Below are 57,461 nucleotides of genomic sequence, written 5' to 3' on the forward strand. Positions count from 1 at the left end.
CAGATGCAGGACATCCTTCGCAAGACAGCCCGCTATATCCTCGATTTTTGCATTGACCATCAGATAGGGACCCTTGTCTGCGGCTATAACCGGGATTTCAAACGAGAACTGAAGCTGGGTAAAGTGACGAATCAGCATTTCACTCAAATCAATTTGAGCTATCTTCGCAGCACCTTGAAACACCTGTGTGAACGCTACGGGATAACCTATCTGGAACAAGAAGAATCGTATACCTCCCAGGCCAGCTGCCTGGATTTGGACGACATTCCCGTATACCAGCCGGATGCTCCCTATACAGGAACGTTCAGCGGAAAACGAGTCCGGCGCGGCTTGTACCGTTTCGCCAACGGCAGGACGGCCAATGCCGATATCAACGGCGCCGCCAATATACTCCGCAAAAGTAAGCAGAACTTCGATTTCGAGGAACTGTGTAAGGGGCTTTTGGACAGCCCTTTGAGAATAAGGCTATCCTGATTTCAGGAGGAAACTTAAACAGCAACCTTCTCAAGAATCTCCCGCTTCTATAAGCGGGAGAGGTTCAACGGTCCCTTTGATTTGTCGACTTCCCTGGGCCTGCCGGGACAGTTCACCCATCCCGATTTCCTGGCTGCGGAAGCCCGTATCCTGAAAGCCTGCCAGCAGGCGCAGAAGCCGTGTTATATTTTTACGACGAAGACGCAGGAAGCCGCAGCCTGCTTAAAGGAAGGATATGCCGGCGTAGCTCATGAGCTCGATTTCGATATCCTCATACAGGCTTACCGCCAGGTCGTCACCGATATTCGTTCTTGTGAAGGAAAATGAGGTTGACAAGGCAGATGCGGCCTGTTATACTAAACCTACAATTGAATCGCGAAGGGGAGTAACCTTCTCGTTGGTTGTCATCAACATCGTGCCGTCATCGACCGGCTGGTGGCAACGTTGCTATTGCAATAGGTGAGACTTTCGCATGATACCAGTTTTACTGATACCATGCGGAAGTCTCTTTTGTTTTTTAGAGAAAGAGGGAGATATTATGGAAATCTTGTCGATGCCATTTTTTATGGCTTTAGGTTCTATCATTTTACTGGACATCCTCCTCGGCGGCGACAATGCCGTCGTTATCGCCATGGCGGCCAATAAGCTGCCGGCCAATCTGCGCCGGAAAGCCATCCTCATCGGGACCGGCGGGGCTGTCGTCATCCGCCTGCTCATGACCTTCCTGGCCGTTTGGCTGCTGACCATTCCTTTTTTACAGGCTTTAGGCGGACTTATCCTGCTGCCCATTGCCGTGAAATTGCTGATTCCGGAAGACCACGAGGAGATCGTGACGGCTTCGGACAGCCTCATGGGAGCCGTTAAGACCATCATCATTGCCGACGCGGCAATGGGCGTCGATAACGTCCTGGCCATTGCCGGTGCTTCACAGGGCAGCTTCCTCCTCGTCGCCTGCGGCTTCCTCATCAGTATCCCCATTATCGTCGGCGGCAGTACAGTCATCGGCAAGCTCATGGACCGCTTCCCGGTCATTCTCTATGCCGGAGCCGGCCTGCTGGGCTGGACGGCCGGTTCCATGATTGGTCACGATAAAATCTTAGGGACGATGGTGCAGCAGTTAGCCGGTTCCTGGGCCCCGATGACGCTTCAAGCCCTGCTGGCAGCCGGCGTCATCGCCACTGGTCTGTGGATGAGCCGGAAACGGGCTGTGCAGTAATAAAAAGGCACTGTCGTATGAAGACAGTGCCTTTTTGAGTGTTCAGTTTGCAGTTTGTAGTTTTTAGTTTTTAGTGAATACTTTTTCGTTCCTGTTTAGCCTTGGATGAGTCGATAGCCCATCGTTTCCTTTCACTATAGCATAGAATGTCTGAAATAGAAAATACGCACTTTACAAGCTCTGTGTTGCAAACTATAAAGTAAAAGTGACTACGCATAATAACATATGCTACAATGTAAATTAGCTGGCAGGGTTTTGCCTGACGGCTAATTTATTTTGAAGGGGATAAGGATATGAGACACCGATTATTTCGTATCGTTCTAATTGTAGCCTTTTCTATGATGACTTTGGTGACCGGGATGGCCAGTGAACCAGGACAGGAAACGAACAAAAAGGTACTGACCGTAGGATTGTTTAAGTATGTTCCCGATATCAAGGCCTTTGAAACGGCTTTGACAGCACAATGGCAAGCTATCGAACCCGATGTAGCACTGCAGTTCGTGGATTGGGACTGCTATTTTGAAGAACCGAAAAGTGATGTTTTTGTATTCGATGCGCTGTATGCGCCGCAATATATCGAACAGGGGCTGTTGTATCCACTAGGGAAAACGATTCCGGAATCCTCGGCATATCCGGCATGGACCTTAGAACAGGCGTCGGCACAGGAAACGTATTATGGTATCCCCCAGATGGTCTGCATGGATACTTTGTTTTACCGTAAGGACGATGCGGCGTTGTCCCGCGTTGAGACGATGCAGCAGCTCTATGATGCCGTTGGAGCACGTAAGACCCAGGCGTTACTGCCTGGACGGGATGAAGGCGTCATTGCCGATTTCAGTTTGAATAATGAAATGAAGTATTACACGATTCTCCAGGACCATACGGGAAAAGTTGTCCCGGCAGCGGCCATGGGCACGGTTCAAGCCGATGCCATGCATTATCTGAAAGAACTATACGCTATGACAGGGACACAAACCGGGCGCTACGATGATGGCAATGAATTTACGCGGGCTGAATGGTTTGCCCGGGGCCATGGCCGGGCGTTATATGCCTATCCGGAAGCGATGAGTGCCATCGTCCGCTTAGGACAGGGAGACCATACAGACGTCAAGGCCATTTCCAGCTGTGAACATCCGGACGTGGCGACGGCCTATGTCGATTATGTCAGCATTTCTTCCCGGATTCCTGCGAAGAAGGTGGAACCGGCTAAAAAATTAGTGGCCTTATTGACGTCCAAGCCTTTCATGCTGGCCGCCCTGAAACCGGCTTCGCAAGAGGGCGTACCGCAGTATCTCTTGGCGGCCCGTCAGGATGTCATGCAGGAACTGGCCGCATCGGATCCGAATTATCGGAAATTATACCGTCATCTATATCGAGCCAAATCGTGGCATGTCATGACGGGGACGAAGGACTTCGCAGCTTGGGAAGCCAGCGTCGGACCGGATATCGAAAAAGGGTTGAACAATCAGTAAAGGGAGGGTAAGCATATGCTTACAGCAGAGGAAATCATAACTTTATTACGGCAGGACGTCGTACCGGCGTTAGGTTGTACCGAGCCGGTTTGTGTGGCGTTATGTGCCGCACAGGCAGCTTTGGATTTATCGGAACCCGTGCAGTCCATAACAGTCCAGGTCAACGCCGGGATTTACAAAAACGGAAAATCAGCCGGGATTCCACATTGTCCCCATGTCGGCCTGCCCTATGCAGCGGCGTTGGGAGCCGTCCTCAAAAATCCGGAAGCCGGACTGGAACTATTAAATGCCGTTAGCGAAGAAACGGTCAAACAGGCAGAAAATCTGGTCGATCAGGGCCGTGTTTCGGTCAGCCTGGCAGAAGGGGAAACACGGTTGTATGTCAAGTGTGTCATCCATACGGCCGGCGGTGATGGCCTGTGCATCATCCAAGATGCCCATACCCGCATCGTCTATTGGGAAACGAAAGGGCGGGTTCGCCTGCAGCAGCCGGAGGCGGTTCTAGCCGGTGGAAATGACCGTTCTATCGAAGCCCTGCAGCAGATGAGCTTGGCGGAAATCCGGGCTGCCGTCGATGCCCTTCCGGCAGCGGATATCGCCTTTTTACAAGAGGGAATCACCATGAATGAAACCTTGGCAGCTTATTCCCAAACCCATCCAGCCGGCGTGGGCTTAGCTGCGGCTTTGCGGCAGGAAACCGGGACTTCCCGGCTTTCCGACGATTTGCTGAACCGGATTCTCCTGAAGGTGACGGCAGCCGCTGAAAGCCGCCTCGATGGCTGTCCCCTTCCGACCATGAGCAGTTCCGGCGCAGGGACGAAGGGGCTCGTCGTCATTTTGCCGATTGCTGAAATGGCCCGGGCGGTCGACGCCTCTCCGGAACGAACCTTACGGGCTTTGGCCTTGGGCCATCTCATCAACCGCTATATCAATGCCTATGTGGGAAAATTATCGCCCATGTGTTCCTGCGTCATGGCTTCATCGACGGCGGCAGCGGCTGCCATGACCTATCTCTTGGGGGGAACGGATGAACAAATCGGCTTTGCTGTCCGCAATATGACGGGGACCGTTACCGGCATGATTTGCGATGGCGGGAAAATCGGCTGCGCCTTAAAAGTTGCAACGGGTTCAGCCGCCGCTGTCCTCAGTGCCTTGACGGCCATCCACGATGCGCCGCTGCGCGTGACCGACGGTATCTGTGCGGAGACGCCTGAAGCCTGTATCCGCCATATGGCCCGTATCGGCAAGCAGGGCATGGCCCATACCGACGCAGCTATCCTCCATATCATGGAGGATTCGTCCCAGGCCTAATATAGCTTGAGAAAGGCATAGCCTAAGTGAAGGCCATACAGCAGGAGCACGGTGCCGCAGAGAACGTTGATGGCGCGCAGGATGCGGGGCGTCATGGCGTGACGGAAGGCGGCGACGCAGCCTGTGAGCGAGAGGAACCAGAGGCCCGATGCCATGAGGACGCCCGTCAGGAAGGTCATGGCTTCGGCAGCGGGCAGGGTGATGCGGAAGGCACCGAGAAGCATCGTACCGTCCAGGATGGCCTGAGGATTCATCCAAGTGACGATGCAGGCCTTGGAAACGGTCTGGCCCAGGGAGGCCGGCTGGTCTTGGAGCGCCAGCGTGTCCGGGGCCTGGCGGATCATGCCATAGGCCATGTAAAGGATGAGCAGCGTGCCCGCGCCCAGGATGACCGCTTTGAGCCAGGGGAGATGTTCCAGCAGGGTGCCAATGCCGTAAAAGCAGCTCAGTGACAGGCTGATATCGAAGAATAAGACGATAAGGGCCGTCCCAATGGCGCGGCGCAGGGAATGGGATAAGGCCGAATGGATGACGAAGAGATTCTGCATGCCAATGGGGGCGACATAAGCCAGCCCCATGGTCAGACCTTGAAAAAAGAACATAAAAAAGCCTCCTTTTCCAACCAAAGCAGGTTGGGTCGTGTGGTATAATCACAGTATAACAGAGCTATGCAGGATTCCAACCCGCCAAAGCGACATGAATTATACCAACCAAAAAGGAGACGATGTGATGAAGCGGCATATTCCCGTGCAGATCGAATGGCATCCAGACCCGGCGCAGCCCGTGCCCGTATATCGGCAGATCCTCGAATGGATGTATGGAAAAATGGAAAGCGGTGAGTGGCCGGCCGGGACGCGCCTGCCGTCTCAGCGCGATATGGCCCGGCATTTCCAAGTGAACCGGAGTACCCTGAATCAGGCATTAAAGCCGCTATTGGAAGCGGGCATACTCCAGGGCCGGGGAAGCCAGGGTACGGTCGTAGCCAGTACGGCCTGGTCCCTGCGGTTGCCGGTCCAGCCGGATTGGAACCGCTACATGACGGCTGGCTATTTCCGGGCCAATCAGGATGTTGTCCAAGCCATCAATACCTTAGAGTTCGACGAACGCCTGGTCCGTCTCGGTACGGGCGAACTGGATCCCCGGCTGTTTCCGCGGGATGCTTTCCGCCAGACCCTGCGGGAAGTCGCCGATACCATCAGGTCCCTGGGCTATGTCGAGCCCCTGGGGATGCCCGCCCTGCGTCAGGCCCTGGCAGACTATGCCCGGAAGCGGGGGCTGACGGTAGCGCCGTCGTCCATCCTGATTACGTCTGGCGCCCTGCAGGGACTCCAGCTCATATCGGCTGGCCTTCTCCGCGGCGGGGCGACGGTCTACATCGAAGATCCGACGTATGTCAAATCGCTCCAGGTCTTCCAGTCTGCTCATCTCCGACTCTGCGGCCTGCCCATGGATGACCAGGGCCTGTCCCTGGAAGCCCTGGAAAAACACTTACGCCAGTCTTCGGATAGAGGCAACAGCGTCCTCTATACCATTCCGACGAACCATAATCCAACAGGCCGGACCCTAAGCCGTCGGCGCCGCATCCAGCTCCTGGAATTATGCAACCGCTATGACCTGCCCATCATTGAAGACGGGGCTTATGAAGAACTGACCTTTGAGGGAGCGCCGCCGCCGTCCCTGAAAAGCCTGGATCCTGGCGGCCGGGTCCTCTATCTGGGGAGTGTTTCAAAATCCCTGGCGCCAGGACTGCGCATTGGCTGGATGATTGCGCCGGAACCGGTCGTGCAGCGGTTAGGCGATGTCAAGATGCAGATCGACTATGGCGCCAGCTCCCTGTCCCAACAGGTATTGGCCCGGTTCCTGACCAGTGGCCGTTATGCCCAATATCTGGATGGACTGCGGCGCGAATTACAGCGGCGTTGTCAGGCGGCTTGCCAGGTGCTGTCTGAAGTCTTTGCGGACATGGCTGATTGGCAGGTACCGCAGGGCGGCTTCTATATCTGGCTTACATTCCGCCGCCGATTATCGATGGAACTGCTCTTTCGCAAAGCTGTATCTGCTGGCGTCCTCATCAATCCCGGCGATATCTATTCCGGCTGCCATACCCGGTCCCTGCGCCTGTCCTATGCCTATACGACGCCCGAAGAATTCCGCCGGGCTGTCAGGCGACTGGCTACGGTTGTCCGTTCGCTGGAAGGATGAAGGACACCGTAAATCCATCATACGTATACGAAGCGCGCTGCCCCTGAGGGATGATTTCGGGAGCATTTTTCGTTTCATCTCCAGGACGGACGCGTCCCCGTTCGTAGACGGTATGGCCCGCTTCGTCTGTCAGTGTTTGCTGTGGCCGTTTTTGGTCCGAAGAAGCGTCTACGGTGTATTTCATGGCTGGCGAGATGCCATACATGGCCGCATTATAATAGGCGTCAAAGACGGAACCTTCCTTTTTGCCGGGACCGCCATAGAGGACGTCGAACTGGCTGCGGACACGATTCAAGTGTTCCATGTTTTCCGCAAAATCGGCTAAAGAGATATTGAGGACGACTTTGGATGGGAAGAGAAATTCATCGCCGGTAAAGAGAATCCGCCGCGAAGCATCGAGGATGGCCAGGCCGCCTAGGGCATGGTTCGGGTGAGGAATGGTCAGGATTTCCAGTTCCCGGTTGCCCAGGTTCAGCTTATAGCCGTCTGTGACGGTGATGACTGGGTAATTGCGCGGGAAAGAAACGCCCTGGAAGCTGTCATAAGGTACCGTCGCATAAGGGACACTGACGGCTGTCATGAAGGCGGCATCGAAGTAAGCGTCATTGGCCGTATGATCGAAGTGATAGTGCGTATTGATGACATATTTTACGGGCTTTTTCGTCAAGGTCTGGGCATAGTCGCGGATGTTGCCGGCACCATAGCCGCAGTCAATCATGACGGCAATCTTATCGCCTTCCAGGAGATAGCAGTAATCGCCGTCGGAGCGGATTTTCCAGGTCCCGGGTGCAATTTTCTCGGACTCATAATGGGCTTCATCCATGGGCGAATAAGAGCCGTCGCTGTTCTTGATGAGGACGTCGTGTTTGGCAGAAAAATCGATGTTCTGGACAGGCGTCCAATAAGAGGATGTATCGATTTGGGTGACTCCGTCGACGATGTCATTATCCATCCCCGGAGAAATGCGGGCTTTATCGTACCATTCCTGAGCTAATTGAGGATTTTTTTCGACACCATCACCTTGGGCGTAGGCGTTGCCTATGGCCATCTGCGCCGCTGCGGCAATCCGCGGTTCTTGGGCAGCGGCCAGGCTGCCGGCTGTCAACGCGGCACATAAGCAGGTCAGAGTGAATTTTCGTTTCCAATGATTCATAGGATGCACTTCCTTGTCTTATGATAAATATTGAATTTCAGTGTCATTGTATCACAGGATGAGAAAGGGCATAAGAAAACTGGATCAGTTGTTAACAAACTGTTATGAAAAGCCATTTCTGTGTCAGGCCGCTCTTCGGGCAGCTAGCAGGACACTAGTTAAAACCAGGGCGGCGCCCAGCCAGCCCTGGAGGGAAAGCCATTCCTGGAGGAACAGGAAGGCAAAGAGCGCGGAAAAGACGGGTTCCAGTGAAAAAATCAGGCCCGTATGAGTCGGCGTCGTGTGGGCCTGGGCTACGGGCTGGAGCACGAAGCCGAAGGCACTGCACAGGACGGCTAGTCCCAATACGGAAACCCATTGCAGTCCCGTTGCCGGAAAGGCCGGCGTTTCAAAGCATAAGCTGGCTAAGAGCCCATAGCCGGCGGCAAAGGCGAGCTGCCAGATTCCCAGCAGCAGGGCATTGGTCAGCCGGATTTCCCGATCTGTTTCCAAAATTTGCAACGCGTAACAGACGGCGCTGGCGATGCAGAGCAGGGCACCTGTATTCCAGGACAGCTGTTCCTGGAGGGTGAGCATCGCAATCCCTGTCAGGGTAAGGAAGCAGCAGCCCATGATGGTCCTGGAAGGACGCTGCTGTTGCAGCAGGGCTTGCAAGAGGGGGACGAAGACTACCGTCGTACTGACCAGAAAGCCTGCCGTAGAGGCATTCGTCGTTTCCATTCCTTGCAGCAGGCAGGCAAAGACGGCAAATAACAATAAGCCCAATAAGGCGCTCCCTTTTAAGAGACGCTTCGTGGTCTGGCGGAGCCGGCTATGGCATAAACCGGCGACGAGGACAAAGGCGATGCCAAAGCGCAGAAAAATCAGGAAGAAAGGGGGGACGCCAGTCAGGCTGATTTTCATCCACAAATACGAACTGCCCCAGATCATCGCCAGGACGGCCAAGAGCCAGTCGGCCCGCCGCTGTGTTAAAACAATAGATTTCATGATAAAGTCTCCTTTTTAATGGTTTTATCTTGTTATTTCCTTTGAGATTCATTATAGTAGAAATAAACCATGAGAAAAGAGACTGTTTTTCATGGAAAACAGTACTATCTTGCATGATAAGAAGGAGGCGGGGCCATGGATACGGGTCACAAACGGTATGAAATTTTTTTAAAAGTCGCAGAAACAAGGAATATCACTCATGCGGCTGAAATCCTTCACTATACACAGTCCGGCGTGAGTCATGCTATTGCTGCCTTAGAAAAGGAAACGGGATTTCCTGTATTCCGCCGCAGCCGTCATGGCGTGGTCCTGACGCCGGGTGGGCAGAGATTGGTCCGGCCCATCCGCCAGCTGGTCAATCAGAAACAGGATTTGGCTCAGGTAATTGCAGATATCAACCATGTCGTAAGCGGTACGCTTCGTATTGGCACTTTTACTAGTGTATCGGTCGAATGGCTTCCCGGCTTGATTCAGCAGTTCCGGCAGCGTTATCGGAATGTCGATTTTGAACTTTGTGCCGGCGATTATGACGAAATCCGGGAAGGTATCCTCGATGGCCGGCTGGATTGTGGGTTCCTTACCGAAGCCGTTGTAGGGAAACTGGCTTATGTCCCCTTATATCAGGATGAAATGAAAGTCCTCATGAATCCGCAGCACCCATTGGCCCGGCGGGCGGCCATATCCCTGGAGGATTTACTGTCAGAAGACTTCATTGTACCGCTGGCAGGTTCGGATGATGACCTATGGCGGGCTGTCCGGCCATATGGAAACCAAATCCATGTCCGCTATCGGCTGAATGATGATTTTTCCGTCATGGCCTTGGTAGCCGGGGGATTCGGTATCAGCCTGATGCCGGATTTATTGCTTCACCACCTGAACTTTGACTTGGTCAGCCGGTCCCTGACTCCGCCTGTTTATCGGATATTGGGAATAGCTTCGTTACCAGGCCGGCAGCCGGCCCCGGTGACTCGGACTTTCCTGCAGGCCTTGCCGGAGATGCTGGCCAGGTTGCCGCAGAATCCGCTTGCAGTTCCTTCTGAAAGTCCGTATACTAAAAAGCAAAGATAAGGAAAGAGGGGGATTCTCTATGAAATTACTAGAACATGCCGTCATCGCCGGGATGCCCGTGCGCAACCGCATCCTCCGCAGTGCGACGTGGGAAGCCCTGGCTGATGCCAAGGGTTATATGTCAGAGAAACAGTACCGGATTTATGACCAGCTGGCCAAGAACGAAGTCGGCCTGATTTGTACGGGATATGCCCGTGTCGATGGGGAAGACCGGCCCAATGCTGGTATGATGGGCATTTACGACGACGCTTTCATCCCGCAATATCAGGAGCTGACCCGGCGCGTCCATGCCTATGGGGCGAAAATCATGATGCAGATTGCCTATGGCGGGACTAAGACGACTTTTGAACGGGAAGGTCGGACCATTTTTGCTCCGTCTGCCGTGCCGGAACGGAAGACCGGGACCGTCGGTGTCGCCATGAGCCCGGCGGACATCCAGCACCTCATCGGGGAATATGCCCAGGCGGCTAAGCGCGTTCGCGACAGCGGCTTCGATGCTGTCGAAATCCACGGTGGCCATTCGTACCTGCTCAACCAGTTCCTCAGCCCTTATTATAACCGGCGCAGCGATGCTTATGGCGGTTCGCCGGCGAATCGTTACCGTATCGTCGGCGATATCATCGCTGCCATCCGTCAGACCGTGGGCACCCATTTTCCGATTTGGATCAAGATTACCTGTTCCGATTTCTTTGAAGGCGGCCTGACCTTTGCCGAATCGCTGGATATCTGTCGGCGCTTGCAGCAATCGGGCATTGCCGCTATCGAAGTGAGTGGCAATATCCACGGCAAGGCCCAGCAGGAAATCGGCCTGGAATGGGATGGTCATGTCATCCGCGACGGCGGCTATTTCCTTGACTATGCCAGGGATATTGCCGAAGCCGTCAGCGTGCCCGTCTATGTAACGGGGGGCTTCAAGGATCCCCGGCAGATGGAAGCGGCCCTGAAGACCTCGAAGTTGGCCGGTATCGGCATGAGCCGGCCCTTATTATCGGAACCGGATTTGGTCCGCCGCTGGGCTCAAGGAGATCTGCGGCCGGCCCGCTGTGTCCACTGCTCGAAATGCCGGACGCCGGAAGGCAACTACTGTACTGTCTTTGCTGCCATCGATGCCAAGAAAGGGGCGAAATAAATTGAAATTCTTCATTGCTTCAGATATTCACGGTTCGGCTTATTACTGCCGCCGTATGCTTGACGCCTGGAAGCGGGAGAGCGCAGACCGCCTGGTCCTGCTCGGCGATATCCTCTATCACGGGCCGCGCAACGACCTGCCAAAGGACTACGCGCCGAAAGAAGTCTTTGCTATGCTCAACGAAGTCAAGGACTCTATCTTTTGTGTTCGCGGCAATTGTGATGCCGACGTCGACCAGATGGTACTAGAATTTCCTATCATGGCGACGTATGCCATCCTGACCCAGGGCAGCCGTCTCGTCTATGCGACCCACGGCGACCGCTATAACTTAGAATCCCTGCCGCCCATGCGGCCCGGGGACATCCTGCTCCACGGCCATACTCATGTCCCGGTCTGGCAGCCCTTCGGCCAGGATAACTATTACTTGAATCCCGGTTCGACGTCCCTGCCTAAAGATAACAGTCCGCACAGCTATCTGCTCTGGGATGGACATACCTTTACTTGGAAAGACATGGACGGCCAGATATTTCACCAGCTGGTCTTATAGAATCTGGGAAACAGCTGGCTTGAAAGTCTCACTATCTTCCAGATACCGGGATTTGGGATGACATCATAACAACAGACGTAAGGCCAGATAAGGACTGCAATCATCCGGTCTTGATGGGCGGCGTATCGCGCCGCCTTTTTTTATAACCATAGGTGGCTGACCATGGCATGAGCAACGGCCATAGATATATATAAATAAGCGTGTGACACGAAAAAGTATATTTTATCGGAAGCGGGTATTTTAACACTATACACACTCCCACTCACCCTATCCACACACACCACAAATCACTTTTTTCATCCAAAGGGAACCCCAGTCCCTGCATACTTCAAGGTTACGCCGCGGTCCTTTTCATAAGTACCATCCGGGACTCCATCTGCATGATAAAGCTTTTATACGTAACGGAAGTTCATTGACAGTAACCGATACACAGGCTGCCTTTGTGATATAAAAAAGATAACAAAAGCAGTCCGAAGACGGCACTGTCGTTATCCTTATAGTCCGTAACCGAGGGATAGAATCTGTATAGCCTATTTCTGGAAACGCCAATGGAGGGGGATAAGAAACGATTGGAAAATCGTCGCTAATTGCGCTATAATACAGCTACATACTAAAAAGAGGGGGAAATGATTTATGAGTTTTATTCGTCATATGGAAGAACCGAAGAAATTGCCGGCTTTTAAAGGCGGCGAAGGGTATCTGAAATTGAGCCCTATTTTACAGGGGGAAGATGAAATGTATGGAAAAGGGCGTGTCTTTGCCCGAACCATCCTGGATCCCGGCTGTGCCGTAGGCTATCACCAGCATCAGGGCGATTCGGAAACCTTTTTCATCTTGAAAGGCTATGGCGATTATAACCATGACGGCCAGCACGTTCAGGTTGGACCGGGGGATATCGCTTACTGCGGCGATGGGGAATGGCACGGCATGAAAAATAATACCGATAAACCGTTGGAATTCATCGCCTTGATTTTGTATAAATAACGAATAAAGAGGTATTCTATGCGAAATTTAGAAAAGAAACTGCGGGCTGCCATCGTACAGGCTTCTCCCGTATTGTTCGATAAACAGGCGACACTGCATAAAGTAGCTTCTCAAATCGAAGAAGCTGGCCGGCATGGAGCGCAGCTCATCGTCTTTCCCGAGTCGCTGGTTCCGTGTTATCCTTATGGGCTGACTTTTGGCTTTACCGTCGGCAGCCGGTCAGAAGCCGAACGGGCAGACTGGAAGCGCTATTATGAACAAGCCGTCGTCGTCAGCCAGGATTTGCAGGACATCGCAGCAGCGGCCAAAGCGGCCGGAGCCTATGTCAGCCTGGGAATTACGGAACGGGATGAAACGACGTATTCCCTGTATTGCAGCAACGTCATTTTTGCTCCCGATGGCACCTTGGCGGCACACCATCGGAAAATCAAACCGACTGGGGCTGAACGCTATATATGGGCTGATTCCCATGACCCATCGACGTATTTCCCCATCGTCCAAACGCCGTGGGGCCCGATGGGCTCGCTCATCTGCTGGGAAAATTATATGCCTCTGGCCCGGACGGCGCTCTATCAGAAAGGCGTCAGCCTCTATTTGGCACCGAATACCAATGATAACCCGGAATGGCAGGATACCATCAAGCACATCGCCATCGAAGGGCGCTGCTATGTCTTCAACGTCGACCAGTATTTCACCAAAGATATGTATCCGGCGGATCTGGCTGAAAGCGGAGCCGTCGCAACATTAAATGATACTACCTGCCGCGGCGGCAGCTGCATCATCGATCCCTGCGGCCATTACGTCACGGAACCCGTCTGGGACCGGGAAGCCATCATCTACGCTGACTTGGATATAGACCAGGTCGTCCTGCGCCACATGGAATTCGACGCCGCCGGCCACTACACCCGCCCAGACATCCTGGAACTCATCGTACATGAGTAGGGAGGGGGGCACACGAAGGTTTCTGCCATTATGTGATGCCCCGTTTACTTTATAGTTTGTAGCACAGAGTTTGTAGTTTGCAAAGAAAAGCTTTAAATTTAAACCCATCTGCTAACCACTAACAACTAGCCACTAACAACTTGAAAGGAGCTGTCGCGATGCGACAGCTCCTTTTTTCACCGCCTCAACATGCGGTATTTGAATTTGATTCGTTTCAGGCCCGTGGCTTTCCAGAAGTTGCGGGCCATTTTTTCGGAAATGATGTAGAATGCCGGGATGAGGAGCAACCCGCAGAGGGTTGCAAAGGTCATGCCGCCGACGACGGCAACGCCCATGCCGCAGCGGGCTCCGGCACCGGCCCCGCTGGCAAAAGCTAGGGGCAGGCAGCCGATGATGGCCGTAAAGGCGGTCATCAGGATTGGCCGCAAGCGCAGTTTAGAAGCGATGACGACGGCTTCCATGGGATCGATGCCTTTATCGACACGCTCTTTCGCGAATTCGACGATCAGGATGGCATTCTTGGCTGCCAGGCCGATAATCATGATGACGCCAATCTGCATATAGACGCTGTTCAAAAAGCCGCTGGCGTTGGCATTGAACAAGGTTGCCAGCTGGCGGATGATGTATTCCGAACCGACGGCACCAAAAATACCGGTCGGCACGGTGAACAAGACGGCGAACGGCATGGACCAGCTTTCATAGAGAGCTGCCAGGCAGAGGAAGGCAAAGACCAGGGCCATGATTAAAATTTTCATCGTCGAGCTGGAGGAACTATTTTCTTCACGGCTCTGCCCGGACCATTCGATGGTCATCCCTGACGGCATGACGCTCTTAGCCGCTTCCTCAGCGGCCGCCATAGCTTCGCCGGAGCTGTAGCCGCTGGCAGCACTGCCTTGAATCGTGACGCTGCGGACCCCGTTAAAGCGGGTAATCGACGACGGGCCCGTCGTCATGGAACTGGTCAGCAGGGTATCGAGAGGAACCATTTTCCCCGACGACGATTTGACGGAAATGAATTTCAGGCTGTCTGCCTGAGAGCGGTACGATGTATCCGCCTGAACGATGACCTTATAGGACCGGCCGAACTGGGTAAAGTCGTTGACGGAAGAACCGCCGAAGTTTGCCTGCAGCGCCGTGAAGACGTCGGACAACTCAATACCCAGATTCTTGATCTTTTCACGGTCTACCGTATAGGCGACACTCGGTGTATTCGTGGCATAGCTCGTGCGGACGCCGGACAGTTCCGGACGCTGTGAGCAGGCGGCGACGACCTGCGTGGCAGCATTGCCTAATTCCGTATCGGACAGGCCGGTATTATCCTGGAGCTGCATGGTCCAGCCACCTTCCATCCCCATACCGGGAAGGGAAGACGGATTGAAGGCCGCTACTTTGGCTTCCGGATGATTGGGAACGACCGTTTTATTGAACTTCGCAATGATAGAATCGGCACTGAGGTCGTTCGAAGTGCGGTCATCCCAGTTATCCAAAGCGACATAGAGATTACCGGAATTCGAGGTGGACCCGCCGGCATGGGTCATGACGTCTTTGACGCCGGGAATCTTGCGCGTTTCGTCAGCCGCGGCATCGATGGTCTTGATGGTTTGGTTCAGTGAAGTCCCTTCCGGCATGGTGATGCTGGCCATGAAGAACCCTTGGTCTTCATCGGGGACGAATGTCGACGGCAGGACCTTGTAGCAGATGCCCATGAGTCCGGTGACCAGGATGAGGAAGACGGCAGCGTATTTCAAGTGATGAATCATCCAGCCTACTTTACCCGTGTAACGGTCTTTGAAACGGTCAAAAATCCGGTTGAACCCGCGGAAGAAAGCGCCCAGCGGACCGCCCTGGATACTCTTGTCGTTCGGTTTCAAAAGGACGCCGCACAGGGCCGGTGTCAACGTCAGGGCGACAAAGGCCGAAATGACGACGGAAATGGTAATGGTTACGGCGAACTGTTTATAGAGGACGCCGGTGACACCGCCGATAAAGGCGACCGGGATGAAGATGGAAGCCAGGACGGCTGTCGTCGCGATAATCGGACCTTGTACTTCTTTCATCGCGGCTTCGGTGGCGTCTTTGGCTGATAGCTTATCCTTGGACATATGCTCTTCGACGTTTTCGATGACGACAATCGCATCGTCGACGACCAGCCCGATGGCCAGGACCATAGCGAACAAGGTCAGTGTATTGATGGTAAAATCGAGGACCTTAAAGGAAGCAAAGGTTCCGACGATAGACACCGGTACGGCCAGGACCGGGATGAGCGTTGTCCGCCATTTCTGCAGAAAGACAAAGACGACGAGGATGACCAGGAGCAGCGATTCGACGAAGGTCGTCTTGACTTCGTTGATAGACGCCGTAATGAAGTTGGTATTATCCATGACAATCGTGTAGTCTAAGTCTGGCGGGAAGGTTTCCTTTGCTTCTTCCAGGACCTTCTTGACTTCTGTAATCGTATCCAGGGCATTGGCATCACTGGACAACTGGATGCCGAACCCGATACCGTTTTTCCCGTTGATCTTGGAGTTGCTGCTTTCGTTCTGTGTCCCCGTCTGAATGTTGGCGACATCCTTAAGGTAGACGAACTGGCCATTCGAGGCGGATTTCAAGATGATATTGCCGAACTGTTCCGGTGTCGAAAGCTGACCTTCGACCTTGGCGCTATACTGCTTTTCCTGCGTCGACGGAGCCGGCAGGCTGCCAATCGTACCAGCCGGTGCCGATTGGTTCTGTTCTTTGATAGCCGAAATGACGTCCGATACGGTCAGGCCGCGTTCGGCCAGTTTTTCCGGATTGAGCCAGACGCGCATGGCGTAGCTGGAGCCGAAGGTATTGACGTTGCCGACGCCGTCGATACGTTGGATTTTATCCAGCAGGTAGATGTCTGCATAATTCTTGAGGAACGCCTGGTCATACGTGCCGTTCGGCGAATAGATATTGGCCATGAGGACCATGTCGCCAGAGGACTTGCGGACAGTCAGCCCCTGCGTCTGAACGTCACTAGGCAGGCTGTTCTTGGCCAGGTTGGCGTCGTTCTGGACGTTGATGGAGTCCGTATTGCCATCGCTGTCCAGACTGAAGACGACAGACAGACTGTACGAACCGTCATTGCTCGACGTCGATGACATGTAAGACATATCGTCGACCCCTTTGAGTTGGTCTTCAATGACCTGGGCGACCGTCTGATTGACGATAGTCGCATTCGCGCCGGTATAAGTCGTACTCAGGCTGACCGTCGGCGGCGAAATCTGAGGATATTGGGCGATAGGCAGGGATAAAAGGGACAGTCCCCCTAAAATAACGATGATGATGGAAATAACGATGGCAAAAATCGGCCGTCGGATAAAGAAACTAGACATGACGCGCCTCCTTATTTAGCCGTGAGCGATACAGATGAAGTGGAATTGGACGAATCAGTTGCAGTCATCGATAAGCCCAGTTCATCAGGGGTCGTCATCGTGACATCCAGATCCTGGCCTTCTTTCAAGTTGCTCAGGCCTTCAACAACGACGACATCGTCCTTGTCGAGGCCGCTCTTGACAATATAGTAGCTGCCGACCTGATCGCCCAAGGTGACGACGCGGGCAACGGATTTATTATCGGAGCCGACGACGATGACAAAGGACTGGTCCAGTACCTGCTGGACTGCACGCTGAGGCACGAGGATGGCATCCTTCAAAGGCTGGCCTTCCATGGTGACACGGGCGAACATCCCTGGAAGGAGAACGCCGTCTGCATTATTGAAGAGGGCTTTGACCGTAATCGTACCGGTGCTGTCCGATACTTCCCGGTCGAATTGATACGTCGTCGAGACTTCATCATATTTCTTGCCATTGCTCAAGGTCAGCGTGGCTGTCGGCGGCGTGTGATCTTCCTCATCGTTGTTGTCCTTATTGTTGGCCGTGCGGAAGTTCAAGAATTCATTTTCACTGATGGAGAACTGGACGTAAATGGGGTTGATAGACCCGACCGATACCAGCGCCGTATTGCCTGCCGTGACATAGGTCCCGTTCGGGACATCATCGACAGAGAGCTTGCCGGAAATAGGTGCCCGGATAATGGTATCGTCTAAGTTTTCCTGAGCTTTCTGCAAGAGAGCATTAGCATCGTCATAGCTCGACTGATTGCTGTCTACCGTGGCCTGCTGGTTGGTCAGGGTTTGTTCTGCAACGGCACCGGAGGCAGCCAGCTGCTGGTAGCGGTTCAAATCGACGAGGGAGTTGGTCAGTGTCGTCCGGGCTTTGTCGGCATTTGACTTGGCCGAGAGGACTTCCGATTCATACTGACGGTCGTCTATCTTGTACAACGGCTGACCTTTTTCAACAGGGTCGCCGGAAGTGAAATATTTCTCGACGATTTCTCCGGATACGCGGGGCTTGATGGTAACGGCATTGGTCGATTTAATCTGGCCGGAATAGTCGTGGCTCACCGCCGTATCCTGTTGGATGACTTTCATCGCTTTGACCGAGACGGCGGCGCTCTTCGTCTGTGTGGTACTGCCGCATCCGGCAGCCAGCAGTGAGACAGCCAGCAGCCCGGCCATCATACTAATGAGAAATGTTCTTTTTCCATAACGTATCATATGCATGATTCCTTTCTCTACGACATGTTTTAACTCATAATATAAGTGTATCATGGAAAAGAAAAAGGCAACATGCCTAAAGCTTAAAAATTAGGTGTCGCCTTTTTTTCAGTATACTGCAAAATATGTATATTATATGTTAATTATATGACGATTTAGGCGTTACGCGATTTTATTGCCATTGGCTACCAGCTTGAAGCGCAGTCCCAGGACTTCGGCAGCCCGCTTGCACATGAGCATGCGCTGAGAAAAAATTTCAAAATAATCGATCATGGAGCAAATGGATTCATCGAGCTCGATATTCAGCACAATGACTTTCTTATGCGTATCGACGTGAAGCTTCGAGGACAAAGCGGCGTAATTGACGCGGTCGTGTTTATCGAAGGTTTCCGGCACGGTATTGCGGACGCGGTCCCGGCGGACATCGCTCTTATCGGCCAGAATCAGGGCAGCCGAAATGGGGTCGAAAGCAATGCCGCTCCGTTCATCGTGCTGGCCGATTGCCGAAATGATAGCGGCAATATCTTCTGGCGGTGCACCCCAGTCGCGCAGAAACTGGAAGGCCATGAGAGCTCCGGTATGTGCATGGTCTACGCGGTTGACACTATTTCCCAAATCATGCATATAGCCGGCAATGCGTACCAATTCTACCGTATGGGCATCATATCCGAGTTTTTTCAAAATCTTGCCGGCCGTTACTGCGACTTTTGCCGTATGTTTTTGCGAATGGTCCGTATATCCCAAGGCATCGAGAACCTTGTTGCCTTGTTCTAAATATACATTCAGTTCCTTGGCATGGGCAATATTTTCATAAGTCAGTTTTTTCATGCTATCATTCCTTTTCTATGCTAGTTCTTTCAGCATAACAAAGGAAGGTATAAACTATGTAAATGTTCTATAAAATTTGCGTTGCTGTACAAATATCTAATTACATTATATAATAAATTATACCAGATCGATGAAGTTTTATCGTTTGGGGTAAGGTGGACACGTTTCTCACCTGTCTTTCTAAAATGCATATTACTTCATCAGAATCATTGTATTATATTTTTTTGTTGAAATTATAGATTTTAAGAAAGTGAGGTGAAGCAGGCATTCCTCTTTGACCGAAGAGAAATGTCCGCGTTTAGATGAACGAAATCATGAAAGCTTTGTTACAACGCCGCAGTATCCGCAGCTATGAAGACAAAATGGTTCCGGATGAATTGATTGAAGAAGTCGTCCAGGCCGGGCTTTATGCACCGAGCAGCATGGGGCGGCAAAACGCGAAAATCATCGTCATCACCAATAAAGCCCTGCGCGACGAATTATCTGCACTGAACAACCAGATTGGCGGCTGGCCGGAAGGCAATGATCCTTTTTACGGTGCGCCCGTCGTCCTCCTCGTCCTCGGCAAGAAAGGGGACGGCAAAGAAAAATATGACGGCAGCCTGGTCATGGGCAACCTCATGCTGGCTGCGTATGCTTTGGGATTAGGAAGCTGCTGGATCCATCGCGCCAAAGAAGAAATGACTACGCCTTTAGGGAAGAAAATTCTTGATCAGGCCGGCCTCTCGGCAGACGAATGGGAAGGCGTCGGCCACTGTATCCTGGGATATCCGAAGGGAGATATACCTGCGGCTGCGCCGCGGAAAGCAGACCGCGTCTACTATATCCGCTGATTCCACTGGGGAGGCAGTATCAGGTTTTCCAGGCGTCCCCTTGGCTCTGTGCCGGGAGGCATGGTTACTTTAACGAGACTAAGTTACTTCAAAGTGGCTACTTGTATTCTCAGGGGAATTCCCGTATGATGAATTGGAAATAAATTTCAATTTCTGATTCATTGAATAATACGAGGAGGTCTTTGTATGGATGCCATGTTTCATCGTAGTAGTATCCGGAAATTCCAGAACCGTCCGGTTGAAGAAGCTAAGATAAGAGAGATATTAAAAGCGGCAATGCAAGCCCCGTCTGCCGGAAATCAGCAGCCTTGGGAATTTTATATCGTTACGGATGAAGCGCGGAAGAAAGCGTTGTCTCAGGTCAGCCCTTATGCAGGCTGTGCGGCGCAGGCCCCGGCTGTTATCATTACGGCGTATCGTACACAGGGAGCCACTTTTCCCGTCTATGCCCAGATTGATACGGCCATTGCCGAAACCTTTTTATGGCTGGCTGCCGATGCCGCTGGTTTAGGTGGGGTATGGCTCGGTATTGCTCCGCAGGAAGAACGGATGACCCAGGTTGAAGCTATCCTGGACCTGCCGCGGGACCAGCGGGCTTTTGCGTTGTTCCCCATCGGCTATCCGGCGGAAACGAAAGCTCATGAAGACCGGTTCGACCCCAGCCGCATCCACTTTATCTAAAGGCATTTCAGGTCGGAAAGGTTACCAGTTCGATAAGACTGCCCCAGGGTGTCTCGATATAGGCCCAGCCTTGATGGAGGTAGTGCCGGCTGGCACGGCCCGTCTGAGAATCATAGACCGGATAGGCGTATCCTCCGGCAGCTTCGACGTCATGGACAGCCTGCGCTAAATCGTCGACATAGATGGCAAAATGGGTGATACCGTAATCATAACTGTGTGGAGATGACTGGTGCGGCGTGTTATCATATTGGAATAATTCCAGATTGGATCCGCCGAGATTCAGCAGGCGGCGCCATACCATACGGCCGTTGCGGGGCATCCCGAAGATGGCTTCTGCATCAGGCCCCTGGACCGGCGGATAAGCCGGCGTCTGGCCATCGAACAGGATTTCAGCCTGGAAGGCTTGCTCAAAGAAACGGGTAGCAGCGGCTACATCAGGTACGGTCAAGGTGACGTGTTCGATTCCTTTTGTTTTCATCGTATATTTCCTCCCTTAAAATCATATAAATAAGCCTTTAATCGCTGGTCGCATAGGATATGCGGCCAGCTTTTTGTGCTGCCCCGGAAACTTCCCGTTTGTCCATCCAGACGGATATGCGGACCAGCCCTAAAGCCAGGAAAACCATTACGGCAGCGACTAACGGCGTAGCTGATAAACCAATGTTGTCGATGGCTAGTCCCCCTAGCCCTGCACCGACAAAGATGCCGCCATTGAACGATGCAATATTTAAGGCCGAGGCCAAGTCCATCGCTTCCGGTACGTGACGTTTGGCTAAGAGCATGACATAAGACTGGAGAGCAGGGATGCTCATGAAGGCCAGCAAGCCCATGCCTGCGATGGCAGCGATACCGGGAAGAGTATAGGGGACAGCCAGGTAAAAGCCGAGGAACATCAGTCCCTGGGCCAGGAAGATACCCGTCAGGCTTTTCAGGGGATGGCCATTGCCCAAACGGCCGCCTACATAGTTGCCGATGGCAATGGTAACGCCATATAAGACCAGAACTGCGCTGACGCTTTCGGCGGAAATACCGGTGATGTGTTGCAGAATAGGCGAAAGATACGTAAAACTAGCAAAGGTACTGCCATAGCCCAAAATGGTTACGGCCAGCATGAGCAGAACATGCGGATGCGTTACTAAGCGCAGCTGGGCCCGGAGGGTAGCCGGCTTTTCCTTAGCCTGTTCCTGGGCCGGAATGGCAGCATGATTCAGCCCATAGGCAATCAGACCGATAGCGGCGATGGCAAAGAAGGGAATGCGCCAGCCGAATATCCCGCTGATGTACGTCCCTAACGGGGCCGCGAAAGCCGTTGCAACCGTAAAGCCGCCGAAAATGAATGCAATGGCACTGGCTGCTTTTTCAGGCGCTACCAGGCTGACGGCAATCGAGGAAGCCAAAGAGAAAAAGAGACCGTGGGCAGAAGCCGATACGATACGGCCAGCTAGAAGCATGGGAAAACTAGTGGCCATACCGGTGAAGAGATGACCTATGATAAAAAGAAAGATGGAAGCCAGGACAACCCGCTTCTTATCAATACGGGCTGTCAGGGACGTCAGGATGACCCCGCCGATGGCTACGCCCAAAGCATAGAGCGAGACGATTTCCCCTGCCGTTGAGGTGGATACATTGAACTCGCCGGCTACCAGTGGCAAGACGCCGACTCCAATAAATTCGGTAATGCCAATTCCAAAAAACGTAGTAGCTAATGCAAAGAGCGCAAAAGTTACGCGATTCATACTTTTCATGATGATTCCTCCTGTTTGAGTTGATTGTTTCTGTTGATGTGGCTAGTATACCGGGAAGAAAGGGTTTTGAAAAGTACGCACTATTTTGTGGGATAGGCACCAAAAAGTATGAATTGCGCTGCTATGCGCTGGAAGAGAATCCACTTTTTTGCGACGCTGTCTTTAAGTGACAGCGTTTTTTTATTGGGAAAAGCGATTTATTTTTACTCATATACTATATCAAAGAATATATGTAAAAATAATATTGAAAATAAATATCAGTTGTGCTATTATGGTGAAGAAATGATAAATATTATCATAAAAACTATAAAATCATAAAAGAAAGAAGGAGTACCATGAACAAAGCTAAAAAATTATGTGCTGTGCTGACAACGATGGCAATGGTTGGTGGAGTAGTCATGGTTGGCGCTGCTGATTATGTTGCCGATGGTTCTTATTTGAATATAGGTGGAACCGGTACGAATTCAGAAGGGGCTACTTCGACAACAGCCCGTGTCGATGCACGGGCCGGTGCCTCCATTTTAGTCACGTCCAAGGCTTCCGGTGACGACAATCCTTATGGGACAGGCAACCATCCCTCGAATTTAGGGGATGGAACCGATGTAGCCAAAATTGTCGTACATAATGCGCGGACTGATATCGGCTTAGACACGTATGCCTCTAAAACAGGAACGGCAATCGGTGCCTATGCTAAATCAAACGGTGTCCAATCCGCTGCCTTGGGATATAAAGCGGAAGTCACAAGAAGTGCCAGCAATAGTGTAGCGCTGGGTTCTAATAGTGTAGCCGATGAAGCGAATACGATATCGGTCGGATCCAGCAGTTTGGAACGGCGCATTACCCACGTTGCCGACGGGATCAGTACCACCGATGCGGCCACGGTAGGGCAGTTACAGCGTACGGCTTCTTCGATTCAGCAGAATGTTACTTACTTGGGTAACGAAATCGACCAGGTCGGTGCTATTTCAGCGGCTTTAGCCGGACTGCATCCGTTACAATCTTCCAAGGGCTTTGAAATTTCGGCCGCTGGTGGTGCCTATGATGGAAAACAGGCTATGGCATTAGGCGGTTTCTATCACGCCAATCCCGATGTCATGGTTTCGTTTAGCGGGGCTACTTCTTTTGGCAGTGAACATAAAACGGCGGGAAATGTCGGTCTTACATTCCGTGTGGGTCCTAAAGAAACAAGCCGGCTGGCAGATAACCAGGATACTACAGGCATAACGGAATTGGCACAGCGGCTTGACCTGTTGAATCAAAAAGTAGAACAGTTAGAGCAGGAAAATAAAGCGTTAAAACAGCAAATGGCACAAGGAAAATAGACTGCCAATAGCTTGAGGTCTGCGCCTTTCTTCAGTCTCTGTTTTTGGTATTTCGTTTCAGTACTATTAGCTTTTTCTTTGTTACTGATAGTTGATTTTATTCCTTATTCAGTATATAATTATTTTATAAGTAAATAGTAAGCAAGTGACGAGTGTATGCCATAAAGGCGCACGTTATAGTATATTGAATGGTACTATACGTGTGCCTTTTTTTGCGTACGTTCCCATTCGATGGATTATTTTGAACAGGAGGAACGCTTATGTGGACATGCATTACAGAATATTATTTTGAAGGGCCTGGTTATGAAATCCTTACCTTGAGGCAATGCCTGAATCAAATCATTCATCGGGCATCAGAACGGACTCCCGATGATAAGACAATAACCAATACATATGGCAAACGCGGACTTGCCCATATCTGGCAAGCGCTGGGGAAGCCGGACGGCGTTTGGTACGATGGAGCCCTCATCCATCGTATCCAGGCCGGAGACTGCCAGCTTTTGCGGAATGGGAAATGGGCCATGGCCCTGCAGGTCTGGAATGGGAATTGCTGGGACCTTTGGGATACCCTGCTGCGGAAATGGGCACCCCATTGCCGCTATTATTATTTGACCTGTGGCGAGGTCGTCGAATCGAATGATATCAAGCGGAAATATTTTTCCTGGGATTATGTGATGCAAATCAGATTTTCACCGCAGACACCGGAAAAGATACGAACGTTTTTTGAGCCTTATGCAACCTACCGATTTCCAGATTCCGAACTAGGGCATGGTAAGTTAGAGGCACGATATAGCTATTGGCATCAGCCAGAACTGAAACAGTTGTTATTAAAACTCAATCCGGGACCCGATTTAGCAATGGACGATTTTCTGGATCGATTTTCCCAAGAAATGCACTTATCGGGATTGCGGATGTGTTATGATACGTATATTTATATTCGCCCGGTTCATTATGTGGAACGGAGGCCTCCGTTTTATACGATTCCTGCATTGGAAAAAATGCGGAAACAGGGCTTGATTGATTGAACAGGAGGTTATATTATGTCGAATACTTGTTTTACCCAATACTATTTTGAAGGTCCTGATGATGAAATCCGGAACTTGGGGGATCAGTTATTGTGGACCTTTGCGCAGCATCCCTTCGAAGAAGCCGATGAAGAGGATACGTGTTTAAGTCCTATAGAGTATGAACAGCACTTCATGCATATTGTAAAGGCGCTGGGGATGCCGTTTGTCTTTGATCCCCGGGGATTTGTTCAGACCCGGATTACGGAAAGCGCTTACCATCAGCTTCCCAAAAGGCAGCTGTCCCTGCATTTTAGCACCGAATCGGCTTGGGGCCCAGCCGAAGATATATGGAACTATGCCCTCAAAAAATGGGCACCTCACAGCCGATATTATTACTATGCCGAAGAAATTGGCAACGCCGGGGTCTGGACGAATGACCTGGAAGGGAAATATTTCCCCTGGGATTACGTCATCTATGCTAATCTTTCTGAAAAGATGCCGCCCATCATCCGCCAGGCGCTGAGTAAAAATTGCATTGTTCCTGAAATAAAAGATTACTATCATAAATATTGTACCTATTGGAAGGAAGCAGAGCTGCGAAAGGCTTTGCTGACATTCCTGCCATATCCAGAATGGAGTACTGCGGATTTATTTTATGTAATTGATAAAGATATGACCCGTTGTATGAAGAAACTGGATTCCTGGATCCGCTTTTACCGGGTTCGCCGTTTCGCCTGATAAAAAATCAAAAAGCGTATGCCTTACGGTATACGCTTTTTCAAGGATATATCCCCATCAAGCAAGCGAAGAAATCGCATAAGAAAATATGTTCGACGAAACGAAAATTACTTCAACGAACATATTTTCTTTTTTACCATGCTTATGGCTATCTTTTTTATCAGTGCCTTTTAAAGGCGTTTTCTAAAATTTCATGAGTTATTACATGGAGAGGATGTTTAATTTTCCTTAAATTGGCAAATTCAGCAGGAACGTTTGTTGCATCTTGTCTTTTCTCATAGTACAATAGTAAACAAAGGAGGTGCCGCATATGTATTTACGGAAACGAGGTAAGAAATGGTATTATACGATTGAAGTCCCGACGGAAGACGGACAGGGAAGACAGCGTGAAGAACGCGTCGGCGGTACTTCATATGCTCAGGCTGCCAAAGCCTACCGGCAGGCCATGAAGGCCCTCGACGAAAAGGCGGAACTGCCGGAAAAACCGGAAATCAAGGTCATGGATTTTCTGTCGGAATGGCTGGAAAAGGACGTGCGCATTAATTTGGGTCCCAATACGTATGATTCCTATGCAGGTATCATCAAATGGCATATTGGTGCTCGTTTTGGCAATGATAATCTGGAGGCGTTGACGACGGCGGAAATCCAGGACTGGATTAACAGTTTGAAACAGGATGGCTATTCCCGGTCGACGGTCAAGTCGATTTTTACGGTTTTTAATGATGCCATGCGCTGGGCTGTCTCCAACCGCCAATACATTGAAACAAACCCTATGGCCAACGTCAAGATGCCGAAATTCGACGTTCCCCGGAAAAAGCCAGTCATCTTTTCACATCAGCAAATCCAGATTATTTTCCACGCCTTTCCCGTAGGTCATAAATATTACGCACCCTGCATGATTGCGTATTGCACCGGTCTGCGTGTCGGCGAATGTCTGGCCTTGCAATGGTCCCATATAGATATGGAAAATCGCACGATTTCCGTAGACAGTACGTTATATGATAAAAAAGGAACCCCCGTTTGCAAGGCGACGCCTAAGACGAAGTCATCCGTCCGGACGATTCCTTTTAATGAAACTTTATACCACGCTTTGCTCCGCCATAAAGCCCAGCAGGCGAAGAACCACCGTCTCTACGGCGACGACTACGTAGAAAGTGATTTCGTCTGTACCCGTGAAGACGGCCGCCCCATGAATAGTAATGACATGCGCTACTTTAATATGTGGTGTAAAAAAGAATTTGGCGGTGGTAGTTTCCATTCCTTCCGCCATACCCATGCGACAATGATGCTGGAGAACAACATCGAGCTGGACTACGTTTCTAAACGATTGGGTCATTCTTCGATTGCTACGACTGCCAATATCTACGATACGATTACCGATAAGCGCAATAAAGCAGCTATGAAAAAACTCGATTCGATTTTGTGAAATCATGGCGGCAAACGCGGCGGCAAAATATGGTGTATTTAGCATAAATACTTAACTTTCCGATAATTAATACTTATCGGAATAATATAACAAGATTCAAAAATAATAGAGAAAGAAGACCTTCCATTATGTCTCCTCAAATCACTACCTATAGCGGAAAAATCTTTGATATCACTCACCCCAATCCGGACAGCATCTGCATTGAAGATATTGCCCACGCTTTATCGCTCATCTGCCGGGGCAATGGTCATGTAACAACGTTTTATTCTGTAGGACAGCACTGCTTGCAATGCGCTAAAGAAGCACAGGCCCGCAAGCTGCCGTCCCGCCTGGTACTGGCGGCTTTGCTGCACGACGCCACAGAATGTTATATGTCGGATGTTCCCCGGCCGATAAAGCAGCTCATGCCGATATATCGACAGACAGAAGAAGGACTGCTAGCCCTGATTTATCAAAAATTCTTAGGGCAGCCCTTGAATGAAGCCGAAACCCGGCTGCTCAAAGGCATCGACGATGATTTTCTCTGGTATGATCTGACGTATCTCTTGCAGGACCAGCCCCAAGGCCAGCCGCCACAGGTACACTGCGTCCCCGATTACCGGCCGCGGCCATTTGCCGATGTAGAACGCGAATATTTGTCATTTTATGCAGCTTGTCAGGAGGCGATATGATGGATATTGCCATTGTTACTGGCGCTTCATCCGGGCTGGGGCGGGAATATGCGAAACTGTTAGACCGCGAAGGGATGGATGAAATTTGGCTCGTAGCCCGGCGCCGTCCTCCGATGGAATCGCTGGCAGACGAATTGACGACACCTTGCTGCATTTATCCCCTGGACTTAACGGCTCCCGCTTCCTTCGAGACCTTACAGCAGCAGTTAGCCGAAAAGAAGGGGACAGTCCGCTACTTGATCCATGCTGCGGGCTTCGGCAAAATGGGCGCCGTTTCGACGGTCCCGGCGGGTGTCCTGGAAAATATGATCGACCTCAACGACCGAGCTGCAGTCAGCCTGGTCCAAACCGTACTGCCTTATTGCCATGCCGGCAGCCACCTGGTGCAGATTTGTTCCTGTGCCGCTTTCCTGCCCATTCCGGAATTGGCCGTCTATGCTGCCACGAAAGCATTTCTCCTGCGCTACAGCCGGGCTCTGGCAGCCGAACTGGCTCCGAAAGGCATCCTCGTTTCGGCGGTCTGCCCGTATTGGGTCAAAGATACGGAATTCATTCCGACTGCCAGCCAGACTGATACCAAACGGCAGTTCCGCCATTATCCCCTGGCGGGGACGAAAGAGGCTGTTGCCCGCCGTTCTTTCCAAGCCATAAAGCAAGGCCGAGTCGTCATCACGCCGGATGTCGTCTCGACCTTGCTTCGCTTTCTATCGGGGTGGATCCCCCAGGATATTCTTTTGTACGGCAGCCGTTGGTTCCGCTAACGCCTTACAGGCCGATGGACTTCAGCGCTTGGTCCAGGTCCCCAATAATATCATCCGGGTCTTCCAGACCGATGCTGAAACGGATGAAACCTTTCCGGAATTTTTCCGGGTAGAGGTTGATGCGTTCATCGTAGCTGGGCTGCGGGAAAATCAGGCTTTCATCGTGACCGAGGGAGACGGCGAAGGTGACGACTTTCAAGGCGGCGCAGAATCGTTCTACCGCTTTGTCGTCGGCAGCGATGCCGAAGGAAATGACGCCGCCATAGCCGTTTTTCATCTGTTTCTTGGCCAGCTCATGACCGGGGTTGCTCGGCAGGCCAGGATAGGAAACAAAGGTGACGTTTGGGCGCTGTTCCAGCCATTCGGCAATTTTCTGCGTCGAAGTATTGATGCGTTCCATCCGCAAGGGGAAGGTCACGGCACCGCGGAAAATCTGCCAGGCATTGAACGGACTGATAACGGACCCGACATTGACCTGCGCTTCGTAACGAATCCGGTCCATGGTCGTCAGATCATTGGAAATGATGGCCCCGCCCTGGGCGTCGCCATGGCCATTGATATACTTGGTCAGCGATTCGATGACGAAATCGGCACCTAAGTCCAGCGGCCGCTGATTCAGGGGCGACGCAAAGGTATTGTCGACCGATAAGACCGCCCCGTTTTCGTGGGCGATTTTGGCAATTGCTGCGATATCTGAAATACCGTCAGTCGGATTATCCGGCGTTTCGACGTGAACCAGACGTGTCCCCGGCGTAATCGCTTTTTTGACAGCTTCCAGGTCAGTCATATCGACCATGACCGTTTCGACGCCGAATTTTCGATTGAATAATTCATGGAAAAGACGATAAACCGCCATGTAACTGACTTTAGGATAGACGACGCGGTCACCGGTCTTGAGCAGCGTCCAGAACAGGGCATGGAGGGCTGCGACACCGCTTCCCAGGACGATGGCATCATCGGCTCCGTGGAGAGCGGCTACTTTTTCTTCCAGCCAATGCTGATTCGGATTGCCGTTACGGGCATACATCAGCAGGTCTGTCGACGAGTAATTGACTTTGGACAGGTCATCCGGCAGTTTATAACTGTTGGCCATATGCAGTGGCCGGCGGACGGCGCCGGTTTCGGCATCATAGCCGACACCGGTATGGACGGCCTGCGTTGAAATATCATACCCCTTGAACTTGTTTTCTTTTTTAGCCATAAAAAATCCCCCTTATGGTGTCAATAAATAATGTACAAGTATATTATATAATATATTTTCCCAAATGCCAAAGCTTTTTGTTTTCTGAAATCGAACTGACTTTTTGACTTTTGCGAAAATCGTCGTATAATAGAACTATACAAAGAAACAGCGCCGTTTCAATTGTTTAATTTTGTAGGAGATGATTGGTATGAGTAAGTTAACCCATCGTATCGAAAAGAAGGCTGTCGAAATCCTGGTCGACCGCATCATGGCTGAGCACAATCCGGCAGCCCGTAAAAAAACATTGAAACGCTTATCTTATGTCATGCAGCATCTGTTTGGCGACCTTTTTGAAAAAGAATCCTTTGATGATGCGCGCAAACTGATCGATGAAGGCGGTAAATGGTTCCGATTCCTGAATACGGCCTTAGATACCCTGGACCCGCATGTTGTTAAGACGGCCGTCATGGATCTGGGCTTTGAAGCTGGTTTTTACGGACTGCGCACGCGGGATGCTGCCAAGGCGAAATATCACTGCAATATCCCCTGGGCCATCCTTTTCGACCCGACCAGTGCCTGCAACCTGCATTGCATTGGCTGCTGGGCTGCTGAATACGGACATACATTGAACCTGTCGTTCGACGTCATGGATAAAATTGTCCGCGAAGGCAAAGCTTTAGGATGTCATTTTTATCTGCTCACAGGTGGCGAACCGCTCGTACGCAAGGCCGATATCCTGCGCTTGTGCCGGAAACATCCGGATTGTGAATTCCATGCTTTTACCAACGGGACACTCATCGACGACGCCTTCTGCGACGAAGTCACGAAAGTCGGCAACCTCAGTTTCTCCCTCAGCATTGAAGGATTCCGCGAAGTCAACGACAGCCGCCGCGGTGAAGGCGATTTCGACAAGGTCATGCACGCCATGGACCTGCTGCGCAAACACGGCATCGTCTTCGGGACGTCGATTTGCTATACCCGGAAAAACATCAACACGGTTACGTCCGATGAATTTCTGGACCTGCTCATCAAGAAAGGGGTATGGTTCACCTGGTACTTCCATTACATGCCGGTTGGCAATGATGCCTCGCCGGATCTGCTGCCGACTCAGGAACAGCGGGCCTATATGGTACGCCGGGTCCGTGAAATCCGCAGCGTAAAAGGGGGCAAGCCGATTTTCGCCATCGACTTCCAGAACGATGGTCAGTTCATCGACGGCTGTGTCGCCGGCGGCCGCAATTATTGCCACATTAACCCCAATGGGGATGTCGAACCGTGTGTCTTCATCCATTACTCCAGCGCCAATATCAATAAGCAGAGCCTGCTCTCGTGTCTGCAGCAGCCGCTCTTCAAAGAATATGCCAAAGGCCAGCCGTTCAACCACAACCACCTGCGTCCCTGCCCTATGTTGGAAAATCCGCAGTATTTAGCGGAAATGGTCAAACGCAGTGGGGCCAAATCGACAGATTTGCAGTCGCCGGAATCGGCAGAACACCTGTGTGCTAAATGCAAAGCCTATGCAGCGCAGTGGAAACCGACTGCCGATAAGTTATGGGCTGAAATCGAAGCCGATAAAGAAAAAGAAGCCGCGGAAAAGAAAGCCCATCAGCCTCAATCCGCCGCTCATTAGGAGGTATACCCCATGAATATCCAGATTTTCGGTACGAATAAGTGCTTTGACACAAAGAAAGCCATCCGCTATTTCAAAGAACGGAACATCAAGGTTCAATTCGTCGATTTAAAAGAAAAAGGCTTGAGCAAGGGCGAATATACCAAAGTCAAACAGGCTGTCGGCGGCCTCGATGCGCTGCTCAATCCCAAATGCAAGGACAAGGATGCCTTGGCTTTGATTCAATATGCTGTCGACGATGAAAAAGATGCCAAAGTACTGGCCAACCAGCAGGTCCTGAAGACGCCTATCGTCCGCAATGGGTCCAAGGCGACTGTAGGATATGCGCCGGATATCTGGAAAAGCTGGGAATGAGATTGACATAGGTTAAACGTTTGTGTATACTGTAAGCGTACACATTATTCCCAGTTTTCTATGATTGAGGTGTAACAAATGAAAGGTTCTTTAAAGAAATCTGTTATATTGGCTGGCGTAGCTTTGATGATAAGCAGTGTCTCCCTGGCAGCGAATACGTCGGATGGACGGTTCATTGGCATGCCGAATCCCATCGTGACGTATGATACCTATGAAAGCGCAGTCCATACCGCTGGTTTTACGCCGTTGTATTTGACTCGTGATGCTGGATATAGCTGCTATTATATTTCCCTGATTGGAAAACACACGGCAGACTTGGGATTCCAGAAATTAGGACAGCCAGAAACGACCGTTCGTGTCCGTACAATGCCTCAAAAGGTTGATACAACGGCCAAAGACATTTCCGGTGTCTATAGTGTGACCTGGAAAGACCAAGTCATCGATGGCCAGACCGTCAGCATGGCGAAAATCAGCGATACGTCTTATGTGGCACACTGGAAAGTCGGGGACTACCAGTTCTCCGCCCAGGCAAGCGGTATGAGTGCTACGGAATTCAAGGCGCTCTTGGAAAACAGCCTCGTCGATGACTCGGCTCATTATTTTGTAAAATCGTTGTAGTGGCTCGTGGCTCGTAAATACATAAATTTAATTTCATACGCTTTTTGAAAAGAGGATGTTGCATTATGCGTTTTTTGCTTAATGCAGCATCCTCTTTTGCGAACCACTAACCACTAAACACGAGCCACGAATCACTACTTACTCCGCGCAGCAGACGGGATAATACCGATGGCACAGAGAATCGTAAAGACGATGAACGCCTGCTGGATATGCTGGGCCAGCCAGACCGATGTCGCAGTGGCGCCGCTTTGCGATAAAATCAGGGTGATAATGGCCACACTGAGGACCTGACCGATGAGGCGGACCGTACTGACTACGGACGAAGCCGCCCCATAATATTTTGGGGTAACCGAACCCATGATGGCGTTGTTATTGGGAGCCGTGAACAGGGCAAAGCCGATGCCGATAATGACCAGGGCCATAGCGATGAGCCAGAAAAAGGGATAGGATACATTCACGGCTAAGAGGGAGAGTCCGACCGTAATCAAAATCATCCCTGAAGATGCCAGGACGGCCGGGTTGATACGATCCGACAGGGAACCCGTGACAGGGGATAAGAGGGCCATCAATATGGGCTGAATCAGTAAGACCATCCCCGTATCGCGGGCATTGAGTCCGGTAATGCGCTGTAAATAAATAGACAAGAGGAAGCTGATACCGAAGGTCGCACAATAATTCAGCATGGCAGCCAGACTGGAACAAGAAAAGACGCGATTGCCGGCGAAGATACGAACCGGCAGGACTGGACTTTTTCGATGCCATTCGCCATACAAGAATACCAGGAATAAAAGGATTCCTGCTGCTAAGATGTATTTGGCCAAAGGATGACTCGTTATTTCTGATAAGCCTACCATAATGGCAATCATAGCCAGAGCATATAACAGGCTGCCCGGTAAATCCAGACTGCCTTTTGCATTGACGATCCATTCTTCCTTCGTCATATTGCTGGCTGCAATCAGCCAGGCCAGGGCACAGATAAAGGCAATGAAGTAAAAAATCGTTTTCCAGCCCAAGTAATAGGTAAAAAAGCCACCCAGTACTGGTCCAAACGATAACCCGCAATACACGGCGGCAATCGTAAATCCCATGGCCCGTCCACGGCGTTCCGGCGGTGTTACTAAAGATACGATGGCCATACTGGTCGCAAAAATACTGGCACTGCCCAGACCTTGCAAGATGCGAAGTACAAACAGCCCATAGAGCGAAGTAACAAAATAAACGGCCAGTGACGAAACACAGAACAAGGATACGCCGAATAAAAAGATGTGGCGTTTGCCAATCCGGTCTGCAATCTTACTGATAGGCATGATGGTCACTGTTGAAGAAATCAGGAACAATTCGATGACCCAGCTGAGCTGGGCATCCGTCGCGCCATAGGCAGTACCAATCCCAGGCAGGGCCGTAGTCAGGGCGCTGCTGGTAAAAGGATTGATAAAAGATACCATCATGACGACGGCTAAAATCATATTTTCATAAGATAAAAATCGCTGCATGGCGAATAACCCTCCATAACATAATTAAGTAATAGATAAATGTTATTATACTGCCAGAGAAAATCATTCGCAAGAAGTAAATTTTTGAACTACTTTGACAGAGATAACTTGCTTATTAAAAAAAGTTGATTAACTCAACTATCAGGCCGATACCAATTCGAAAAAAACAGTATATCCGTAGTCATAATGTGTTATTCAGCCCGAGTAACCATAGATAATAGATTATGACAAGAGATCCAACAGATCTAGTCATTCCAGCGATTTAAATGACATCAAGATGCCAGGTCTGACTTTTAGTTCCCGAAGCCATTTAATAAGCCCGGTATTCGATTCCAGTCAGCCCATGATACGCTTAGCCATCGGTATTCAGTACATATAATAAGGAAATAATATGGAATGACCCAAGCGGCTATTAAAATTTTTGTTTGCCATGGTGACAGGGAGCCGGAAAAAGAAAAATAAAAAAGAAATTAGATGAAAAATACTTGCATAAGGCGTTTTGATGATGAGCGGTATAACGGGGTAGAAAGAAACACGCTATTACTTCCGATAACGTTAAATTATCGGCAGTAATAAAATGGGAGATTCTGGGAGCATCTGTAAAGCTTTATGAATGGCTTTATTAAGCCAATTATTAGATATCATGTTGTATTGTTAATATTCTTCAAATCTTGTCAAATCCCCTAAATTTTCATTTCAAAGTGGGAATTTTTGTGGGAAGTTCTTATAGGATGTTTTATTGGTCCAAGCTACTAAATTTTTATTTCAATGTGAGATGTTTTATAGGAAATTTTGATAATAGCATAATAGAAAAAATACCGCCGTAAATTAACTACGGCGGTATTTTAATTATGTATACTAAATCTACAGGCTCTAGCCACGGTACATTTCTTCTTCAACTCGTTCTCCAGCTCATCTTTCTTTTTACTGTGATCTTCGTCATCCCACCATGCCTGATAACGACCGTGAGTATCTTCAACTGCTTTTTCTAGGAACCAATTAATTTTTCCTGATACCTCAGTCTGGCGTTTCTGCTGGATAGTCTCTGTAGGTAGCGGATAGTAATTTTTTTCTAGCTGGACAGATAAATAGCCTGACCGCTAATCTTGTCAGTAGTCAGGCTGTTTTATCTCGTCTCATATACTATTATTATTGATTCTGCATCATAGACAAATATCGTTCTGTTCTCTTCAGAAATTCTTCCAGACTAAAATACCCGGCTGCCTTTAAAGCACATTTTCCATCGATATACAGGCATACTGCAGGGGTAGAAAAGATACCGCGCTGAGCAGACAGATTGGGGTATTCTTCTACTGAAATATAACGCATAGGCACTTCAGGATGCTGTTTTCCCCATGCGTTCAGTTTAGCTGCAACCGCTGCACAAGGTGCACAGGTAATGATTCCAAACTGTATGATCATGACTCTGTTTTCATGAACCAATTCTTCAATGTTTTCGTTTTTTGCAAGGTAGCGCATACCATCACCCTTTTCTTGTATTCAACGGCCCTATAGAAACTACTTATGCATTTTTGCCGACATCTGCCAGTGCTTTTTCAACGCCTCTTGCAAGCTGATCGGCACAGGACGTCGTTCTTATACCGCACTTATTTCCCTTGAGGAGATCAACGGCTCTCTGTGCGGAAGTACCTTCCAGAAGCTTTCCAATTGCAGCGGTATTACCGGGACATCCGCCGACAAAATGTACATGATACAGTTTTCCATCTTCTATGCTAAAATCAATTTCTTTTGAACAAATCCCCTGTGTTTTAACTTTGTAATTTTCCATCTTAAAAGCCTCCTTAAAGCATTTTCTGTATTTTTTTCTCCAGCACACTTTCTGGAGTTACGCCGATAACCTGATCCTTTTCGGCCATTCTGTCCACAACCGGACTCATTACTTTACATGGTCCGCACCAGTCCGCATAAAAATCAATCAGTACCCGCTTATCACTGTGAACTACTATCTCTTTAAAATTGTCTTGTAAAAGTATATTTCATGATTTTCTTCCCTTCTGGACTTGTGTTTTTCTTGGGACAAGCTTATTATAGTGTAGTACGGAAAACTTATCAAGTACGCAGTTTTTATTTATGTAGTCAGAAAAAACGGAGTATTGTCCGCTTTTTCTCACCACGATAAAAACAGAAAGGAGCTATTATGAAGACAGCAGATCCCTGCGCCTCAATCGGAGGACCTGGATGCGGACTAAAAAAAGTCCTGGATATTATCGGAGGAAAATGGAAAATTCTGATTCTGTGTTTGATGAACGAGAAGCATAAGATGCGTTATGGAGAAATCCGGCGCTCCGTTGTCGGCATTACGAATACCATGCTGGCTCAGTCGCTTAAAGAGATGGAAAAAGACGGGCTGGTTGACCGGCATCAATATAATGAAATGCCCGTAAGGGTAGAATACTCGCTCACCCCCAAAGCGCTAAGCCTGGTACCAATCCTAGTGGAACTGAAGGACTGGGGAATGAAAAACCTGTAACATATGTACAGCCCTATTCTATGATTCCGGAGGTACTTGCCATGGAAATACGAAACCTGAATACTTTTCTACGGGTCGCATCCCTGCAAAATTTCACCAAGGCTGCCAAAGAACTGGGTTATTCCCAATCCAATGTAAGCGCCCAGATTAAACAGCTGGAAGAGGAGCTGGCCCATCCGCTTTTTGACAGGATTGGTAAAAATATATTTCTTACCGCCTATGGCGAAGCACTGATTCCCTATGCACGGCAAATCATTTCGACGGCACTGGAAATGGAAACATTCATGAAATCAGAAGAAAATATAGACGGCACCATTCGTGTGGGTATGACCGATTCCTTGTCCGAACTCCTGCTGGATAATGCCCTGATTGCTTATCATCATCGCTTCCCTCATGTCCATATCGAGTTATGCATCGATTCCACCTCGTCTTTGTTGGACAAATTGAGCCATGGCCAGCTGGATACAGCCTGTCTCATCGGCAATGCCCTGCCGGATACGAGCTGGAATATCTGGAAATCCCGGGTGGTTCCTATTGTCATCGTAACCAATCCTAAGCATCCGCTGGCCCAAAAAGAAACGCTCTCTGATTCCGATTTGGAAGGGCAGGAATTCATCATGATGGAAGAAACGGCACCGTACACCCAACTATTCCGTAATTTTTTAGCAGAAAAGCAGGTGGAATGTCATTTCTTCCTGCAGATGCAGAGTGCCGACACTGCCCGCCGTCTCGTAGAACGGGAACCTTTTATCTCGGTCCTGCCCATATATACCGTCCAGTCCTCAATCAAGGCCGGACATTTATGTCAACTGTCTGTGCCCGGATGGTCTGAAGTCCAATATCTGCAAATGGTCTTAATCCATAGTAAGACCATGACCCCACAAATCAATGGATTCTTGGAAGAATTCGACAAGACCTTAGGAGAAATCCTGATGGCCCGTATGTCCTGAATCGTATGGTATATAATACCTGAACCCCTGTTTATACGACTGTCATGATAAAAAATGGATGCCCCTGTATTTTACAGGAGGCATCCATTTTTTGTGCTTGTATCTTTCTATGATTCTCATTATTCCACTAAATCTTGAATTTCTTTTTGAATCTTCTTCAGTTTATTTTCTGCTTCTATCCGTTTCTGTTGGAGCTTTTGGTACTGTTCTGCGATTTCTTTTTGTCGTTCCTCAGCCATGACTGGGATGCGGACCTTCTTCAAATTCTGAATGGAGAGACTCTGTACCTGCCCCCCTTTGGACCAGTATGAAAGTTCCTGTATTCCCAGTTTGCTTTGCAGATATAACAGCAGATATACTGGTTCAATAGCTGTGTGACGGCAGCGCAGGATATATATATTTTCTGTAGCCAGTATTTTTTGTGAACCCACGTTTTCGGCAATGGCTGATTTGAAAGGCATCAGTTTGGATAGCAGAACATCGCCAGATTGGATACAAGATTTCTCACCGCCACGAGGTAAGGCTTTCAGATACGGTAAATCCTGACGGATGGTTCCATTTTCCATATCTTGGACACGAAAATATTGATAGGCTGTCGCCTCGTCGCTAATAAAGTCTTGAAATATTTCCGATTTTGTCACATATCCCCGTATAATCGTACACAGATTATTCAACGTTTCTGCCCCTTTGAGACGTTCATCGAACTCTGTCAAGTATTGCTTGGGATCGAGGATATATTGGTTCCCGGCCAATTGCATCCTTGACAAGGTACAGCTTTTATTCGTATCTTTATCGACACACTCCATAATTTGTTGAACGTTTTCACTGGTCAGCACGGATTTTCGGCATATCTGTTCAAAAAAAGCCGTTGCATCCACCATATGTACCTTTTCATTCCCGTTACTCAACACAACCATGTATGAAGCCGTATGTCCCGGCATCAATCGTTCTGGCAAGGCAATAATCGTTTCAATCCAGCCTTGTTGAAGGAATTTCTGTCGCATATGTCGGTCAAGATTCTTGCTGATACTGGTTCCTTCCATGAGCAGTACGACCCGGCCTTGTGGTGCATATAGTGTTTTAGCTACCGCTGCGAATACCCATTCTCCTGTTACATTCCGCTTTTCATTGAAGAACAGAGGGCTTAGTTCCGGATAAGATTGAACCCAGGTTTCCAAATCCCCATAACGGCATCGCTTAGGAATATGACAAAATACTTTATTGACTGGTGAATGGGCCCGTAATACCATGGCATCAAATACATCGCCGAACACCGCGGTCACCGGTTCACGCGTCAGAGTTGCCTGAATCGCAGCCCCGATGTGCAATTTTTTATCCTTTTCGATAGCAATACAAGAAATTTTCGGGTACTGGCGGCAAGCAGCCAAAGAAAATGACCCAAGTCCTGAACAAAGGTCGGCTATGGTGTCCCCGGGCTGTATGTGTAATAGCTGCATAGCCAATGCTGCCAAGCTTGTTGGTATGTCTGTTTTCGCCGTGGATACTCCTCGAGATACGGATAATGACTGAATAATACGCTGTAATTCTTCATCACTGATGGTTGCTGCCGTTTCAAAAATCAAATCCATATGACTTTGAACTATCTGGTTCAAAAATGCCCGGACAGGTTTATCCCAGGAATCAGATTCCAATAAAGAAGTCAGTTTATCAATGGACTGGTCACACTGGCGAAGCCAATAGACGAGGGCAAAAAATGCCAGCTCGTCTACGCTGTCCACTTTCTTATTCATGTTCTGGGCCAACGATTTTGTGACCCGTCGATAGATTTTTGATTGCATACGCGCCTCTTTCTACCGATACCAGCCTGATACGCCCTGTAAAGGCTTGATATCAGCACTGTAAATAGTCATCTTTTCGAAGATGGGCCGAACCAGTTCGCGGACCTGCGCCCATTCTTCCGGAACCCCTATATGGGCATTGAAATCCAGAAACAAATCCGGTTTCAGTTTCTGGTACATTTTTCGATATTCCGGTACTGCCTTAAATGTTTGTGGGCAAAAGGCCATGGCTGCATTCAGCAGCATATCGGGATCATTCGGCTTTTCAGGGACCATAGTCTTGACCTTGATGGCTCTGCCTCTGAAGCCTGTCGCCGGTTCTAGCCACATACGACTAGAAGTACCCTGCCACAGTTCCATCATAATTTCTTTAACACCGTCATAAGTCGCATGACCAAACATATAAGCTTTTTCATATCCCGCCATATTAAGAACCTCCTTAGGGTAACTATATGAAGTGGTATGTTGCAATCAATATTTTGATTACAAACACATTATATCATTTATAATAAACTTTGTAAAATGGTTATACATAACTATTTTTATTGGTTTTAAAATACAGAGATATGTTTTCACCAATCCCCCAATATCTTCGATAGGTAAAACGTAATGTCAAACAGAACGATTATAGTCATCTGAAACCCTTACAGGCCCAAACCGTAAAAATCAAGGTGCTTCGTCCAGGCCTTGTGTAATCTAGCTTTAGAAATTGTCGAAGCAGCATATATAACTAAAACAGATTGTAAAATATACCCCCCACTTCAGATGAAGTGGGGGCCTTGCGTTTCGTCCCCTTACGGGGATTATGGTTCTTATCAGCACCCCTTACGGATGGCATAACTACGCCATGAATTTTACGGTTTGCGGGGCGGATTTTATTTTTCTGATTTTTTCTTAGTTTTCTGTGAAAAATTCTATCAAAAAATCGCAAAACCAGCAATTTCATCACAACGGGGCAGAATGGTTAAAATTTCTAATAAGTTGTTTATATTATACCATATTTTTTAAAATAGTGCAGAGAATTCCCCCCTACCACCGTTCTTATGCCAGCTTCTGTCTTCCATTCGCTACGATAGCTTTATTACTTATATATACTGACCGTTTGGGCTTCGCTCCTGATGATAGAATTTCATGTCATTACTTCATTTCTTTATCCCTCGTCGTCAATATAGTTTATGGTTCAACTATATTGGCGACGAGGCACCTTACTCATAAAAGAATATTGTAATAGCTATTACAATATTCCGTTTCTGCCCTTTGCGGGAATTAATTTTTGTAATAGCGTCCCTTATAAAGCTTGATTTTTCCTATAAATAAATTGCTTCCCACTTGTTCGCTTTTACCAGGATGCGGGGATCCTGGAAGGATTGCTGGTTCAAGTTTTCTTTTCGGGCTTCCTGGGCCACTGCAGCTGCTACTATTTCGGAGAAATCCCGCAGCTGGGAAACGGGCGGCAGGACGGCAGCACCTCTCCGGGCCGGATTCACCAGGCCTACCAGAGAATGGGCGGCAGCGGAAATCATTCCATCAGTCAGGAGACGGGCCTTGCTGGCAATGACGCCCAGCCCCAGCCCCGGATAAATCAGAGCATTATTGGCCTGGCCGATATCGTAGGAAACTCCCTTGTATGCTACTGAATCCGAAGGGATTCCCGTAGCCACCAGGGCCCGTCCTTCCGTCCAGCGGATCAGGTCAGCGGCTTTGGCTTCTGCCAGTTCCGTAGGATTGCTCAGGGGGAAAATCATGGGCCGGCTGCAATGGGATGCCATATCTTTGACAATGGATTCTGTAAAAGCACCTGCGCAGGTGGACGTCCCCACTAAAATGGTCGGATGGATGGCAGCCACAACTTTGGCCAGGGTAGTCAAATCTTCTCCCGGAGCAAATTCATCCCGCCGGCGGGCGAACAACCGCTGTTCTGGAGTCAGATTGGGCATATCCGCAAACAGCAGCCCCTGTTTGTCCACTAGATAGAACCGCTGCCGGGCTTCCTGAAGGGAAAGTCCTTGTTCCACCATTTCCCCACAGATTCGTTTTACAATACCACATCCTGCAGTCCCGGCCCCGAAACACAGGTATTTCTGGTCACAGAGCTTTTCTCCAGAAATAGCCAGACCTCCCAGGATGCCGGCCAGGGTAATAATGCCAGTGCCTTCAATATCATCATTGAACACCGGATACCGTTCTTTGTATCTGTCCAGCAGGCAGGCCGCATGATCCCGGCCAAAATCCTCAAAGTGGAGATACAGTCCTGGGAAAAGTCTTTCAGCCGTTTCCACGAACCGGTCCACAAATGCCAGATATCGCTTCCCTTTCACCCGGTTATGATGCTCCCCGAGGTATAAGGAATCTTCCAGCAGGCTCTGCCGATTGGTTCCGGCATCCAATACCACCGGCAGTACCTGGGAAGGATTGATGCCGGCTGCCGCCGTATAAACCATCAATTTGCCTGTGGAAATGCTGACCCCGTTAGCGCCCCAGTCCCCGATACCCAGGATGGCTTCCCCGTCGGTGACCACAATCAGCCGGATCGTCCGGTCCCCGGCTCCGTTTATCAGGGCCTGTTCCATCTGTTCCTGCCGGTCGATGGACAGAAATACGGCATTCTGCGGAGTGACGAAAAATTCACTGTAATTCCGGATGCTTTCTGCAATCCCCGGGTCGTACACAATGGGCATGAATTCTTTTACATGCTGCTGGAACAAGGCGTAAAACAGGGTCCGGTTCCGACTGAACAGGTTCATAAGATAATGGCGTTTGGCGCTGACCGTTTCCCTGGATTGGACGTTGCCGTAGGCCTGTGCCATCTGTTCTTCCAGTGTCTGAATAGCCGGAGGCAGGATGCCTTCCAGTCCGTATTGTTTCCGTTCTTCTTCCGTAAATGCTGAGCCTTTATTCAAAAATGGATCATTCATCAATTCGTAACCTTTTTTCATGGGTATCTCACCTTTCTTTTTCCTGATACTCTTGTTATACTCTATTTAGATAACTTTGTGAAATACCAATGTGTTAGTTCAACTAACTAAAAGTTATAGGAAGGTGAAATCCATGCGTTTAACTCTTATCCCCACCTTTGCCGCCGTCTGCCGGCGGGGCTCCTTTTCCCGGGCAGCCGAAAAACTGCATATCTCTCAGCCTGCGGTTTCCAAGGCCATCAAAGAACTAGAACAGGACTGCGGGGTGGCCCTGTTTGCACGGCAGCACAGTACCATCTCACTGACCCCGGAAGGACGGAAACTCTGGGAAGGCTGTCAGCGCTGGCTGAAGGAAAGCGAAGAGCTGGAAAAATTAGGAACCTCTTTGAAAACTGGCTGTCAGATTCTGCGGATTGGCGTGGTCCCCATGTGCGGCAACACCATTTTTCTCCAGCTCCATAGCAGATTTTTAGAAACTCATCCCAATGTCCAGATCCGCACCGTGGAAGACACTGCGAGCGTGCTATACGACCTGCTGGACCGGCAGGAGCTGGACCTGATTCTCTGTGTCACCAATCATCTGCCTCTGGCACCATACCACTGCAAGGTCATTAAAAAGAGCCGTCTAGAACTGTTTACCACCCCAGATAATCCCCTGGCCCAGAAAGCTTCCATCACGTTCCCGGAATTAGCCGGCGTACCCCTAGTGATGTTTCCCGATGGATTCGGCCAGACCCGGTATATCCGCAAGCTTTTTGCCCAGGCCCAGACGATTCCCCAGATTCTTCATCAGACCAGCCAGGTCTTCACTATCCTGTCTTACATTCGTTCCGGAGCTGCCGTCGGCTTCCTTTCCCAAGAATTTGCCCAGACAGAAAAAGATCTGGTTGCCGTTCCCGTTGAAGGGATGCCGGCAGCCAGCATCAATCTGGTATGGCTCCAGGATACCCGAACCCATCCGGGTATCAAAGAATTCGTAAGAGCAGTTTCCTTATAGTCTTTTATTTCCGTCTTTCACCATTTCCAACAGCCGGGGTAAGGAAGGATTCATATTGGTTTCATTCCACTCCGCCACAATCGTAAGCGGATGCTGTATATCCGTCAGCGGCAGGTTTTTCACGTGCTTGCCAAAAAGGGAAAGCTGTGACACATAGTCCCCTACAAGGCCTATGCCCTGGTTGGATGATGCCAGGAAAAAAATGGTTTCCACATCCGGAATGAAAAGAAATTTTCCACGGTGGGTATTATCCGGAAACAGAGAGTGATAAACCTGCTGATGCTCATCGATTTTCTCATTATCCTGGGTCTCCAAGATAAACAGATCTTCGTCATCGAGGTCTGCACGGGTAAGGGTATCCCTCCAGGCAAGAGGATGGTTGCGGGATACTACCGCGGTAAGTTTCGCAGTGGAAAGGTCCCAAGTGCGGAGTTCCTGAAAACAGTCTGTATCGAATTTTATGTTAATGGCAAAATCTATTTTTCCGGTAACGAGTGCCTCATGAATAGCACCTGCCGTAAGGCGGAGAAACCGAAGGGAAATATTGGGATAATGTCGGTTGAATTTATCGAGCACATCTACGAAATCCACGGCAGCATAATCCTTGACGATGCCAATAGTAAGAAATCCGGTAATACCGGTAGTGAGATTATGACAACGCTCTTCTGCCTCCTGAAGCTCGTGGAGGATACTTCGGACGGAAGGAAGAAAGGCCTTCCCTTCCGGCGTAAGCTCAACATGCCGATGATTCCTTTTGAAGAGTACCAGATTCAATTCCTTTTCAAGCGCCTGTATCTGCTGGGTAACAGCCGTTTGTGATACATACAGTTTCCTGGCGGCTTTCGTGAAATTCAGCGTGCCTGCAACGGCGGCAAAATACTGTAACTGACGGATGTTCATGCTGCGCCTCCTTTGAAGTTCAGTATACAAGGGAAAGCAACAAAAATCAATCAGTAATAAGCATTGGTTATAAATAGGAGCAATATACTTATTAGATTTCCATAAAATCAGCAGTTATAATATGTATATCCAATGAAAAAGGAGGAACATCCACATGAATAGAATTTTGAAACGCGGTGACAAGGTATCGGTTACGAAGGAAGAAATGAACCTTCCTTATTTCAAATATTTTCTAAAACCCATGGCCCCGGTTCCTCAGGAAAAGCTAGACCTTTTGAACCAAGAACCCCAGATTCATGTCATTCCTTTTGAAGAAAGAAACAAATTTCTCTCCGGCGAAGACGAAGCAGAGGGATATGTTCAAGTCGGATTCGGCATTTGTGAAGATGGTACCGGTTTTTCCGCCAATGCTACTTATATGCCCAACGTCACCAGTGAAATGATGGACTGGTGGTTCCCATGGCACAGCGTTGGCAGCGACCTCCGGTATAAAATCTGGGACCCGAAGGCTCACTATTTTGCCCAGGCGGATAACGTAGCCTATGTGTGCGATCCTAAGGTTCCGGTATACCAGAAAACCTGGGGTGTGGAACACTATATTCTGGAAGATGCCGGCATGGGACCGGAAGCACTTCATCTCTGCTTTATGAGGCCTAAGGATTTCGGCTATGACGAATCTCTCATCCGAACCCCTCAATGTGCCTCTCTGGTATGCGGTATCGACAAGAGCCAGATTGCGGCCGCTATGACACATAAATGGTATGCCTATAAAAAGGGGATTATGTTCTGTTCCCGCTTCTGGATTGGCTACGGAGAAGTGGACGGCCGCATTGTAAAAACCCTACCGGAAGGTCAGCAAATTCCCTTGGCAGCGGTTAAAGGGCTGTTCCGTCACAACATTGAAGAATTCACCAACCTTGCTGCCATCCTGCCATCTCTGTACCAAGAAAATAAAGACAATTTCTGATTGCTTGGAATTCGCATTTTCAGCTGGCTTAGAAATGCTTTTCCTCAGCAGCCTTAAAATTGTAAACGGGCTTCATCACATCGATAACGTCTACGGTGTCACCGATGACATCTAAAATATCGTTCAGAGATTTGTAGGCCATGGGTGCCTCGTCGATAGTGCCTTCGTTGACCGATGTGGTATACACTCCCGCCATTTCTTTCTGGTATTCTTGGAGGGACAGTTTCTGGATGGCCTGGGTACGGGACATAATGCGGCCAGCTCCGTGCGGAGCCGAATAATTCCACTCAACATTTCCCTTGCCGATTGCCAGGATACTTCCGTCACGCATGTTAATGGGGATGAGAACCTTTTCCCCCTTATGGGCCGCAATGGCCCCTTTTCGTAAAATCATCTCCTCTACGTCAATGTAGTTGTGGATGGTATGAAAGGCTTCGCCAGGCTGAAGGCCAGCGCTTTCCAGGAGCGCCTTGGCAATCTGTTCCCGGTTCAATCTGGCAAACTGCTGGCAAATGGCTACATCATGCAGATACTGCTCCAGGTACTTGCCGGAAACAAAGCAAAGATCAGCCGGTATCTTTTTCCGGAATTGCTCAACTTTCGCCTGCTTGATGGCCTGCTGGATTTCTTTTTGCCGTCCTGACGCTTTGTATTCCTCTATAATATGATGAATCCGTTCTTCCAGTGTTTCCCCATGAGCATTCAGTTCAATGGCGATATGCTGATAAATTTCCGCTACCTGTTTGCCAAGGTTCCGGCTCCCTGTATGAATGACGAGATAATGCTGCCCATCATGGGTTTCATCGACTTCGATAAAATGATTTCCGCCACCCAGAGTGCCGATACTGCAGGCAATCCAGGACAATTTTTTCAACTTATCATAACAGTACAGCTGTTGCAAATCGAAATCAGCCTGTTGCTCAGGCCAGACATTCATCCCAGAAGGCACAATGTGAGCTGCTTCATCCAGTCTGGCGAAATCAATCGGCTGGTTCCCCAGATTAATCGTATACATACCACATCCAATATCCACACCGACGATGTTCGGTACAGCCTTGTCTGTAATCGTCATGGTTGTACCAATCGTACAGGCTTTCCCAGCGTGGACATCCGGCATAATCCGTACTCTGCTTCCTTTTGTCAGCTCATAACTGCACATGCGGCGAATCTGTTCTTTCGCCTTTTCGTCGATTGTCTTGGCATAAGAGATTGCCGTTGTAACCGTTCCTTCAATCCGTTCCATTGTCCATTCACCTGCGTTTCTATGTTACACAATTTTCTTTATTATAACATATTCCAATTTTTCTCAACAAAGAATATCCGCCTAAGCAACATCAGCTTCAATAACTTTTTGAGTAGAAACAAAATGAATCCATTCTAACATCTCTCTATACTTGACTAAAAGATATTTTTTTCCAGTATAATACCAAAAGCCGGTATGGAACATTCTTTCCCATGTTCCATACCGGCTTTTTTTCATGCAATCTTCTGTTTTACAATCCGCCACGATGACTTTCACAGCCTGCTACATCAAGGTAATAACAACTTGCTCCGAATCTTCACTCGCTAGCTAATTTATCTGAATGTGATATAAATTTCCGTCCCCTTGCGGGGATTATGGTTCTTATCCGAGGAATACAGATCCTGGCAAACGCCGTATCGTGGTGAGTTTCCGTCCCCTTGCGGGGATTATGGTTCTTATCTTAGAACTGCGTTTCTTCAAGACTACGGACGATGTGTCCCAGTTTCCGTCCCCTTGCGGGGATTATGGTTCTTATCTGGTGCAGAGGTTGCCTTCTGCTTGTGTTCGGTTGTCAGTTTCCGTCCCCTTGCGGGGATTATGGTTCTTATCGGCACCCCTTACGGATGGCATAACTACGCCATGGATTTTGCAGTTTGCGGGGCGGATTTTATTTTTCTGATTTTTTCTTGATTTTTCGTGAAAATTTCTCTCAAAAAATCACAAAACCCGCAATTTCATCACAACGGGGCAGAATGTGTAAAATCACTAAGCAGTTGCCTATATTATACCATGTTTAAAAAAAACAGTACAGGGATTTTCCGCTGTCGCTTTTTCTTATGCCATTTCCTGTTTTCCAGCCGCTGCGATGTCTTTGACGGTCTGCTCATATGGATTCATACTTGCTGGCCCCGGTCATATTATTCTCTATAGTGACCTCATTGCCAAAAAAGACCTGCTCTCAAGCAGGTCCTTTTATACGAATTCTCAGCTTATCTATACTAATGATTTGGGTGTTTGTTTGACCTCACGTTTATACAACATAATCGAACAACTTAATTTCCGTAATCTTTCCGTTACGCGTTGTGAATACCAACCATTTTCCTTCTTCATGATAAGAAATATACCCGCGGTCATTTTTCCAGGGTTCTCCGTAGGTCTGTTCAATAGCCGCTGCATCTGTCCCTACGGTCAGTCCAGCCGGCGTAGTCAAACCATTATTGGCCGTTGAGAAGATACCGGTCACGGCATTGGTATTGGCATCAAAAAAGATGTAAAACGAGGACCCATAGGCATAGCTATAACTATATCCGCCTTCCGCATTGGGGACTTTATCCGAAATCTGCGTCGGCGCCCCATAGATAGATTGTACATAATCCGCAGAGGAGCCAATGGTGATGCCGCCAATTGCAAATTCCGAATCAGGAATGGCAGCGAAAGAAGTAGAAACCGACATAACTAATAATGATACTAAAGTGAGTATAGCACGTTTCATATGAAATCCCCTCGCAAAATATATTCGCACGCTGTCAAAGGCGGTGGCATCATGCCCAAAGGGTGAGTGCCACAGCCCCTTAGTCTAAAACATCAGAGATTGAAAAAGTTACTTCGGTGTAATGGCTACGACGCGGACAGGCAGTCCGGTAGCGCCTTCGATATTAGGCCAGGCAGCCAGTAGAATCGCGCCGGCAGGCGCTACTTTGTCGAGATTATCCAACAGCTCAATCTGAACGTGTCCCTGACTGAGGACGTAGCGTTCGCAGATAAGGTCCCCCGCCTGAGCCGCCACGGCAGAAGCATCGGTATCAAAGGTTTCGTGACCGTTGGCAGCGGCGTGACGGATTTCATAGATGTACTTCAAAGCTTCCAGGGACCAGCCTGGGGCATTTTCATTGCCGTCTTCATCGAATCCGCAGAGCTTGTCGTTATCCGGCCAGTGCTTCGACCAATCCGTCCGAAGTGCCACAAAAGCGCCTTCCGGAATATCCCCATAAACCGCTTCATAGGCCTTGATATCATCAACGGTGACGGCGTAATGGACGTCATTGGCTACTTTACCGCTGACATCGATGATGACTAAGGGATACGCCATGTGCTGAACGCCGAAACCGTCTGACAGTGCCGTCCCTTTGGCAAAATGGCCGGGGAAATCAATATGTGTGCCGAATTGCCCGGGAAATTTGAACGTCTGGATCAAACATTCCAGTATGGGATTGCCCCAATCGAAGACGGTTTTCCCGATTTCTACGGAGCCTTCAGGCATGCCCGACCAATACGGGCTGTCGTTGTTCAGCCGATGGCTGAGTTCAACCCATTGATAATCAGATTTCAGTTGTTGCAAGAGATGCCATAATGCATATGTTGCCATAAGGACACTTCCTTTCTTAATTCAAAGATTCCATGTTTCTAATACGGACATCATGGCTCTTTTTTCAGCTGTCGCATCTTCTAGATGGAAGACAGCGAAACGATTGCCACTTTCAGGGGTATAAATTTTCTTCATAACAGGATATCCCGGTTGGGCCAGTGCTTCTTGTGATAGTTCATCGCCCTTTTCAAAAACGGCTTTGCCATAATAACGGAAAAAAAGTTTCCCCTTTCCCATGAGTCCGCAAATTTCTACATACGGGTTTTCTTGCATTTGGCGGTATACTTCTTTCATAGCACCCACGCCAAAATAGTTCACCCCATCTTTCAGCATATGGAAACTAACAGGACGCGATTTGGGGCGGCCATTTCTATCGTGTTTAGAAAGAAAGCTCCGCTCTCGTCGACAAACCAATCGTCAATTTTTTTCGCAATGATTTGTTTTTCGGTCATAGAGTTGCTCCTTGGTTGTTTTTGTGGGATTATGTGGGGTAATATTGATTTTTTGTATTCCGATAACTTACGATGCCATAAATCTGCATCGGCTTGTGTAATGGGACGGATGACCCGGCAAGGGTTCCCGGCTGCCACGACATGACTGGGAATATCATGAGTGACGACAGAGCCGGAACCGATAACGACGTCGTCGCCAATAGTAACGCCGGGATTGATGATGACATTACCACCCACCCAGACGTCGGAACCGATGGTCACGGGTTTGGCGTATTCCAGATTGGTATTGCGGACTTCCGCATCAATAGGATGACCTGCCGTGTAGATACTGACATGAGGGGCTAAAAAGACATTATCGCCAAAGGTAACGTAATTTTCATCCAAGATGGTCAGCCCCGTATTGGCAAAAAAATGGCGGCCAAAGCGGATGCGGTCGCCGTGGTCGAAATAGACCGGCGCCAGCAGCACCATATCATCCGGTGCCTGGGCAAAACAGCGCTTCAATTCTTCGAAAGCCTGGCGGTCGTGTAAATCGTCGGAGGCATTGAATTTTCGTTGGGCTGCATGGACCCGCTGAAAGCTGTTGTCATGGACATTGAATGGGTCGTACAGCTCCTGGCCAATCATGCGGTCCCACTCTGTCTGGTTCATGGGTCTAATCCCCTCCTTGTCGTTCATTTCTATTCGATGACGGTAAAGGTCAAGATGGCGGCCCGGTCCCAATCGCCATAATCCGGAACCAGTTTAATGTGGGTCGTCCCCGGTTTCTTCCCCGTGAATATGGCTTCTGTCGAACCACGCGGATGCTTTTTCCCGGCTGCTTTCATGGAAACAACGTCCATATTGTCACCAGCACTGCCCATCCAGCGGACTTGTCCCGGGTCCAGGCTATCTTGTGATGGCATAATATGGACACTTTGACCAAGATGTAAAACAATATCGTTATTAGAAACCATAACAGCTCCTTTCGGCGTGCTAATCTGATAAGTAATGACAGAATCGTCAGCGTTGGAACTGTTTGGCGAAGATGCGTGGGTATCCGTCTGTTGACCAGTGGTAGCTCCGGCCTCTTTCAGTTTATCGATGACCTCTTGATTCTGGGCCTTGATGGCTAAATCTAAAGCCGTTTCTCCAGCCTTATTCGTCGCATTTATATCGACGCCATGCTGTAAACAATCATCGAGGCAATCCGTTTTTCCCGTTACGGCTAATAAATGAATCAACGTATCCCCCTGATGATCTACTATTGTCCAATCCGCACCGGTCAGTTTATGAGCGGCCTCTGTCTGGCCCGCCTGAACGGCATAAGACAAGGCGGTCAAGCCGATGTCATCGCTATCGTTTACTGTCTCCCCATGTTCGCTGATAACTTTGTCAATCAAGTCTACGTTTCCCGTATGAGCTGCGGCCATAAGCGGTGTTTTATGATTTTTTCCGGTCAGTGTCATATCAAAGCCCGATTTTTCAAATAAATCAACCACCTGGTTATTTCCGGTTTCAATAGCATCGATTAACGCATCGGCCGTGTACTCAATGTTCATGTCATGCAGTTCTTTTTTCGCATGATCTGCCGTGTTGCCACAACCAGCCAGCCAAATAATCATGCACAAAAACAACGCCATAAAAGCAAATCGCTTCGAATAATATTGCATCTTCATGCCCCCATTTTATTTTTACCCTTGAATCCGGTACCAGAGCTGCATTTCAAAATCGTCGGGAATCCCCGGTTCCGACATGAGCTGGCCGAAGCCTACGACGATACGCGTCATGGTTTGGCGAAAGGCCTTTTCCAGGGGCATCTGTTTCACTTTGTGCAAATACCAGGATTCGTGGATGGACAAGCACATGCCCGATTTCAGCAGCCATAAACGGGCATCATGGGCCGCCTGAATTTTGTCAGGGTCCCCCTGGGTATCGGCCTTGGCAGTTTCTAACATCGTCCGCTGTTCTTCTGGCGAAAGATGACTGCGGAACATATGCCGGGCCAGACGCCGGAACCAAGTATAATCTTCCCCGGCATCAGCGAATAACTGGGTCATGAGCTGTTCCGAAGCCCTATTGGCTAAAAAAGCCTGTATACAGGCTAATTCCTGATTTTCCAAAGACATAGTATCACCTCTCAGGTTGCACATCCTTCCTCACGGGCCGCCTAACAGCCTTTATGAGAATATTCTACACGGCAGCCTGAAAATCCTGCTTTCCCCTGCCCTTCTTCAGAATATATTTCATCACGCCCTTACAGATTACCTGGCCGCCTATTTCGATGAAATGCCAGTTTTTCTTCCATCTGTCCTATTTATTTTTGCTAAATTCACATGTTATAATAGATACAAATTTAACTATTTGAGGTGAGCAGATTGAAAGGTAAAAAATTTACAGCTATGTTAGCTGTCACAGCGATGCTGGCCGGTTTTGGCCTGACCGGAACGATTGAAGGTGCCAGCCGGGCTGAATTAGCTGCGATTCACGTCAATCAGTCCGGGAATTTCCGGTATTGGAACGAAAATTCCCAGGCCAAGAAAAAACTCATGACTTATGTCCAGAAGGTGACCAATCCCAAGAGCCCAGACTTCATCCCCGTCGAACACCGCCTGGCCGTCTTCGATATGGATGGGACCCTGCTGGGAGAACGGACTCCGTCCTATACGGATGGCGTCTTTTATGCTGACCGGGTCCTGCACGACCCAAACTGTCAAGTATCGGAAGACGAAAAAAAATTCGCCCAGACCTATTGGGATGCCATTTCCCAGCGGAAACCCGTTCCCCCGGAAATTGAAAAGAACCTGTATCATAACCTCTATGCCGGACTGGCTGGGATGACGCCGCAGTCGCTGGACGCTTACGCTCAAGAATTCATGAAAAAGCCCGTCGTCGGCCTGACGAACCTGACTTATGGCGAAGCCTTCTACCTGCCTATGGTAGAAGTGATTTCCTATTTAGAAGCTAATGATTTTACCTGCTACATCGTTTCCGCTTCCGACCGCCCCCTCGTCCGCGCGCTCGTCCATGGGGCCCTGCCAATCGCACCCAATCAGATTATCGGGTCAGATCCGCAAATCGTCGCCAGCCATCAGGGAACAGCCAGCGGCAGCTCGTACCAATTGACACCAGAAGATACCATCCAGTACGGCGGGTTAGACCGGGTCAACGAGAAAATGAATAAAGCCGCATCCATTGTCCGCGAAATTGGCATACAGCCCGTCTTGGCCTTCGGGAACAGCAGCGGCGATTATTCCATGTTCCGTTACACCTTGCAGGGAAATCCGTATAAGGCCGAAGTCTTCAACGTCCTCTGCGACGATACGCAACGCGAATACGGCCGTCCTGAACGAGCCGAGCGCGATAAGAAAACCTCTGCCGAAAATGGCTGGAATACGATCTCTATGAAAAATGACTGGAAGACAATTTACGGAGATAACGTAAAAAAGACACAATGACCCAACAGTACATCTGTTTTGTTCGAAATGTCTGTTATGTTTTGAATAATAATTCTAAAAAGTATTGACAAATGCCTATTTTAATGTATAATTTTCCTTAACATTTGAATTTTAAAAACACCTATCACTTCATTAGGGGGAATGGACATGAACAAAAAATGGATACTGGCCGGCATGGCCGCACTGACGGCCATGAGTGTCTTAACGGGCTGTGGGGCCCAGGCGGATAAAGCAGCGACAAAGACGGACAAACCGCTTATCGTCGGGACGGAACCGTCATTCCCTCCTTTTGAAATGGCGGAAAATGATACGTATACGGGCTTCGATATCGACTTGGCCAACGCCATTGGCGAAAAGCTGGGCCGCAAAGTCGAAATCAAGGCCATGGGCTTCGACGCCCTCATTCCGGCCTTGAAAAGCGGCCAGATTGATATGATTGCCTCGGCCATGTCGGCGACGGAAGAACGAAAAAAGCAGGTCGACTTCACGGCTCCCTACTACATCGGCGGTTCTGTCATCGTCGTACAGAAAGACAATACGACCATCCACGGCTGGGATGATATCACCGGCAAGACCGTCGCTGTCCAGGCCGGCTCGAAACCGGCAGATTTTGCCGAAAAACAAGGGGCTGTCCTCAAACAATTTGACGGCAACTATCAGTGCCTGCAGGAACTGCAGAATGGCGGCAGTGACGCCGTCGCTATCGACAAAGCCGTCGCCTTGTACTATGTGTCCAAAGGCGGCATGAACAATCTGAAAGTCGTCGGTGAACCGAAGAAATTGGCCGGTTCGGCAATGGCTATCGATAAAGGCCATGAAGACGAATTAAAGGCCATCAACCAGGCCCTGGCAGACCTAAAAGCCGACGGGACGTATACCAAACTCTATCAAAAATGGTTCGGCGTCGATCCGACGGCAGAAGAATTGCAATAGAATTTGCCCCCTTTTTACAGACTCTATATGTTCGGCTGGTATGCTGAAGAAAATAGAGTAAAGGTGGGATTTTTTATGGCAAAGACTTATGTACTCGATACGAACGTGCTCATTCAGGCACCGTATGCCATGCAGTGTTTTGAAGACAATCACGTCGTCATTCCCCTGGTCGTCGTCGAAGAGCTGGATGGGTTGAAAAAAGCGGATGGTGAACGCGGGTTCAATGCCCGTCAAGCCATCCGTTTTTTAGAACGCCTGCGGCTCCGGGGCAACCTGCTCGACGGGGTTCCCCTGGATAACGGCGGTACGCTGCGTATCGAAATCAACTGCGTCCATGAAGCCCTTCCCGATTCCCTACCAGACGACCAGGCCGACAACCGCATCCTCAAGGTCTGCCGTCATCTGCAGCAGTGCCAGCCCATCCTGGTCACCAAGGACCTGGTCCTGCGCCTGAAAGCCCAGGTTCTGAATATCGAAGCCCAGGATTTCAGCCGCGAACAGGTTCTGCCGGAAAAGAACACCTATACCGGCCGCCTGACCTGCTATGTGCCGGAAGCGGATTTCGACGAATTCCTGAGCCAGGGCGTCGCCGTCAGCCAGCTCTACCTGACCGACCGGGATGGCCGCAGTTATCCACCGGAAGTCCAGGAAAATGAATTCGTCATCTTACAGGCCGACGCGTCGCTGCACAAAACTCATTTAGGCCGGGTCCACGGAGACCGCGTCCTGCCCCTGACCTACAGCCGCGTTACGCCATACGGCATCAAACCGCGCAACGCCGGCCAGTATTTCATGCAGGAAGCCCTCATGCAGCCGGCTTCGGAAGCGCCCCTGGTCATCGTCAAAGGCCAGGCCGGGACGGCAAAGACCTTTTATTCCCTGGCCGTGGGCCTGGAAAAAATCGTCAACCATCCGACCGGCGAATACCGGCGCATCCTCATCTGCCGTCCTAACGCCCAGTTCGACTCGGACATCGGCTTCCTGCCCGGTGATGAACAGGAAAAGATTTCGCCTCTCATGCGGCCCATCATCGACAACCTGGAACAGCTCATCGACAGCAACGAAGACGAACGCTACGATAACGAACGGGAATTAGCTGAAAAAATCGAAGAAATCTTCGACCGCCAGCTCATCCAGACAGAAGCCCTCAATTTCATCCGCGGCCGCTCCCTGGAAAAGACGTACCTCATCATCGACGAAGCCCAGAACATGACGCCGAACCAGGTCAAAGGCATCATTACCCGGGCTGGGAAAGGCACGAAGATCATCCTCGTCGGTGACCCCAACCAGATTGACAAGCCCTTCCTGGATGAACGGACCAACGGCCTGACTTATGCTGCCGGCAAGATGAAAGGCAGCCCGCTGTGCTATCAGCTGACCATGATGGCCGACGAATGTGAACGGTCGCCGCTAGCCCTCGATGCGATTCAGCGTTTATAAGCTTATTTTTTCAGATATTGACTAGAAATGGCGGGATTCCACGAACAGAGTCCCGCCGTTTTTTCAAAGCGCCACTTTTGGCGGACGTCGGGATATTTTTCATGGTCCACTTCGCTGAGGAACATGTCCAGGGGCCGGATGAAATCGCGGTACTCGCCATACAAGGTCTTATAGACGACGTAGGTCTCGCCCGTTTCGGCATCGTCGGCCAAATCGAGGATGCGGTACATATGGTTCTTGAAATGGCGCCACGTTTCGCCGGGTTTCGGCAGGTCGCGGCCGAGGACAAAAGCCGTCAGGGCCGCAAAGGATGGCAGAAAAGGTACGGCATCGCCCCAATCTTTATCGACGAATCCTTCCTGGCTCATCTGCTGGATCAGGGCCTTCATGGGCTGATAATAGCCGTCGAAGTCGAGGAAGGCAAAGCGCCCTTCCAGTTGATGCAGTTTCACCTGACTCATGACCTGGCTGATTTCTTCCAGCGTCCCGATGCCGCCGGGAAAGGCCAGGAAGATATCGCCTAAGTCCATCATCTGCTGCTTGCGCGACGTCATATCCGGCGTTACGATCAGTTTCGTCAAGCCTTCATGCTGTAATTCTTCATCCATGAAGAACTGCGGTTCCACGCCGATAACTGGGCCGCCAGCCTGCAAAGCGCCGTCCGCCAGTTTCCCCATGAGCCCGGTACGGCTGCCGCCGTAAACGAGAGTATGGCCGTGGCGGGCAATCCATTTTCCTAACGCATAGGCATAGTCAGCATAACAAGACCGGTTCCCGTTACGGGAGCCGAGATAAACGGTAATATTCATAAGTTGCGTCCTTTCTTTCCCCTAATATATGGTATAATAATTGTTATTATATCATACATTTAGGGGGATTTTTCGTTATGATTTTCGTTGCCATGATTTTGTTAGGCGCCGTTATCGGCTTTGTCGGTGCTGGTGGGGCCGGCGTCACAATTACGCTGTTGACGGTCGGTTTCGGGGTTCCTGTCCATACGGCCCTGGCCGTCGCGCTGGCAGCTATGACCTTTACCATGATTTCCGGGACGGTCAGTCATTATCGGGAACACGAAGTCGATGTGAAGCCCGGGGCCATCATCGGCGGCAGCGGTATGATAGGATCGATTGCCGGCGCCAATGTGTCCAATATCATGCCATCTGAGCTGCTGGCGACGATGACGGCACTCATGCTCATCGCCTCCGGCCTGATTCTCTATGTCCGCCTCTATCAGGACGCCTGGTTGAGCCAGCATTTTCCCGTACGGACAACGCTCCTGACCGGAAAGAAGCTCTATGTCTATGGCATCATTACCGGTCTCATCGTTGGCTTCCTGTCCGGTGCCTTTGGCATCGGGGCCGCGGCCTTCATCCAGCTGGCTCTGATGGTCGTCTTCGGCATTTCCCTGCTCCACGCTATCGGGACCTGTATGATGATCGTCCTGCCCATCTCCGCTACCGGCGGCCTGAGCTATTTATTCAACGGCCGTCTGGACCTGTGGATTTTCGTCCAGACCCTGCTGGGACTCAGTCTCGGTGCCTATATCGGAGCGAAATTCACTCATCTGGCCCCCAATCCCCTGCTCAAAGCGGCTATCGTCGCCATGCCGAGTCTGGGCGGCATCATCATGGTCCTCTTCGGGCGCTAAGCCTGCTGATGGCGATGCCAGAGATAACAAATCAGGACAGTAAGGACAATCCAGCACAACAGCCGGCCGCTATGCTGGCTGATATGGATGAGGTCATTCCCCAAGAGGACTTCGATGAGGACCCGCGGGACCTTGCCGACAGCGGTTGCCAGAAAGTGGTCTTTCTGACTGAGATGGCTGACGGCGGCGATGGCGGTAAAAGGCACGTTGGGAATATAGGGAATAGACCGGGCTGCGGCCAACGTCCGGAAGCGGCTGTACTTATCGAGCTGATTCCGCAGATGATGGCGGGAAATGACATGGATAGCCTGACGGCGCAGGATGGTCCGCAAGATGATAAAACTCAGTTCCGTCCCCAGGACTTCGCCGATCCAGGAAATAAGCAGGCCCGGTATCAGGCCAAAAATAGCTCCGTTGACCGTCAGAAAGGGAATCGACGGCAGGCCGGTCATGTCGGTCACGGTAATCATAAAGATACTGATGAGGGCGGCATAGATGCCGAAGGAAGAAATATAATCGATGAGGCCGTCGACATCACCGGCCAGACTCAGCTGAAACAGTTCCTGATAGAAATCGGGGATGACCCACTGGACGCTCCAAAAAGCCAGGAATAGTCCCAGACAGACTGCGCCTTTCAGCACTTTGTCCCATAAGGGACCATTGCGAATAGCCATAGACATCCCCTCTCTCACTCTTATTAATCCTATTGTATACCTAAAAAGGGCAGATTCACAAGCGTTTTTCGTGAACTGCCCAAAGGAGGTTTGAATATGACAAAAATACCGGATGCGCCGAATTTTTTTATCGGCCGCAGTGAAATCGTTGCCCAAAATGATAAATTATCTAACAAAGCCCGCCAGAGCCTGTACACGGCCCGGGCGGCCAATACCGTCGACGCCTACCGGTCGGACTGGAACGACTTCTGCGATTGGTGTACGTATCACCAGGTGTCGTCGTTCCCGGCGGAACCGGAAACCATCGTCAATTATATCAATGACCTGGCCGATAATGCCAAAGCCAATACGATTGCCCGGCGCATCAGTGCCCTGACGGAAAACTTCGATGCCGCCGGCCTCAAAGAAAATCCCTGCCGCTACCCCATCGTCAAAAATGCCCTGCGGGGCATCAAGCGCATGAAAGGGACTATCCAGCACGGTAAGGCACCTATCCTCTTCGACGATATCAAAGAAATGCTGACTTACATCGAAGGCGACGAAATCCAGCAGATTCGCGATAAGGCCATCCTGCTGGTCGGTTTTTACGGGGCCCTGCGCCGGTCGGAACTGGCCGGTATCGACGTGGAAGACTTGAAATTCACCCGCCTGGGACTGCTCATTACGCTGCGGAAATCCAAAACAGACCAGTTTGACCAGGGGCAGATGATTGCCATTCCCATGGTCAAAGATAAGGAAATCTGTGCTGTCACGGCTTTACAGAAATGGCTTGATGTCAGCGGGATTACGACGGGCCCGGTTTTCCGGGGATTGACGAAAGGGCATCATGTCCGAAAAAATCGGATTTCCGATAAATCAATAGCCCTTATCGTCAAACATTATGCCGGACTGAT

58 protein-coding genes (1 of these 58 running past the window's edge) are annotated in these 57,461 nt (G+C 49.8%); 31 read left to right on the top strand and 27 right to left on the bottom strand.

All coding sequences use genetic code 11. The annotated features are described in order from the left end of the window. The 5 genes from ACE418_RS04385 to ACE418_RS04405 all read left to right on the top strand — a co-directional run. Positions 1-474: IS200/IS605 family accessory protein TnpB-related protein (locus ACE418_RS04385; RefSeq protein ID WP_416449470.1), on the top strand; the 474-nt coding region annotated here is incomplete at its 5' end. An 81-nt stretch (positions 475-555) separates the two neighbouring features. Further along, positions 556-801, top strand: coding sequence for an HpcH/HpaI aldolase family protein (locus ACE418_RS04390; RefSeq protein WP_416449471.1), 246 nt, complete (start codon positions 556-558; stop codon positions 799-801). A gap of 238 nt (positions 802-1,039) precedes the next feature. Further along, on the top strand, positions 1,040-1,690 hold the full coding sequence (locus tag ACE418_RS04395) for a TerC family protein (RefSeq protein ID WP_416449472.1): 651 nt from the start codon (positions 1,040-1,042) through the stop codon (positions 1,688-1,690). Positions 1,691-1,983: 293 nt separating this feature from the next. After that, a complete protein-coding gene (gene bcmE, locus ACE418_RS04400) occupies positions 1,984-3,162 on the top strand; it encodes a thiamine pyridinylase (protein ID WP_416449473.1) in 1,179 nt (392 codons plus the stop codon). Between the two features lie 15 nt (positions 3,163-3,177). Then, positions 3,178-4,473: an L-cysteine desulfidase family protein gene (locus ACE418_RS04405; protein ID WP_416449474.1), complete on the top strand. Its 1,296-nt coding sequence runs from the start codon at positions 3,178-3,180 to the stop codon at positions 4,471-4,473. Here ACE418_RS04405 and ACE418_RS04410 read toward each other — a convergent pair. Beyond that, the gene (locus ACE418_RS04410; protein ID WP_416449475.1) at positions 4,470-5,075 is read right to left on the bottom strand and encodes a LysE/ArgO family amino acid transporter; all 606 of its coding nucleotides are present in this window, start codon (positions 5,073-5,075) and stop codon (positions 4,470-4,472) included. The genes ACE418_RS04405 and ACE418_RS04410 overlap by 4 nt on opposite strands. Positions 5,076-5,202: 127 nt before the next feature. On the opposite strand from ACE418_RS04410, the gene pdxR reads away from it, so the two are divergent. Continuing rightward, entirely contained in the window at positions 5,203-6,675 is a 1,473-nt protein-coding gene (gene pdxR, locus ACE418_RS04415; protein ID WP_416449560.1) for a MocR-like pyridoxine biosynthesis transcription factor PdxR, read from the top strand. Here the strand turns inward: pdxR and ACE418_RS04420 are convergent. Both ACE418_RS04420 and ACE418_RS04425 read right to left on the bottom strand, forming a co-directional pair. Continuing rightward, complete coding sequence (locus ACE418_RS04420; RefSeq protein ID WP_416449476.1) at positions 6,647-7,828, bottom strand: MBL fold metallo-hydrolase; 1,182 nt, start codon at positions 7,826-7,828, stop codon at positions 6,647-6,649. The genes pdxR and ACE418_RS04420 overlap by 29 nt on opposite strands. Positions 7,829-7,951: 123 nt before the next feature. Further along, positions 7,952-8,815: a DMT family transporter gene (locus tag ACE418_RS04425; protein ID WP_416449477.1), complete on the bottom strand. Its 864-nt coding sequence runs from the start codon at positions 8,813-8,815 to the stop codon at positions 7,952-7,954. Between the two features lie 135 nt (positions 8,816-8,950). Here ACE418_RS04425 and ACE418_RS04430 point away from each other — a divergent pair, with 135 nt between their 5' ends. The 5 genes from ACE418_RS04430 to ACE418_RS04450 all read left to right on the top strand — a co-directional run bounded on the left by ACE418_RS04430 (position 8,951) and on the right by ACE418_RS04450 (position 13,485). After that, positions 8,951-9,883 (top strand): LysR family transcriptional regulator, encoded by a 933-nt coding sequence (locus ACE418_RS04430; protein ID WP_416449478.1) that lies wholly within the window; start codon positions 8,951-8,953, stop codon positions 9,881-9,883. A 19-nt stretch (positions 9,884-9,902) separates the two neighbouring features. After that, positions 9,903-11,012, top strand: a complete 1,110-nt coding sequence (locus ACE418_RS04435) for an NADH:flavin oxidoreductase (protein ID WP_416449479.1) — start codon at positions 9,903-9,905, stop codon at positions 11,010-11,012. A gap of 1 nt (position 11,013) precedes the next feature. After that, positions 11,014-11,559: a phosphodiesterase gene (yfcE, locus tag ACE418_RS04440; RefSeq protein WP_416449480.1), complete on the top strand. Its 546-nt coding sequence runs from the start codon at positions 11,014-11,016 to the stop codon at positions 11,557-11,559. Between the two features lie 633 nt (positions 11,560-12,192). After that, positions 12,193-12,543, top strand: coding sequence for a cupin domain-containing protein (locus tag ACE418_RS04445; RefSeq protein ID WP_416449481.1), 351 nt, complete (start codon positions 12,193-12,195; stop codon positions 12,541-12,543). Positions 12,544-12,561: 18 nt separating this feature from the next. Continuing rightward, on the top strand, positions 12,562-13,485 hold the full coding sequence (locus tag ACE418_RS04450) for a carbon-nitrogen hydrolase family protein (RefSeq protein WP_416449482.1): 924 nt from the start codon (positions 12,562-12,564) through the stop codon (positions 13,483-13,485). Between the two features lie 176 nt (positions 13,486-13,661). On the opposite strand, the gene ACE418_RS04455 is transcribed toward ACE418_RS04450, so the two are convergent. The 3 genes from ACE418_RS04455 to ACE418_RS04465 all read right to left on the bottom strand — a co-directional run bounded on the left by ACE418_RS04455 (position 13,662) and on the right by ACE418_RS04465 (position 18,895). Next, on the bottom strand, positions 13,662-16,844 hold the full coding sequence (locus tag ACE418_RS04455; protein ID WP_416449483.1) for an efflux RND transporter permease subunit: 3,183 nt from the start codon (positions 16,842-16,844) through the stop codon (positions 13,662-13,664). Positions 16,845-16,855: 11 nt separating this feature from the next. Continuing rightward, complete coding sequence (locus ACE418_RS04460) at positions 16,856-18,031, bottom strand: efflux RND transporter periplasmic adaptor subunit (RefSeq protein ID WP_416449484.1); 1,176 nt, start codon at positions 18,029-18,031, stop codon at positions 16,856-16,858. A 198-nt stretch (positions 18,032-18,229) separates the two neighbouring features. Continuing rightward, the gene (locus tag ACE418_RS04465; RefSeq protein WP_416449485.1) at positions 18,230-18,895 is read right to left on the bottom strand and encodes an HD domain-containing protein; all 666 of its coding nucleotides are present in this window, start codon (positions 18,893-18,895) and stop codon (positions 18,230-18,232) included. A 314-nt stretch (positions 18,896-19,209) separates the two neighbouring features. Between ACE418_RS04465 and ACE418_RS04470 the strand changes: the two genes are divergently transcribed. After that, positions 19,210-19,728: a nitroreductase gene (locus ACE418_RS04470; protein ID WP_416449486.1), complete on the top strand. Its 519-nt coding sequence runs from the start codon at positions 19,210-19,212 to the stop codon at positions 19,726-19,728. A gap of 186 nt (positions 19,729-19,914) precedes the next feature. Then, positions 19,915-20,409, top strand: coding sequence for a nitroreductase family protein (locus tag ACE418_RS04475; RefSeq protein WP_416449487.1), 495 nt, complete (start codon positions 19,915-19,917; stop codon positions 20,407-20,409). Positions 20,410-20,416: 7 nt separating this feature from the next. On the opposite strand, the gene ACE418_RS04480 is transcribed toward ACE418_RS04475, so the two are convergent. Together ACE418_RS04480 and ACE418_RS04485 are read right to left on the bottom strand one after the other, a co-directional pair. Beyond that, on the bottom strand, positions 20,417-20,887 hold the full coding sequence (locus ACE418_RS04480; protein ID WP_416449488.1) for a VOC family protein: 471 nt from the start codon (positions 20,885-20,887) through the stop codon (positions 20,417-20,419). A 37-nt stretch (positions 20,888-20,924) separates the two neighbouring features. Then, complete coding sequence (locus ACE418_RS04485) at positions 20,925-22,154, bottom strand: MFS transporter (RefSeq protein ID WP_416449489.1); 1,230 nt, start codon at positions 22,152-22,154, stop codon at positions 20,925-20,927. A 335-nt stretch (positions 22,155-22,489) separates the two neighbouring features. Between ACE418_RS04485 and ACE418_RS04490 the strand changes: the two genes are divergently transcribed. The 6 genes from ACE418_RS04490 to ACE418_RS04515 all read left to right on the top strand — a co-directional run bounded on the left by ACE418_RS04490 (position 22,490) and on the right by ACE418_RS04515 (position 28,079). Further along, positions 22,490-23,476, top strand: coding sequence for a YadA-like family protein (locus ACE418_RS04490; RefSeq protein WP_416449490.1), 987 nt, complete (start codon positions 22,490-22,492; stop codon positions 23,474-23,476). A gap of 260 nt (positions 23,477-23,736) precedes the next feature. Continuing rightward, on the top strand, positions 23,737-24,501 hold the full coding sequence (locus ACE418_RS04495; RefSeq protein ID WP_416449491.1) for a hypothetical protein: 765 nt from the start codon (positions 23,737-23,739) through the stop codon (positions 24,499-24,501). Positions 24,502-24,516: 15 nt separating this feature from the next. Further along, positions 24,517-25,221, top strand: coding sequence for a hypothetical protein (locus ACE418_RS04500; protein ID WP_416449492.1), 705 nt, complete (start codon positions 24,517-24,519; stop codon positions 25,219-25,221). Positions 25,222-25,531: 310 nt separating this feature from the next. Continuing rightward, entirely contained in the window at positions 25,532-26,647 is a 1,116-nt protein-coding gene (locus ACE418_RS04505; protein ID WP_416449493.1) for a tyrosine-type recombinase/integrase, read from the top strand. Positions 26,648-26,775: 128 nt separating this feature from the next. Further along, positions 26,776-27,318: an HD domain-containing protein gene (locus ACE418_RS04510; protein WP_416449494.1), complete on the top strand. Its 543-nt coding sequence runs from the start codon at positions 26,776-26,778 to the stop codon at positions 27,316-27,318. Further along, positions 27,315-28,079: an SDR family NAD(P)-dependent oxidoreductase gene (locus ACE418_RS04515; RefSeq protein ID WP_416449495.1), complete on the top strand. Its 765-nt coding sequence runs from the start codon at positions 27,315-27,317 to the stop codon at positions 28,077-28,079. The genes ACE418_RS04510 and ACE418_RS04515 overlap by 4 nt, the downstream gene beginning before the upstream one ends. A 4-nt stretch (positions 28,080-28,083) precedes the next feature. On the opposite strand, the gene ACE418_RS04520 is transcribed toward ACE418_RS04515, so the two are convergent. After that, entirely contained in the window at positions 28,084-29,280 is a 1,197-nt protein-coding gene (locus tag ACE418_RS04520; protein WP_416449496.1) for a trans-sulfuration enzyme family protein, read from the bottom strand. A 190-nt stretch (positions 29,281-29,470) separates the two neighbouring features. Here ACE418_RS04520 and ACE418_RS04525 point away from each other — a divergent pair, with 190 nt between their 5' ends. The 3 genes from ACE418_RS04525 (at position 29,471) to ACE418_RS04535 (ending at position 31,864) form a co-directional block, all read left to right on the top strand. Continuing rightward, positions 29,471-30,892: a radical SAM protein gene (locus ACE418_RS04525; protein WP_416449497.1), complete on the top strand. Its 1,422-nt coding sequence runs from the start codon at positions 29,471-29,473 to the stop codon at positions 30,890-30,892. A gap of 12 nt (positions 30,893-30,904) precedes the next feature. Next, the gene (locus ACE418_RS04530) at positions 30,905-31,246 is read left to right on the top strand and encodes an arsenate reductase family protein (protein ID WP_416449498.1); all 342 of its coding nucleotides are present in this window, start codon (positions 30,905-30,907) and stop codon (positions 31,244-31,246) included. A gap of 78 nt (positions 31,247-31,324) precedes the next feature. Continuing rightward, positions 31,325-31,864, top strand: coding sequence for a hypothetical protein (locus ACE418_RS04535; RefSeq protein ID WP_416449499.1), 540 nt, complete (start codon positions 31,325-31,327; stop codon positions 31,862-31,864). A 134-nt stretch (positions 31,865-31,998) separates the two neighbouring features. Here ACE418_RS04535 and ACE418_RS04540 read toward each other — a convergent pair whose 3' ends face one another. The 4 genes from ACE418_RS04540 to ACE418_RS04555 form a co-directional block, all read right to left on the bottom strand. Beyond that, positions 31,999-33,357 carry an MFS transporter gene (locus ACE418_RS04540; RefSeq protein ID WP_416449500.1) on the bottom strand — a complete coding sequence of 453 codons (1,359 nt, stop codon included), beginning with the start codon at positions 33,355-33,357 and terminating at the stop codon, positions 31,999-32,001. A gap of 1,149 nt (positions 33,358-34,506) precedes the next feature. Next, entirely contained in the window at positions 34,507-34,836 is a 330-nt protein-coding gene (locus ACE418_RS04545) for a thioredoxin family protein (protein WP_416449501.1), read from the bottom strand. Between the two features lie 43 nt (positions 34,837-34,879). Then, the gene (locus tag ACE418_RS04550; RefSeq protein ID WP_416449502.1) at positions 34,880-35,146 is read right to left on the bottom strand and encodes a TIGR03905 family TSCPD domain-containing protein; all 267 of its coding nucleotides are present in this window, start codon (positions 35,144-35,146) and stop codon (positions 34,880-34,882) included. 13 nt (positions 35,147-35,159) lie between these two features. Continuing rightward, positions 35,160-35,351 (bottom strand): thioredoxin family protein, encoded by a 192-nt coding sequence (locus tag ACE418_RS04555; protein WP_416449561.1) that lies wholly within the window; start codon positions 35,349-35,351, stop codon positions 35,160-35,162. Positions 35,352-35,515: 164 nt separating this feature from the next. On the opposite strand from ACE418_RS04555, the gene ACE418_RS04560 reads away from it, so the two are divergent. After that, on the top strand, positions 35,516-35,848 hold the full coding sequence (locus ACE418_RS04560) for a winged helix-turn-helix transcriptional regulator (protein ID WP_416449503.1): 333 nt from the start codon (positions 35,516-35,518) through the stop codon (positions 35,846-35,848). Between the two features lie 41 nt (positions 35,849-35,889). Further along, on the top strand, positions 35,890-36,798 hold the full coding sequence (locus ACE418_RS04565; RefSeq protein WP_416449504.1) for a LysR family transcriptional regulator: 909 nt from the start codon (positions 35,890-35,892) through the stop codon (positions 36,796-36,798). A gap of 119 nt (positions 36,799-36,917) precedes the next feature. Here the strand turns inward: ACE418_RS04565 and ACE418_RS04570 are convergent, their stop codons facing one another. The 3 genes from ACE418_RS04570 to ACE418_RS04580 all read right to left on the bottom strand — a co-directional run bounded on the left by ACE418_RS04570 (position 36,918) and on the right by ACE418_RS04580 (position 41,533). Further along, positions 36,918-38,597, bottom strand: a complete 1,680-nt coding sequence (locus ACE418_RS04570) for an N-6 DNA methylase (RefSeq protein ID WP_416449505.1) — start codon at positions 38,595-38,597, stop codon at positions 36,918-36,920. A gap of 12 nt (positions 38,598-38,609) precedes the next feature. Beyond that, positions 38,610-39,023, bottom strand: a complete 414-nt coding sequence (locus ACE418_RS04575) for a hypothetical protein (protein WP_416449506.1) — start codon at positions 39,021-39,023, stop codon at positions 38,610-38,612. Positions 39,024-39,904: 881 nt separating this feature from the next. Next, a complete protein-coding gene (locus ACE418_RS04580) occupies positions 39,905-41,533 on the bottom strand; it encodes a malolactic enzyme (protein ID WP_416449507.1) in 1,629 nt (542 codons plus the stop codon). Positions 41,534-41,645: 112 nt separating this feature from the next. Here ACE418_RS04580 and ACE418_RS04585 point away from each other — a divergent pair, with 112 nt between their 5' ends. Next, complete coding sequence (locus ACE418_RS04585) at positions 41,646-42,509, top strand: LysR family transcriptional regulator (protein WP_416449508.1); 864 nt, start codon at positions 41,646-41,648, stop codon at positions 42,507-42,509. Here the strand turns inward: ACE418_RS04585 and ACE418_RS04590 are convergent. Further along, the gene (locus tag ACE418_RS04590) at positions 42,504-43,409 is read right to left on the bottom strand and encodes a LysR family transcriptional regulator (protein WP_416449509.1); all 906 of its coding nucleotides are present in this window, start codon (positions 43,407-43,409) and stop codon (positions 42,504-42,506) included. The two genes, ACE418_RS04585 and ACE418_RS04590, sit on opposite strands and share 6 nt — an antisense overlap. A gap of 154 nt (positions 43,410-43,563) precedes the next feature. On the opposite strand from ACE418_RS04590, the gene ACE418_RS04595 reads away from it, so the two are divergent. Then, on the top strand, positions 43,564-44,376 hold the full coding sequence (locus tag ACE418_RS04595; RefSeq protein ID WP_416449510.1) for a DAPG hydrolase family protein: 813 nt from the start codon (positions 43,564-43,566) through the stop codon (positions 44,374-44,376). A 28-nt stretch (positions 44,377-44,404) separates the two neighbouring features. On the opposite strand, the gene ACE418_RS04600 is transcribed toward ACE418_RS04595, so the two are convergent. From ACE418_RS04600 to ACE418_RS04635, 8 genes are all read right to left on the bottom strand, one after another. Further along, positions 44,405-45,619 carry an RtcB family protein gene (locus ACE418_RS04600; protein ID WP_416449511.1) on the bottom strand — a complete coding sequence of 405 codons (1,215 nt, stop codon included), beginning with the start codon at positions 45,617-45,619 and terminating at the stop codon, positions 44,405-44,407. A gap of 81 nt (positions 45,620-45,700) precedes the next feature. Then, complete coding sequence (locus tag ACE418_RS04605) at positions 45,701-45,895, bottom strand: hypothetical protein (RefSeq protein WP_416449512.1); 195 nt, start codon at positions 45,893-45,895, stop codon at positions 45,701-45,703. A gap of 754 nt (positions 45,896-46,649) precedes the next feature. Then, positions 46,650-47,072 carry a hypothetical protein gene (locus ACE418_RS04610; RefSeq protein ID WP_416449513.1) on the bottom strand — a complete coding sequence of 141 codons (423 nt, stop codon included), beginning with the start codon at positions 47,070-47,072 and terminating at the stop codon, positions 46,650-46,652. 147 nt (positions 47,073-47,219) lie between these two features. Beyond that, positions 47,220-47,984 (bottom strand): cyclase family protein, encoded by a 765-nt coding sequence (locus tag ACE418_RS04615; RefSeq protein ID WP_416449514.1) that lies wholly within the window; start codon positions 47,982-47,984, stop codon positions 47,220-47,222. Between the two features lie 21 nt (positions 47,985-48,005). Continuing rightward, on the bottom strand, positions 48,006-48,278 hold the full coding sequence (locus ACE418_RS04620; RefSeq protein ID WP_458575128.1) for a hypothetical protein: 273 nt from the start codon (positions 48,276-48,278) through the stop codon (positions 48,006-48,008). Positions 48,279-48,310: 32 nt separating this feature from the next. Next, on the bottom strand, positions 48,311-49,087 hold the full coding sequence (locus ACE418_RS04625) for a sugar O-acetyltransferase (protein ID WP_416449516.1): 777 nt from the start codon (positions 49,085-49,087) through the stop codon (positions 48,311-48,313). A gap of 29 nt (positions 49,088-49,116) precedes the next feature. Then, positions 49,117-50,040, bottom strand: a complete 924-nt coding sequence (locus tag ACE418_RS04630; RefSeq protein ID WP_416449517.1) for an ankyrin repeat domain-containing protein — start codon at positions 50,038-50,040, stop codon at positions 49,117-49,119. A 69-nt stretch (positions 50,041-50,109) separates the two neighbouring features. Further along, positions 50,110-50,544, bottom strand: a complete 435-nt coding sequence (locus tag ACE418_RS04635) for a hypothetical protein (protein ID WP_416449518.1) — start codon at positions 50,542-50,544, stop codon at positions 50,110-50,112. Positions 50,545-50,817: 273 nt separating this feature from the next. Here ACE418_RS04635 and ACE418_RS04640 point away from each other — a divergent pair, with 273 nt between their 5' ends. The 3 genes from ACE418_RS04640 (at position 50,818) to ACE418_RS04650 (ending at position 54,246) form a co-directional block, all read left to right on the top strand. Continuing rightward, positions 50,818-51,873, top strand: a complete 1,056-nt coding sequence (locus ACE418_RS04640; RefSeq protein WP_416449519.1) for an HAD family hydrolase — start codon at positions 50,818-50,820, stop codon at positions 51,871-51,873. A 147-nt stretch (positions 51,874-52,020) separates the two neighbouring features. Beyond that, entirely contained in the window at positions 52,021-52,806 is a 786-nt protein-coding gene (locus ACE418_RS04645) for a basic amino acid ABC transporter substrate-binding protein (RefSeq protein WP_416449520.1), read from the top strand. Between the two features lie 75 nt (positions 52,807-52,881). Further along, on the top strand, positions 52,882-54,246 hold the full coding sequence (locus tag ACE418_RS04650) for a PhoH family protein (RefSeq protein ID WP_416449521.1): 1,365 nt from the start codon (positions 52,882-52,884) through the stop codon (positions 54,244-54,246). A gap of 2 nt (positions 54,247-54,248) precedes the next feature. Here ACE418_RS04650 and ACE418_RS04655 read toward each other — a convergent pair whose 3' ends face one another. Continuing rightward, on the bottom strand, positions 54,249-55,055 hold the full coding sequence (locus ACE418_RS04655; RefSeq protein ID WP_416449522.1) for a TIGR00730 family Rossman fold protein: 807 nt from the start codon (positions 55,053-55,055) through the stop codon (positions 54,249-54,251). 77 nt (positions 55,056-55,132) lie between these two features. Between ACE418_RS04655 and ACE418_RS04660 the strand changes: the two genes are divergently transcribed. Further along, positions 55,133-55,894 carry a sulfite exporter TauE/SafE family protein gene (locus ACE418_RS04660; protein WP_416449523.1) on the top strand — a complete coding sequence of 254 codons (762 nt, stop codon included), beginning with the start codon at positions 55,133-55,135 and terminating at the stop codon, positions 55,892-55,894. Here ACE418_RS04660 and ACE418_RS04665 read toward each other — a convergent pair. After that, a complete protein-coding gene (locus tag ACE418_RS04665) occupies positions 55,891-56,568 on the bottom strand; it encodes a TVP38/TMEM64 family protein (RefSeq protein WP_416449524.1) in 678 nt (225 codons plus the stop codon). The two genes, ACE418_RS04660 and ACE418_RS04665, sit on opposite strands and share 4 nt — an antisense overlap. Before the next feature lie 96 nt (positions 56,569-56,664). Between ACE418_RS04665 and ACE418_RS04670 the strand changes: the two genes are divergently transcribed. Further along, positions 56,665-57,461: the 5' portion of a site-specific integrase gene (locus ACE418_RS04670; protein WP_416449525.1), read on the top strand. Its footprint extends 199 nt past the window's final position; only the first 797 of its 996 coding nucleotides appear in the window; its start codon is at positions 56,665-56,667; its stop codon lies beyond the right edge, outside the window.

The organism is Megasphaera jansseni (assembly GCF_047974155.1).
Taxonomy (GTDB): Bacteria; Bacillota; Negativicutes; order Veillonellales; family Megasphaeraceae; genus Megasphaera.

Bases quoted from the DNA above. Each gene is read 5' to 3' on its own strand.
- ACE418_RS04395 (WP_416449472.1), top strand. From the start codon at position 1,040: ATGGCTTTAGGTTCTATCATTTTACTGGACATCCTCCTCGGCGGCGAC.
- bcmE (WP_416449473.1), top strand. From the start codon at position 1,984: ATGAGACACCGATTATTTCGTATCGTTCTAATTGTAGCCTTTTCTATG.
- ACE418_RS04405 (WP_416449474.1), top strand. From the start codon at position 3,178: ATGCTTACAGCAGAGGAAATCATAACTTTATTACGGCAGGACGTCGTA.
- ACE418_RS04410 (WP_416449475.1), bottom strand. From the start codon at position 5,075: ATGTTCTTTTTTCAAGGTCTGACCATGGGGCTGGCTTATGTCGCCCCC.
- pdxR (WP_416449560.1), top strand. From the start codon at position 5,203: ATGAAGCGGCATATTCCCGTGCAGATCGAATGGCATCCAGACCCGGCG.
- ACE418_RS04420 (WP_416449476.1), bottom strand. From the start codon at position 7,828: ATGAATCATTGGAAACGAAAATTCACTCTGACCTGCTTATGTGCCGCG.
- ACE418_RS04425 (WP_416449477.1), bottom strand. From the start codon at position 8,815: ATGAAATCTATTGTTTTAACACAGCGGCGGGCCGACTGGCTCTTGGCC.
- ACE418_RS04430 (WP_416449478.1), top strand. From the start codon at position 8,951: ATGGATACGGGTCACAAACGGTATGAAATTTTTTTAAAAGTCGCAGAA.
- ACE418_RS04435 (WP_416449479.1), top strand. From the start codon at position 9,903: ATGAAATTACTAGAACATGCCGTCATCGCCGGGATGCCCGTGCGCAAC.
- ACE418_RS04445 (WP_416449481.1), top strand. From the start codon at position 12,193: ATGAGTTTTATTCGTCATATGGAAGAACCGAAGAAATTGCCGGCTTTT.
- ACE418_RS04450 (WP_416449482.1), top strand. From the start codon at position 12,562: ATGCGAAATTTAGAAAAGAAACTGCGGGCTGCCATCGTACAGGCTTCT.
- ACE418_RS04455 (WP_416449483.1), bottom strand. From the start codon at position 16,844: ATGTCTAGTTTCTTTATCCGACGGCCGATTTTTGCCATCGTTATTTCC.
- ACE418_RS04460 (WP_416449484.1), bottom strand. From the start codon at position 18,031: ATGATGGCCGGGCTGCTGGCTGTCTCACTGCTGGCTGCCGGATGCGGC.
- ACE418_RS04465 (WP_416449485.1), bottom strand. From the start codon at position 18,895: ATGAAAAAACTGACTTATGAAAATATTGCCCATGCCAAGGAACTGAAT.
- ACE418_RS04470 (WP_416449486.1), top strand. From the start codon at position 19,210: ATGAAAGCTTTGTTACAACGCCGCAGTATCCGCAGCTATGAAGACAAA.
- ACE418_RS04475 (WP_416449487.1), top strand. From the start codon at position 19,915: ATGGATGCCATGTTTCATCGTAGTAGTATCCGGAAATTCCAGAACCGT.
- ACE418_RS04480 (WP_416449488.1), bottom strand. From the start codon at position 20,887: ATGAAAACAAAAGGAATCGAACACGTCACCTTGACCGTACCTGATGTA.
- ACE418_RS04485 (WP_416449489.1), bottom strand. From the start codon at position 22,154: ATGAAAAGTATGAATCGCGTAACTTTTGCGCTCTTTGCATTAGCTACT.
- ACE418_RS04490 (WP_416449490.1), top strand. From the start codon at position 22,490: ATGAACAAAGCTAAAAAATTATGTGCTGTGCTGACAACGATGGCAATG.
- ACE418_RS04495 (WP_416449491.1), top strand. From the start codon at position 23,737: ATGTGGACATGCATTACAGAATATTATTTTGAAGGGCCTGGTTATGAA.
- ACE418_RS04500 (WP_416449492.1), top strand. From the start codon at position 24,517: ATGTCGAATACTTGTTTTACCCAATACTATTTTGAAGGTCCTGATGAT.
- ACE418_RS04505 (WP_416449493.1), top strand. From the start codon at position 25,532: ATGTATTTACGGAAACGAGGTAAGAAATGGTATTATACGATTGAAGTC.
- ACE418_RS04510 (WP_416449494.1), top strand. From the start codon at position 26,776: ATGTCTCCTCAAATCACTACCTATAGCGGAAAAATCTTTGATATCACT.
- ACE418_RS04515 (WP_416449495.1), top strand. From the start codon at position 27,315: ATGATGGATATTGCCATTGTTACTGGCGCTTCATCCGGGCTGGGGCGG.
- ACE418_RS04520 (WP_416449496.1), bottom strand. From the start codon at position 29,280: ATGGCTAAAAAAGAAAACAAGTTCAAGGGGTATGATATTTCAACGCAG.
- ACE418_RS04525 (WP_416449497.1), top strand. From the start codon at position 29,471: ATGAGTAAGTTAACCCATCGTATCGAAAAGAAGGCTGTCGAAATCCTG.
- ACE418_RS04530 (WP_416449498.1), top strand. From the start codon at position 30,905: ATGAATATCCAGATTTTCGGTACGAATAAGTGCTTTGACACAAAGAAA.
- ACE418_RS04535 (WP_416449499.1), top strand. From the start codon at position 31,325: ATGAAAGGTTCTTTAAAGAAATCTGTTATATTGGCTGGCGTAGCTTTG.
- ACE418_RS04540 (WP_416449500.1), bottom strand. From the start codon at position 33,357: ATGCAGCGATTTTTATCTTATGAAAATATGATTTTAGCCGTCGTCATG.
- ACE418_RS04545 (WP_416449501.1), bottom strand. From the start codon at position 34,836: ATGCGCTACCTTGCAAAAAACGAAAACATTGAAGAATTGGTTCATGAA.
- ACE418_RS04550 (WP_416449502.1), bottom strand. From the start codon at position 35,146: ATGGAAAATTACAAAGTTAAAACACAGGGGATTTGTTCAAAAGAAATT.
- ACE418_RS04560 (WP_416449503.1), top strand. From the start codon at position 35,516: ATGAAGACAGCAGATCCCTGCGCCTCAATCGGAGGACCTGGATGCGGA.
- ACE418_RS04565 (WP_416449504.1), top strand. From the start codon at position 35,890: ATGGAAATACGAAACCTGAATACTTTTCTACGGGTCGCATCCCTGCAA.
- ACE418_RS04570 (WP_416449505.1), bottom strand. From the start codon at position 38,597: ATGCAATCAAAAATCTATCGACGGGTCACAAAATCGTTGGCCCAGAAC.
- ACE418_RS04575 (WP_416449506.1), bottom strand. From the start codon at position 39,023: ATGGCGGGATATGAAAAAGCTTATATGTTTGGTCATGCGACTTATGAC.
- ACE418_RS04580 (WP_416449507.1), bottom strand. From the start codon at position 41,533: ATGAAAAAAGGTTACGAATTGATGAATGATCCATTTTTGAATAAAGGC.
- ACE418_RS04585 (WP_416449508.1), top strand. From the start codon at position 41,646: ATGCGTTTAACTCTTATCCCCACCTTTGCCGCCGTCTGCCGGCGGGGC.
- ACE418_RS04590 (WP_416449509.1), bottom strand. From the start codon at position 43,409: ATGAACATCCGTCAGTTACAGTATTTTGCCGCCGTTGCAGGCACGCTG.
- ACE418_RS04595 (WP_416449510.1), top strand. From the start codon at position 43,564: ATGAATAGAATTTTGAAACGCGGTGACAAGGTATCGGTTACGAAGGAA.
- ACE418_RS04600 (WP_416449511.1), bottom strand. From the start codon at position 45,619: ATGGAACGGATTGAAGGAACGGTTACAACGGCAATCTCTTATGCCAAG.
- ACE418_RS04610 (WP_416449513.1), bottom strand. From the start codon at position 47,072: ATGTCGGTTTCTACTTCTTTCGCTGCCATTCCTGATTCGGAATTTGCA.
- ACE418_RS04615 (WP_416449514.1), bottom strand. From the start codon at position 47,984: ATGGCAACATATGCATTATGGCATCTCTTGCAACAACTGAAATCTGAT.
- ACE418_RS04620 (WP_458575128.1), bottom strand. From the start codon at position 48,278: ATGAAAGAAGTATACCGCCAAATGCAAGAAAACCCGTATGTAGAAATT.
- ACE418_RS04625 (WP_416449516.1), bottom strand. From the start codon at position 49,087: ATGAACCAGACAGAGTGGGACCGCATGATTGGCCAGGAGCTGTACGAC.
- ACE418_RS04630 (WP_416449517.1), bottom strand. From the start codon at position 50,040: ATGATTATTTGGCTGGCTGGTTGTGGCAACACGGCAGATCATGCGAAA.
- ACE418_RS04635 (WP_416449518.1), bottom strand. From the start codon at position 50,544: ATGTCTTTGGAAAATCAGGAATTAGCCTGTATACAGGCTTTTTTAGCC.
- ACE418_RS04640 (WP_416449519.1), top strand. From the start codon at position 50,818: ATGTTAGCTGTCACAGCGATGCTGGCCGGTTTTGGCCTGACCGGAACG.
- ACE418_RS04645 (WP_416449520.1), top strand. From the start codon at position 52,021: ATGAACAAAAAATGGATACTGGCCGGCATGGCCGCACTGACGGCCATG.
- ACE418_RS04650 (WP_416449521.1), top strand. From the start codon at position 52,882: ATGGCAAAGACTTATGTACTCGATACGAACGTGCTCATTCAGGCACCG.
- ACE418_RS04655 (WP_416449522.1), bottom strand. From the start codon at position 55,055: ATGAATATTACCGTTTATCTCGGCTCCCGTAACGGGAACCGGTCTTGT.
- ACE418_RS04660 (WP_416449523.1), top strand. From the start codon at position 55,133: ATGATTTTCGTTGCCATGATTTTGTTAGGCGCCGTTATCGGCTTTGTC.
- ACE418_RS04665 (WP_416449524.1), bottom strand. From the start codon at position 56,568: ATGGCTATTCGCAATGGTCCCTTATGGGACAAAGTGCTGAAAGGCGCA.